The sequence below is a fragment of the Aurantimonas sp. Leaf443 genome (assembly GCF_001425575.1).
Taxonomy (GTDB): domain Bacteria; phylum Pseudomonadota; class Alphaproteobacteria; order Rhizobiales; family Rhizobiaceae; genus Leaf443.
Map to the genome: position 1 here is coordinate 672096 of NZ_LMRD01000006.1, position 53638 is coordinate 725733.

The window sequence follows — 53638 nt, forward strand, 5'->3', positions numbered from 1 at the left end:
CGCGGAGGGCGCTTCGCCTGCGCAGCCGAAGGAGATCGGCGGCGTCAGCTTCGTCGGTCGCGTGATCGAGGGCGTTGCCGCCAAGGATCTCAAGGGTCTGGTGGACGAGGCGAAGACGGCGCTGGGAAGCGGCGTCGTGGCGTTCGTCGGTGTCGCCGAGGGAAAGGCGAGCGTCGTCGTCGGAGTCACGCCCGACCTGACGGACCGGATCGACGCCGTTCGTCTCGCGCGCGAGGCGAGCGCCGCCATGGGCGGCAAGGGCGGCGGCGGGCGTCCCGACATGGCGCAGGCCGGTGGCCCGGAAGCCGACAAGGCCGCCGACGCGGTCTCGGCCGTCGAAGCGCTGTTGACCGCACTTTGATATAGGCCTTCGCATGAGCCGACCCTTCGGGCCGGTTCATGCGACGTGACTGGATTGTCGGGCGCTGCGCGGGCTGCGGAAGTGCCCCAGGCGTCAGAACGCGTCGTTCCGGACGGGTGACGGTCTGAAACGATGGATGGGCGCTCCAAGCCAGTGGAATGGACGACGGGCCGAAACGACAAAGGCCGCCGCGGAGGTTTTTCCGCGGCGGCCTCGTCATGTCAGGGACTCGAAGATCAGTCGTCGGCCTGCGGCAGCGCGGTGATGGCGGCGGGGTCGAGATTCACGACGAGGTTCTTGCCGTTCATTGCCAGATTCTCGATCGGCACCACGCGATCCTCGTCGTCCGACACGACGGAATCGTCGAAGTCGATCTTCACGACGCTGGCGGTCGTCTCGTTGGCACCCATGACCGAGTCGATCTCACCGATCTCCTTTCCCGAGGCGTCGTAGACATCCATGTCCTCGAGATCGTCGGCCGAGACGTTCAGCATCGGCACCATCGCGTCGTCGTTCACGTCGACCATCGTCATCGGCGTCGTCGAAGCGGTGGTCTGGGCGAAAGCGGGGGCGGAAAGGCCGAGAGCGGCGGTGACGAAGGCGAGCGGGAGGGCGTTGCGAAGGATGGACATGAGCGGGAAATTCCTCTGCCGTGTTGATGTCGGCAGGGTAATGACGAACCGCCCGGATCGTTTCGCACCGCATTGGAGAAAGTGCGGGCAAGGCATTGAAGAGATTGTGATCGACAGACCGCAGGCCGTATGGGAACCCGGCAGGCAAACGCGTCCCGGGTTCGTTCGGGAGGCCTCGAACGCAAAACGCCCGGTCTCTCGACCGGGCGTCCGTTTGGCGTGGCGATCGTCGTGACGGCGTCAGGCCATGGCCTTCTGGAGGTTCTCGTCAATCTTGTCGAGGAAGCTCGCGGTGGACAGCCAGGGCTGGTCGGGACCGATGAGGAGCGCGAGGTCCTTCGTCATGAAGCCGCTCTCGACCGTCTGGATGCAGACGCGCTCCAGCGTCTCGGAAAAGCGCATCAGCTCGGCATTGTCGTCGAGCTTGGCACGATGGGCGAGGCCGCGCGTCCAGGCGAAGATCGAGGCGATGGAATTAGTGGAGGTCTGCTCGCCGCGCTGGTGCTGGCGGTAGTGGCGCGTGACCGTGCCGTGCGCGGCTTCCGCCTCGACCGTCTTGCCGTCCGGCGTCATCAGGACGGAGGTCATCAGGCCGAGCGAGCCGAAGCCCTGCGCCACGATGTCGGACTGCACGTCGCCGTCGTAGTTCTTGCAGGCCCAGACGTAGCCGCCCGACCATTTCAGCGCAGAGGCGACCATGTCGTCGATCAGGCGGTGCTCGTACCAGAGCTTCTTCTTGTCGAATTCGGCCTTGAACTCGGCCTCGAACACCTCCTGGAAGATGTCCTTGAACCGGCCGTCATAGGCCTTGAGGATCGTGTTCTTGGTGGAGAGGTAGACGGGGTAGTTGCGCAGGAGGCCGTAGTTCAACGAGGCGCGGGCGAACTCGCGGATCGACTCGTCCTGATTGTACATGGCCATCGCGACACCGGCGTCGGGCGCCTGATAGACCTCGTGCTCGATCGTCTCGCCGTCCTCGCCGACGAACTTGATCGACAGGGTGCCCTTGCCGGGGAAGCGGAAGTCGGTGGCGCGGTACTGGTCGCCGAAGGCGTGGCGGCCGACGATGATGGGCTTGGTCCAGCCCGGCACGAGGCGGGGCACGTTCTTCATGATGATCGGCTCGCGGAAGATGACGCCGCCGAGAATGTTGCGGATCGTGCCGTTCGGCGACTTCCACATCTTCTTGAGGCCGAATTCCTCGACGCGCTGCTCGTCCGGCGTGATCGTGGCGCATTTCACGCCGACGCCGTGCTTCTTGATGGCGTTGGCCGCGTCGATCGTCACCTGGTCGCCCGTGGCGTCGCGATGCTCGACCCCGAGGTCGTAATATTCAAGCTCGATATCCAGGTAGGGGTGGATGAGCTTTTCCTTGATGAACGACCAGATGATGCGCGTCATCTCGTCGCCGTCGAGCTCCACGACCGGATTGTCGACCTTGATCTTTGCCATCGGTGCCTTCCTGACAGATCTTGATTGCAGCTTGCCCGATCGCCGTCTTCGGAACGCGGGGCCGGTGCGGCGCCCTATAGCATCCATGGTCGCACACGCAAAGGAAAGCGCCGCCGTGCAAGGGGTGTCGCGCAGTGAGGTCCGGTCTTCGGGAGGGGCGGCATGAGATCGACGATCGTGGCGCAGGCGCCGGCGGGCGCCATCGCGGGCCGGCGCCGCGGCCGGGTCCTGCGCTTCCTCGGCATTCCCTATGCCGAGCCGCCGCTGGGCGCTTTGCGCTTCGCCGCCCCGCGCCGGCGCGCGCCCTTCGAAGGCATCTTTCCCGCGCTCTCCTGGGGCGCCGCGGCCCCGCAGCGCCGCTCGCTGCCCGAACCCGTCGCCCGCATCGCGCGCCAGAGCTTCCTCTTCTCGGAGGACTGTCTGAACCTTCACGTCTTCACGCCGTCGCTCGAAGGCCGGCGCCCGGTCCTGGTCTTCATCCATGGCGGCGCCTTCGTCATCGGCTCGGGCGCGCAATATCCCGGCGACGATCTCGTGGCGCGCGGCGACTGCGTGGTCGTCACGATGAACTACCGGCTCGGGCAATTCGGCTTCAACGCCTTCGACCAGCACTTTCCGGGCGACGAGCGCTTCGTCGCCAATGCCGGCCTGCTCGACCAGCGCCTGGCGCTCGAATGGGTGCGCGACAATATCGAGGCCTTCGGCGGCGACCCGAACCGCGTGACGATCGCCGGCGAATCGGCCGGTGCGGCTTCGGTGGCCTTCCACCTCCTGCATGCGCCCTCGCGCCCTCTCTTCCATCAGGCGATCATGCAGTCGGGCGGGCTGAACCTCTTCTATCCGCGGCTTCATGCCGGCACCGTCGCGGGGCGCGTTCTCGAACGGCTCGGCGCGCTCGGCGATCCCGACCGGCTGCTGATGCTGGACTATGCCGACTTCGCCGCCGCCGCCGCCGCGCTGGCGCCGGACCATTCGGGCCTCGTTTCCCGCCCGCATATCGACGGCGTGACGCTGCCCGACCGGCCGCTCGGCGAGCTCTATGCGCTGGCCAAGCCCGTTCCGCTTCTCATCGGCACGAACCGCGACGAGTTCTCCTTCTTCAGCGACCTGCCGATCTTCCCGATCGACGGCAGCTACGCCGCGCTCGCAGCCTGGGTGCGCGAGGCGGCGGGGGCGGAGGCGGCCGAGCGGCTCGGCACGGTCTATGCCGACGAGCGGCGCGGGCGCCTGACGCTGGGAACCGACATCCTCTTCCGCATGCCCGCCCTGCATCAGGCAGAGGCGCAGGGCCGTTCGGCGCCGACCTTCGTCTACCGGCTGGACTGGGAGGCCAAGGGTCTTCTCTCCAAGCTCGGCGCGACGCATTCGGTGGATCTGCCGCTCCTCTTCGAGGATTTCCTCAAGCCCTTCCGCAGCGCCTATCTCGGCCTCCTGCCGGATCCGAGCCGCCAGGCGCTGGCCGCCCGCATGCGCGACCGCTGGGTCGCCTTCGTGCGGGACGGGCGGCCGGGCGATGGCTGGCCGGCCTACGATCCGGCAGAGCGCCTGACCATGATCTTCGGCGCGCGCGACAAGGTGGTAGGAGACCCGGAGGGGCCGCGGCGCCTCGCCTTCGACGGGATCGACGCCTTCACGCGCTGAGGGCGGCGCAGACGGAGGCGCCGCGACGCTTGGCCGGCGCGAACGAAGGGAGTATCAGCACCCGTCCCTCCTTTGCCCTCCGGTGCCATGTCCGTATCGTCCGAGCCTTCGCCCGCCATCATCCTCTGCGAGCCGCAGCTCGGCGAGAATATCGGCATGGTCGCGCGGGCCATGGCGAATTTCGGGCTCGGGGACCTGCGCCTCGTCAATCCGCGCGACGGATGGCCGAGCGAGAAGGCCCGGGCCGCGGCCTCGCGTGCCGATCACGTGATCGATGCCGTGACGCTCTACGAGACGACCGCCGAAGCGGTGGCGGACCTCTCCTTCGTCTATGCGACCACGGCGCGGCCGCGCGACAGTTTCAAGCCGGTGCGCGGGCCGAAGGAGGCCAATGCCACCCTGCGGGCGCGGATCGGCGCCGGCGAGAGCTGCGGCATCCTCTTCGGCCGCGAACGCTTCGGCCTCTCCAACGAGGAAGTGGGCCTGGCCGACGAGATCGTGACCTTCCCCGTCGATCCCGCCTTCGCCTCGCTCAACATCGCGCAGGCCGTCCTTCTCATGTCCTACGAGTGGCGCAGCGGGCTGCTCGGCGAGGCGGCGGGGCCGCGCTTCACCGCGCCGCCCGCTCCGCAGGCCAAGAAGGAGGATCTGCAGAGCTTCTTCGCGCATCTGGAATCCTCGCTCGAGGCCGCCGGCTATTTCTACCCGCCGGAAAAGCGCGAGGTCCTGGCGCAGAACCTGCGGACCATGCTGACGAAGGCCGCGTTCTCCGAGCCCGAGCTGCGTTCCTTGCGCGGCGTCATCCGCTCCTTCGACCATGCCGCGGCCAAGGCGCGCTCGTCCGATGGCGCATGAGCGTCCGATCCTCGTCTTCGACAGCGGCATCGGCGGGTTGACGGTCCTGCGCGAACTGCGCTGGGTCCTGCCCGACCGGCGCTTCGTCTATGTCGCCGACGATGCCGGCTTTCCCTATGGCGACTGGGCGGAGGCGCCGCTGGTGGCGCGGATCGGCGATCTCTTCGAGGAGCTGATCGCGCGCCACGACCCGGAGATCGCGGTGATTGCCTGCAACACGGCCTCCACGCTCGTGATGGGCAGTTTGCGGGAGCGGTTCGCCATTCCCTTCGTCGGCACGGTGCCGGCGATCAAGCCGGCCGCCGAGCGCACCGCCTCCGGCCTCGTCTCGGTGCTGGCGACCCCCGGCACGGTGCGGCGCGACTACACGCGCGGCCTGATCGAACAGTTCGCCAGCCGCTGCGAGGTGCGCCTCGTCGGTTCGAAGGCGCTGGCGGGGCTTGCCGAGGCGCATCTGCGCGGCGGCGCCGTGGACGCGGAGGCGGTGCGGGCGGAGATCGCGGACTGTTTCGTGGAGAGTGAGGGCCGGCGCACCGACATCGTGGTGCTGGCCTGCACGCACTACCCGTTTCTTGCCAATCTCTTCCGCAAGCTGGCGCCCTGGCCGGTGGACTGGCTGGATCCGGCCGAGGCGATCGCGCGCCAGGCGATGAAGCTTCTGGCGCCGCGCGGCGCCGATGCCACCCTGCCGGAGGGCTTCGACCGGGCCTTCTTCACGGCGGGTCCACCGAACGCCGCGACGCGGCGGCTGATCCACGGATTCGGTCTGGCCGCCTGAGCGCGGCGGTCGAATCGGGGAACGCCGGATGCGGGGAAACGTTAGGGGCCCATCGCATCGCAACACGAGGCTGCCCCGTCCATGGACGTCATCCGCATCATTCTCGCCATCCTCCTGCCGCCGGTCGGCGTCTTCATGCAGGTCGGGCTCGGCAAGCATTTCTGGATCAACTGTATCCTGACGCTGTTCGGCTACATCCCCGGCATCATCCACGCGATCTGGGTCATCGCGAAATACTGACGGCCGGCGGGCAGGGCGCCCCGGCCGTCAGGCCGCGAGGCCGTCACGCGGTTGACATCCGGCGCCCCGTCCCCTAACCACCGCGTCAACCGGCGGGGTTCATCCCGGCCGGTTTTCGACGTGTCCCGTGGACGACCCATGCCTTCGTGCAGCGTTGTCGTCCTGTCAGTCCGCCGCAGGCGGGCAGAGGAGGGCGCGTTTCCTGGGCGAACCTGCCGGATTGGCCGGCGGGCGGCCCGTCTTTTTGGGAAATGCGATGAGCAAGCGCGACTCAGTCAAGTACAAGATCGATCGCCGTATGGGCGAGAACATCTGGGGCCGTCCGAAGTCCCCGGTGAACCGCCGCCAGTACGGCCCCGGCCAGCACGGCCAGCGCCGCAAGTCCAAGGTCAGCGACTTCGGTCTCCAGCTGCGCGCCAAGCAGAAGCTCAAGGGCTATTACGGCGACGTGTCCGAGAAGCAGTTCCGCCGCACCTACGAGGAGGCGGCCCGCCGCCGTGGCGACACTTCGGAGAACCTGATCGGCCTTCTCGAGAGCCGTCTGGACGCCGTCGTCTACCGCGCGAAGTTCGTGCCGACGATCTTCGCGGCGCGCCAGTTCGTCAATCACGGCCATGTCAACGTGAACGGCCGTCGCACGAACATCCAGTCCTATATCTGCAAGGCCGGCGACGTGATCGAGGTCCGTCAGAAGTCCAAGCAGCTCGCCATCGTCATCGAGGCGACGCAGCTCGCCGAGCGCGACGTGCCGGACTATATCGAGGTCGATCACAACAAGATGGTCGCCACCTATGTGCGCGCCCCCGGCCTGCACGACGTGCCCTATCCGGTGCAGATGGAACCGAACCTCGTCGTCGAGTTCTACTCGCGCTAAGCGACAGGTCCGACGAAACGAACGAAAGGCCGCCCTCGGGTGGCCTTTTTTCGTTGATGCGTCGCGTTTTCAGCCAAACGCCGGGCCGACCTTGCTATAGGACCGGCGAAGGGATGGGTTCGATGCTCGACGACGCAAGGATGGACGCCGACGGCGCCGATGGCGATGAGGAGACTGCGGGGGCGGGGGCGCATCCGCTGTTTCGCGCCGCGCCTTCGTCCGTCGGCTTCAAGAAGCTGCGCAAGCGGCTGCTGCGCGAGGTTCGCGAGACCATCGCGACCCATGCGATGGTGACGCCCGGCGCGCGCTGGCTCGTGGCGATCTCCGGCGGCAAGGATTCCTACGCGCTGCTCGCCCTCCTCCTCGACCTGCAATGGCGCGGGCACCTGCCGGTCGATCTCCTGGCCTGCAATCTCGACCAGGGCCAGCCGAACTTTCCCAAGCACGTTCTGCCCGACTTCCTGACGCGGCACGCCATCGCGCACCGCATCGAGTATCGCGACACCTATTCGATCGTGAAGGAGAAGGTGCCGGCCGGCGCGACCTATTGCTCGCTCTGCTCGCGCCTTCGCCGTGGCAACCTCTACCGCATCGCCCGGGAGGAGGGCTGCGAGGCGCTGGTGCTCGGCCACCACCGGGACGACAGTCTCGAGACCTTCTTCATGAACCTGTTCCATGGCGGCCGGCTTTCCGCCATGCCCGGCAAGCTCCTGAACGACGAGGGCGACCTCTTCGTGCTGCGGCCGCTGATCCGCTCGGCGGAGGAGGATCTGGCCCGATTCGCCGCCGCCCTCGACGTCCCGATCATCCCCTGCGATCTCTGCGGGAGCCAGGACGGGCTGCAGCGCCAGGCCGTGAAGGCGATGATCGCGGGCATGGAGGCGAGCGCGCCCGGCCGCAAGGACATCATGATCAGGGCGTTGTCGAACCTTCGCCCCGGCCATCTCCTCGACACGTCGCAGTTCGATTTCACGGCCCTCACGCGCCGCTAGAAGGATCGCCACCTTGTCCCGCACCGTCGATATCGAACGTCTGGCCGACATCCTGCGCGAGGCCGCGCTCGCCGAGATCATGCCGCGCTTTCGCAACCTTGCCGAAGGCGATATCCGCCAGAAGACCTCCGCGACCGATCTCGTGACCGAAGGCGACGAGATGGCCGAGCGGCACATCAAGGCGCGCTGCCGCGAGATCTGGCCGGAGGCCCTGTTCGTGGGCGAGGAATCGGTCGCCGCCGACCCGGCACTGCTGGAGCGGCTGAAGGGCGCCGATCTCGCCATCGTCGTCGATCCGATCGACGGGACGGCGAATTTCGCCGCCGGCGTGCCGCTCTTCGCCGTCATGGCCGCCGTGGTCGAGAAGGGCCGCACGGTCGGCGGCATCATCTACGATCCGCTCGGCGAGGACTGGATGATCGCCGAGAAGGATGCTGGCGCGTGGCAGCGGGGCGTCCTGGGCCCGCTCAAGCGGCTGGAGGTGGCGCAGGAAATTCCGCTCTCTGAGACGATCGCCTGCGGCAGCACGACCTTCCTGCCGCCGGCGGAGCGGCGCGCCATGCAGATGCAGCTCGCCTCCGTGAAGATCGTCGGCAACTACCGCAATGCCGGCCACGAATACCGGCTGCTCGCCTCGGGCGGCGCGCATTTCTGCTTCTATTCCAAGCTGATGCCCTGGGACCATCTGCCCGGCGCCCTCATCGTGGAGGAGGCCGGCGGGGCCGTGTCGCTGGCCGACGGATCGCCCTATCACGGCGCCGGGACGCATGAGGGCTTCCTCATCGCCGCCTGCGGCCGGCAGACGCTGCAGGCGGCACGGGACCTTCTGGTGCCCCGCGTCTGACCACAGCGCCCAGGCGGCCCGGGAGAGCCGCCCGCGATGAATGTGTCTCGTCCCGCGCGGACGCGCTCTATTCGGCGGGATGCCCTCCGAGCTTCGCGGAAGCTGCCTCCCCCTCGTGATGGGGCTGGAAGAGCCGCCCCTCCGCCGCCAGCACGCAGAGCGTGGCGCCGGTGGAAAGCGCGAGGAAGCCGATCAGCATCGGCACCACCGTGCCGTCGTAGAAATAGCCGATCAGCGCACCGAAGAGACCGCCGCCGAAGGTCTGCATGAAGCCGAGCACGGACGAGGCCGTGCCGGCGACATGGCCGAGCGGGTCCATGGCGAGCGCGTTGAAATTCGTGCCCACGAAGCCGAACAGGCAGAAGTTCACCGTCATCAGCGGTACGAAGAGCCAGATCGGCGCGGCGCCGCCATAGGCCAGCGCCAGCGCCAGATGGATCGCGGCGAGGGCGATGAAGCCGATGAGCGCGCCATGCGAGAGGCGACGCATGCCGAAGCGCTGGACGAGGCGCGAATTCACGAAGGACGAGGCGGCCATGAAGATCGCGGTGGCCGAGAAGACGAGCGTGAAGCTCGGGCCGAGGCCGTAGACGCCGGTATAGAGCTGTTCCGCCTGGTTGATGAAGCCGAAGAGCACGCCGAAGATCAGGGCCGTCGCGATCGTGTAGGCGAAGGCGACGCGGTTGGTCAGAACCGTGCGGAAGGCCTCGATCGTGCGCTTGGCCGTCAGCGGGCGCCGATCTTCCGGATGCAGCGTCTCGGGCAGGCGCAGCGCCACCCAGATCGTCACCGCTGCGCCGAAGGCGGCGACGACAACGAAGATCTCGCGCCACGTGCCGAACAGCATGATCGCCTGCCCGATATTCGGTGCGACGACGGGAATGGCCATGAAGACCATCATGACGAGCGACATGACGCTGGCCATGCGGCGGCCGCCGAAACAGTCGCGCACGACCGACACGGCGATGACGCGGGTGGCGGCCGCGCCGATGCCCTGCGCGGCGCGCAGCGCCAGCAGCGCCTCGAAGGTCGGCGCGAAGATCGCGGCCACCGACGCGAGGATGTAGACGCCGAGCCCGAAGAACAGGACGGGACGGCGCCCGAACCGGTCCGAAAGCGTGCCGTAGAGGATCTGCGCCGCGCCGAAGCCCAGGATGTAGGACGTGATGACGAATTGCCGGCGGTTCTCGTCCTCGACCCCGAGGGCGGCCCCCATCTGCTGAAGCGAGGGGATGAACACGTCGATCGCCGCCGCGTTCAGGGCCATCAGGCAGGCGATCATCGTCACGAGCTCCCAATAGGGGAGCCCGCGCGTGACGGAATTTTCCGGCGCGTCGGACATTTCGACCTCGTTCGTCGTGAGACCTTCGACCTACGCGCCGCCAAGCGAAAAAGCAATCTAGCTTATCATATTCCCGGCTAGCATCCGCCAAGCCCGAAGCGGACCGTCGATGCCTCTCGCACCCGAAACGAAAGAAGGCCCGCCATGGTGGCAGGCCTTCCGAATTTTTCCTCCGAGCGGTGTGCCCGGCTCAACCCTGCGCGCCGACCTTGGCTTCGGTCGAGACGCCCTTCTCGTCGAGAAAGGTCTTCAGCTCGCCCGCCTGGAACATCTCGCGCAGGATGTCGCAGCCGCCGACGAACTCGCCCTTCACGAAGACCTGCGGCACGGTCGGCCACTGCGTGTAGTCCTTGATGCCCTGGCGGATCTCGTCCGAGGAGAGGACGTTCACGCCCTTGTACTCCACGCCCATGTAATCGAGAATCTGCACGACCTGACCGGAGAAACCGCACTGGGGGAAGGCCGGCGTGCCCTTCATGAAGACGACGACGTCGTTGGTCTTCACCTCGTTGTCGATCCAGTCCTGAATTCCGCTCATGGGTCCGTCCTGTTCAAGGAGACGCCGCCACGCGGCGGTCGAAGTCGGGCCGTGCTGCAAGCGCGATGCCCATGTGGAGCCTACATACTGTGTCGGGCGCGCGCTTTGAAGGGGGCGCCCGTTTCGGCGCGGTCGGCGCCCGCCGTCAGGTGCGCGGCATCGGGGGCCGCTCGAGACCGGCCAGCCGCATGGTGGTCTGATAGTGCTCGCTCAAGCGGTTCAGGATGTTGTTCCCGGCGAGGACGAGATCGCACTTGACCTCCTCGACGTCCCGATCGATCCGGTCGAACCCCTCGCGCATGTCGCGCTCCAGCCGGCCGAGCAGTTCCTGCTGGCGCAGAATGAGGTCGAGCATCTGGCTTTGCCGCAGGTCGAAGCGGCGCAGGAGAGCCAGCATATGGCTCGTCGTGGTGGTCTCCGTGCCGCTCATCGCCGAACTCCCCGCGTCGCCGTCCGAAGCCTATTTCGGCACGCTCGTCTGCAGCGCCAGCGCGTGGAGCACGCCGCCCATATTGCCACGCAGCGCCTCGTAGACCATCTGGTGCTGCTGCACGCGGGACTTGCCGCGGAAGCTCTCGGCGACGACCTCCGCCGCGTAATGGTCGCCGTCGCCGGCGAGATCGCGGATCGTCACCACGGCGTCCGGAATCCCGTCCTTGATCATCGTCTCGATGTCGCGGGCATTCATGGCCATGCTGCGTCTCTCCGTCTGGGGCCGTCTACCGTGCCCGTCTGAGGGCAAGGATAAGGTCTCGCGGGCGCCTCGACAATCGAGGCGCCCCGTTTCTTCACGCGGCCGCGGCCGGCTCGACCACGGTGCCGGACATGAAGTCCGGGAACCAGCTCTCATGCGCGACGGTGAGGTCGGCGACGGAGACGTCGACATAGGGCGCGATGCCGAGCCGGTCGCCCTGCGCCACGCCGAGTTCGCGCAAGGGAACGCCCGCCGCCTCGGCCGAGCGCACGACCGTGCCGGCATGGGCGGGATCGATGGCGATCACGTAGCGCGCCTGATCCTCGCCGAAGAGGAGGGCGTGGCCGTAGCCCTCGCCGACCTTCACCTGCATGCCGAGGCCGGAGGCCATGCACATTTCCGCCAGCGCGACGGCGAGCCCGCCGTCCGAGAGATCGTGGCAGCCGAGCGCCAGCCTGCCGCGGATGAGGCCGCGCACGAAGTCGCCGTGGCGCTTCTCGGCCTCGAGATCGACATGGGGCGCCGCCCCGTCCTCGCGGCCCTCGATCTCGCGCAGGTAGATCGAGCTGCCGAGATGGCTGCCGTCGGCGCCGACGAGGAAGAGGATGTCGTGCTCCTTCATGCCGCCGATCGTTGCCATGCGGGTGCGGTCCTCGATGAGGCCGACGCCGCCGATCGTGGGCGTCGGCAGGATCGCCTTGCCGTGGGTCTCGTTGTAGAGCGAGACATTGCCCGAGACGATCGGAAAGCCGAGCGCGGTGCAGGCCGCGCCGATGCCCTCGATGGCCTTGACGAAATGGCCCATGATCTCCGGCTTCTCGGGATTGCCGAAATTGAGGTTGTCGGTGGCGGCCAGCGGCTCGGCCCCGACCGCCGTCAGGTTGCGCCAGCATTCGGCGACGGCCTGCGCGCCGCCCTCGAACGGATCGGCCTCGCAGTAGCGGGGCGTCACGTCCGAGGAGAAGGCGAGGGCCTTGGTCGGGTGGCCGTCGACGCGCACGACGCCGGCGTCGCCGCCCGGGCGCTGCAGGGAGTTGCCCTGGATCAGCGTGTCGTACTGCTCGAAGACCCAGCGCCGCGAGGAGATGTCGGGCGAGCCGAGGATCGTCAGGAGCGCCGCGCCGTAATCGCTCTGCTCGTCGAGATCGGCCGGGTGGACGACCGCGGCGGGCTTCGGCTCCACCCAGGGGCGGTCGTATTCGGGCGCCTCGTCGCCGAGCTCCTTGATGGGAAGATTGGCGACTTCGCGGCCCTCGAAGAGGATGCGGAAGCGCAGGTCGTCCGTCGTCCTGCCGACCACGGCGAAATCGAGACCCCATTTGACGAAGATCGCCTCGGCGACGTCCTGGCGCGAGGGCTCCAGCACCATGAGCATGCGCTCCTGGCTTTCGGAGAGCATCATCTCGTACGGCGTCATGCGCGCCTCGCGCACCGGAACCTTGTCGAGATCGAGCTCGATCCCGAGGCCGCCCTTGGCGCCCATTTCCACGGCCGAGCAGGTGAGGCCCGCCGCGCCCATGTCCTGGATGGCGATGACGGCGCCCGTCTTCATGAGTTCGAGGCAGGCTTCCAGCAGGCACTTCTCGGTGAAGGGATCGCCGACCTGCACGGTCGGGCGCTTCTCCTCGATCGTCTCGTCGAACTCGGCCGAGGCCATCGTCGCGCCGCCGACACCGTCGCGGCCGGTCTTGGCGCCGAGATAGACGACGGGCAGGCCGACGCCCTTGGCCTCGGAGTAGAAGATCGCGTCGGTCCTGGCGAGACCGGCGGCGAAGGCGTTGACGAGGCAGTTGCCGTTGTAGCGCGGGTGGAAGTTCACCTCGCCGCCGACGGTCGGCACGCCGAAGGAATTGCCGTAGCCGCCGACGCCGGCGACGACGCCCGCCACGAGATGGCGCGTCTTGGGATGATCGGGCGCGCCGAAGCGAAGCGCGTTCATCGCCGCGATCGGCCTAGCGCCCATGGTGAAGACGTCGCGCAGGATGCCGCCGACGCCCGTCGCCGCGCCCTGGTAGGGCTCGATATAGGACGGGTGGTTGTGGCTCTCCATCTTGAAGACGACGCAGAGCCCGTCGCCGATATCGACGACGCCGGCATTCTCGCCCGGCCCCTGGATGACGCGCGCACCCTTGGTCGGCAGCGTGCGCAGCCAGCGCTTGGAGGACTTGTAGGAACAGTGCTCGTTCCACATGGCCGAGAAGATGCCGAGCTCGGTGATGGTCGGCTCGCGCCCGATGAGCGAGAGGACGCGCTCGTACTCGTCGGGTTTCAGGCCGTGGCTCGCCACGAGGTCCGGCGTGATCTTGGGTTCGGCGCTCATCTGGTCTTCCTGTCTGCCAAGTGCCTGCCTGTTAGCATTGCGGGGCTCCGCGACAAAGCCCGCAACGCCATTGCGGGCGTGCAAGGGCGGACTCTCTGCCGCACGGTCATGCCCTTGCCGGGAAAGGGGGCAGGTGATTTGCTCATGGGCAGTCCGGAGCAGCGAGGGAGGTGGCGGTGCGACGGTTCCTGAAGGCAGGTTTGGCGGCCGTCCTGGCCGGCGCGTCGCTCGGCGCGTCTCCGGCGCTCGCCGTGTTCTCCGGCGACATGAGCCCGAAGGTGCGCTCGGGCGATTCCGATTACGCGGACGGCGTCGAGGCCTTCGACGAGAAGGACTGGCCGGCGGCCATCACCGCCCTGTCGAAGGTCGTCGCGCGCCGGCCCCATCACGACAATGCCTGGGCGATGCTCGGCTTCTCCTTGCGCAAGAGCGGCAATTACGAGCGCTCGCTCGACGCCTATGGCCGCTCGCTCTCCATCAACCCGACGAACCGCGCGGCGATGGAATATCTGGGCGAGGCCTATCTCGATCTCGGGCGGGTGCGCGACGCGAAGATCCTGCTGATCCGGCTCGCCAACGAATGCACGCGCGTGGCGCTGACCTTCTCGGACGGCGACTTCAAGGACGGCTGCACCGAGTTCAAGGTGCTGGACGCCGCGATCAAGGCCTACGAGCTCGACCCGCGGGCGCCGGTGAAATCCGAGCCCTTGCCCTGGTGAGTCAGCCGCGCCGCGCCGCCACGAAGGCGAGCGAGCGCGCGGCGCAGGGGCGCGTGTCCGCCGCGCGCCGGTAGACGAGCGTGTCGTCGTCGACCTGCGAGATGGCGCTGCCGTCGAGGCGTCTTTGCAGGACGATCATCGCCAGATCGTAGCCGCCGCCCTTCTTCGCCGAGCGAAGGCATACGCCGTAGCCCCCGCCCGTTTCCGGCGTCACGAAGCGGGTCGCACGCTCGGAGGCACGCCGGCGGAAGACGGCGCCGGCCGTGGCGGTGACATAGGCGATCTCGGCCGGGCTGAAGCCCGTGCCGGTCTGCGCCATCAGCATCGTTTCGTCGGGCGAATCGGCCGGCAGGGGCTCGGCTTCGGTCGAGGCGGCCGGCCCGCCGACCGGGGCTTGCGGCAGAGGCACGAAATCGGCGAGCGGCAGGGCGCGGTCCGTGCCCGCGCAGGCCGTGAGCGAAAGCTGCGCGAGTGCCAGCGCGCTGCAGAGCGGCAGGAGAAGGAGACGCCGCGTCATGGCTCAGGCCGCGCAGTCCGAGGTGCCGGAGCGCCAGCGGCCGAGGTCGGCGTCGATGCGGGCGGCGACGGGCTTGTCGAGCAGCGGACCGTACCAGGAGACCTCGCCGGACCCCGCTCGACCCTCGACGACGAGGAGAGGCCGGGCCTCGATCCGTCCGCGCGGGACGAGAAGAAAGCGCGGCCGGCCGGAGAAGGAAGAGAGTTCGGGCGCCAGACTGTAGGCCTGGAAGGCCGGATCGCCCGACTTGAACCAGCAGCGGTTGGCGGCGAGCGTCAGGCGCTCCATCCGGTCGAGCCCGGTATCGGCGCGCGGAGCGGCGACGGGCGCGGCCGGCCGGTCCTGCGGGCGGGGACTGCCGCAAGCCGAGAGGGATGCGGCGCAGAGCCCCAGCAGCAGGACGGTCGCGTTCAAGAGCCTTCCCTGCGGCATCGATCAGGCCGCGACGCGCTGCGTGCCGAAGATCACGCTCTCGAAGAGCGCGCGCCCGTCCGTGCAGCCGTGCTCGGGCTCCACGAAGTTCTCCGGATGCGGCATCATGCCGAGGACGTTGCCCCGGGCGTTGACGATGCCGGCGATGTCGCGCACGGCGCCGTTCGGGTTGGTGCCGTCGGCATAGCGAAAGACGACCTGATTCTCGCCTTCGAGGCGCTCCAGCGTCTGCGCGTCGGCGAAATAGTTGCCGTCGTGATGGGCGACCGGGTTGCGGATGATCTGGCCGGCGGAATAGCGGCGGGTGAAGATCGTGTCCGCGTTGGTCACTTCGAGCTTCACCTCGCGGCAGACGAATCGCAGCGTCGAGTTGCGCATCAGCGCGCCCGGCAGAAGGCCGGCCTCGCACAGGATCTGGAAGCCGTTGCACACGCCGATGACGGGCACGCCGCGCCCGGCCGCCTCGGCCACGGCCCGCATGACGGGCGAGCGGGCCGCGATGGCGCCGCAGCGCAGGTAGTCGCCGAAGGAGAAGCCGCCGGGCACGACGACGAGGTCGACATCGGGCAGGCTTGTCTCGGTCTGCCAGACGGTCCGCGGCGCCGTGCCCGCGATGTCCGTCAGCGCCGCGATCATGTCGCGGTCGCGGTTGAGCCCGGGAAGGAGGACGACGGCGGTTTTCATGGGTCGAGCTTCTTCGTTGCTGCGGACTGTATCGGGGGCGGCGGACGACATGCCTGCGAAGGGCGGCCGTCCCCGTCCAAGGTCATTGCGGCGAGCGCTCGGATCATGCCGCGCGCTCTTTTCGCCTTCAGGCGATCTCGACCGAGTAGTTCTCGATCACCGTGTTGGCGAGCAGCTTGTCGCACATATCCGACAGATGCGTCCGGGCGGTCTCGGCGTCCTCGCCGTCGATCTCGACGTCGAAGACCTTGCCCTGCCGAACCGAGGCGACGCCGGCGAATCCGAGATTGCCGAGCGCGCCTTCGATGGCCTTGCCCTGGGGATCGAGAACGCCGTTCTTGAGCGTGACGACGATGCGGGCCTTGATCACGAAATTCGCCTGTCCCTTGAGTAGACCAGTTTCAGAGCCGGTGCCGGCTGCTTGGAGGCTCGACGCCGCCTTACTTGACCAGCACCGGCCCCGTGGGGCGGGGCGGCTCGTTCTCGTTCATGATGCCGAGCCGGCGCGCGACTTCCTGATAGGCCTCGACGAGGCCCCCCATGTCGCGGCGGAAGCGGTCCTTGTCCATCTTCTCCTGCGTCTGCACGTCCCAGAGACGGCACGAGTCGGGAGAGATCTCGTCGGCGACGATGATGCGCATCATGTCGCCCTCGAACAGGCGGCCCGTCTCCATCTTGAAGTCGACGAGCTGGATGCCGACGCCGAGGAAGAGGCCAGAGAGGAAATCGTTGACGCGGATGGCGAGCGCCATGATGTCGTCGATTTCCTGGGGCGTCGCCCAGCCGAAGGCCGTGATGTGCTCCTCGGAGACCATCGGGTCGTCGAGCGCGTCGGCCTTGTAGTAGAACTCGATGATCGAGCGCGGGAGGACGGTGCCTTCCTCCATGCCGAGACGCTTGGCGAGCGAGCCGGCCGCGATGTTGCGCACCACCACCTCGAGCGGGATGATCTCGACTTCCTTGATCAGCTGCTCGCGCATGTTGAGCCGGCGGATGAAGTGCGTCGGGATGCCCATCTTGTTCAGGTGGGAGAAGATGTATTCCGAGATGCGGTTGTTGAGGACGCCCTTGCCGTCGACGATCTCGTGCTTCTTCTTGTTGAAGGCGGTGGCGTCGTCCTTGAAGAACTGCACCAGCGTGCCGGGCTCGGGACCCTCGTAAAGGATCTTGCCCTTGCCTTCGTAGATCCGGCGGCGACGTGTCATCGTTAAGCTCTATCGTGAATGGGAGGTGCGCCGGCTGGCCGGCGGCCGAAAACGGGCAACGACTGCGGCCGTGAATAGACCAAACGTGCCGTCATAACAATTGCCCCAGCCTGAAGTCGTGCCGCGGGCGGGGGATATCAAGGCGCGCGGGGCCCGCGTCCGTCGTCCCGGCCTTCCCCCTTCGGCGCATGGCCCCTAGTCTATGGCGGCAGATGCGGCGCCCCGATCGGCGCCGGCACGCAACAGGGGAGACGGACATGTCGCTGATGGATCGCGAGCGCGATTTCGAGAACCGCTACGCGCACGACCAGGAACTGCGGTTCCGCATCGAGGCGCGGCGCAACAAGCTCGTGGGTCTGTGGGCCGCGGAGAAGCTGGGCCTGCAGGGCGAGGAGGCCAACGCCTACGCGCAGGACGTCATCCGCGAGGTGTTCCTGCCCAACGAGGTGGACGTCTTCAAGAAGATCCGCCGCGACTTCGACGCGGCCAAGGTCGAGCAGTCCGACCACCAGATCCGCCGCCATATGGAGGACGCGCTGATGCAGGCGGAAACCGAACTGCAGGCGAGCTGACCGTGACCTTGCCGGACCTGAAAGGACGCCTTGCCGGGGCGGACGGCTCGCCGGGCGCCCTGAGCGCCTGGATCTCCTATCCCGGCCCCGACTATCACGAGGCGCTGCTGCGGGGCGGCTTCGACGCCGTCACGTTCGACCTTCAGCACGGGCTCTGCACGCTCGCCGATGTCGGCGAAGGCGTGGTGCGCGCGCGGCTCGTGGACAAGCCCGTCTTCGTGCGGGTGGCGATCGGCGATCTGTCGGGCGCGGCCCGCTGCATCGATTTCGGCGCCCTCGGCATCATCCTGCCGATGATCGAGACGGAAGAGGACGCCGCTCGCCTCGTGCGGGCGATCAAGTATCCTCCGCTCGGTCAGCGCTCCTACGGGCCGACGCGTGTGGCGCAGCTGAACGGCATGACCGGCCGGGACTATTTCGCCGCCGCCAACGCCGCCGTGCTCGGGCTCGCGATGATCGAGACGCCGGGCGCCGTGGATCAGCTGGACGCGATCCTGCGCGTCGAGGGGCTCGACGGCATCTTCGTCGGCCCGTCGGACCTGTCGATGGCCCTCGGTGCCGCAAAGCCCGAACCCGAGAACGAACGCACGGAACGGGTGATCGAGGAGATCGGCGCGAAGGCGAGGGCGGCGGGCCTCGTCGCCGGCATCTACGCGCTGACGCCCGAGGCCGCGCGCCGCTATCGCGGCTACGGCTACGGGTTCGTCTGCCTCGGCTCGGATGCCGGGCTGATGCTGCAGGCGGCCACGGACGCGTCGAGGGCGGCGCGCCTGTAGGCTCAGGCCGGGGGCGACAGCCGCGCGATGAACTTGCCGAAGGTCAGGAGGCCTTCGGGCCAGGGGCCGTGGCCGCTCTCGGCATTTATGTGCCCCGATTCGCCGGCGTCGACGAAGAGCGAGCCCCAGGCGCCGGCGATGTCCTCGGCGGCGGCGAAGGAGGAGAAGCCGTCGTTGCGGCTTGCCACCACCACGCTCGGGAAGGGCAGCGGATCGCGCGGATAGGGGCCGAAGGTGCGCAGGTGCTTGGGGCGGATCGTCTCGTCGTCGACGTCGGGCGGCGAGACGAAGAAGGCGCCGGCGACGGGACGGGTGAACAGCGGCAGCGCCTTCACCGCCGCCGCCACGCCGAGCGAGTGGCCGACGAGGACGGTCGGCTTCGTGCCCTCGTTCACGGCGTCCGCTATGGCGCGCGCCCAGTCCTCGCAGACGGGCTTGGACCATTCGGCCTGCTCCACGCGTCGCGCCGTGGTGAGCTTTCGCTCCCACCGCGTCTGCCAGTGATTGTCGCAGGAGCCCTTGTATCCGGGCAGGATGAGGATGTCGGCTTCGGAAACGCGCATGGCGGCGCAGATGCGAATGCGGGCCGCAAATGTCAAGCAAGGCGCGCGCGGCGCGACCGTCGCGCTCAAAGCAGCGGGCTGACGAGGCGCGTGGCGTTCTCGGCCACCTTGCGCGCGAAGGACCGGCGCTGCCAGGTCTCCAGATCGAGCGCCCGGCTCTTGGCGAAATAGTCCGCTTCGACCCGGCGCAGGCTCTCCACGGAGCCGCGATCGTAGGCGATGAGCGAGACTTCCGAGTTCAGCTCGAAGGAGCGGCGGTCCATGTTGGCCGAGCCGAACACGGCGATCCCGTCGTCGATGGACAGGTGCTTGGCGTGCAGGAACCGCTCGCGATAGAGGAAGACGCGCACCCCGGCCTCCAGGAGGTCCTCGTAATAGGATTCCTGCGCCAGATCGATCAGGAGGCTGTTCGTCGTGCCCGTGACGAAGAGCACCGTGTCCACGCCCTTGGCGACCGCCGTCGAGAGCGCCTGGAGCAGCGGCTCGTTCGGGATGAAATAGGGCGTGGCCAGAACCACGCGCCGGCGCGCCGTGTGGATGAGATCGGTGAAGAGGATGTCGACGCGCGCGTTCGGATAGTCCGGGCCGGTCGGCATGACCTGCAGGAGCGCGCCGGTCTCGAGATCGGCCTCGGCCGGCGGCGGCATGAGGTCCGCCGTGCCGATGTCCTCGTTCGTCTCGAGGAACCAGTCGCCGATGAACACGGCCTGGAGTTCGAGCACGGCCGGGCCGGTCACCCGCACCATCAGCTCGCGGTAGAAGGTCTTCGGCTCGTATTCGATGCGGTGCATGTTCTGCGAGCCGCACCAGCCGATGCGCCCGTCTATGACGACGATCTTGCGGTGGTTGCGCAGATCGAAGCGCGTCGCCTGGTTCCAGAAGCGCAGGGGCAGGATGAGCGAGACCTCGACGCCCGTGCCGGCCAGGCGCTTCACGATCTTCTTGGAATCGGCCGACGAGCCGACGGCGTCGATGAGCAGGCGGCATTTCACGCCGCGGGCGGCCGCCCGCTCGAGCGCGCTCAGCACCTTGTTGCCGGCTTCGTCGGCCTGGAGGATGTAGAAGGAGAGGTGGGCGTGGTTGCGGGCGCGGTCGATATCGGCGGCGATGCGGTCGACGACGCGGTTGTAGTCGGCGTCGAGGTCGATGGCATTGCCGCGCACGCAGGGCAGGCCGCCGATGCGCTCGACGAGGTCGGCGGTGATGCGATGGCGCGGGCCCAGCCTGTCGGCGCCGCGCAGGTGCTCGCCCTTCAGGTCGCCCAGCGCGCGCTCGACCATGGTGGGCACGGCGGCGAGGCGGTCGTTGCGCCATTTCGGGTGCCTGGCGTGGCCGAACACGTAGTAGACAAGGATCGCCACCCACGGCAGGAAGAAGAACAGGAGAAGCCAGGCCTGCGCGGCCGAGGGCGAGCGGCGGAACGGGATGTAGATGAGGCCGCCGAACACGATGGCCCAGCCGGCCAGCTGCACCAGAAGCGCCACCATCGACCCGTCGAGAAAGGTCAGCGTCAAACGTTTCGTCCCCTCCAGCGACCCCGTTTCGAACGGCTCGTCCGCCATGGCCCGGCGCCGGCCCGCGCCCGCCATGCGCGCCTCCTGAAACCAGGACGGGCGCGAAGCGTTGCCATGGGCCGGACGCGACAGACCTACCGCATGCGCCGGGCAACGCCAGTCCAGAACGGGAAAAGATGACCCGCATCGTCTACGCCAATCTCGGCTACTCGCGCGCGATCGACGGTTCGCTGCGCCACCATGTCGGGCGGCTGCATCATCACCTCTACACGCCGCTGAGTGCGCAGCGGCAGAGCCTCTCCTATGTGCGTCAGCGCATCGAGGCGCTCGACCCCGATCTCTGCTGCCTCGTGGAGATCGACCGCGGTTCGCCGACCAATCGCTATTTCGACCAGTTTCCCGAGCTTCACGGCGGCAGTTTCGGTACGGCGCGGATCGACGGGAAATACGGCGCCGACACCAAGCTGCGCCGGCTGTCGCCGTCCTTCGGCAAGTCCAACGCGTTCTTCTCGCGCGAGAGCGTGGAGGCGAGCGCGCGCTACCTCGCGGTGGGCAAGAAGCGGCTCGTCTACGACATCGACCTGGCGGGAATCCGAGTCCTGCTCGTGCATTTCTCGCTGCGCTACCGCGTGCGCACGGTGCAGATCGCGGAAGTGCGAACCTGGCTCGCCGAGCGGGAGGGGCCGACCGTCGTCATCGGCGACTTCAACGCCTTCCGGGGCCCGCGCGAGCTGGAACCGCTCCTCGACGGGGGCACGCTGTTCCACGCCAACGCCACGGCCGGGCCGACCTTCCGCCTCGGCCCCTGGCGGGCGGCGCTCGACACGTGCCTCCTCTCGAGCGACCTGAAGGACCGGTTCTCGATCGAGGTGATCGACCAGCCCTTCTCCGACCATCAGATGCTCAAGATCGACATCGACGACGCGCTGCGGCAGGCGGCCTGAGCCGCCGCCGCGCCGTCGTCGTCAGGCCTTTCCGAAGACGCGCTCGAAGATCGTCTCGACATGCTTGGTGTGATAGGCGAGGTCGAACTTCTCGCGGATCTCGGCTTCCGAAAGAGAGGCGCGGACCTCCTCGTCCTTCAGGAGCTCGTCGAGGAAATCGACCGAAGCCGCGCCGGCCTGCTGGTAGCTGTCCCAGACCTTCATCGCGTTGCGCTGGACGAGGCGGTAGGAATCCTCGCGGCTGACGCCCTTCTGGGTCAGGGCGAGGAGAATGCGCTGCGAGTGCACGAGGCCGCCGAGCCGGTCCATGTTGCCGGCCATGCGCTCGGGATAGACGAGCAGCTTGTCGACGACGCCGGTCAGCCGCGCCAGGGCGAAGTCGAGCGTGATCGTGGCGTCCGGCGCGATGTAGCGCTCGACCGAGGAATGCGAGATGTCGCGTTCGTGCCAGAGGGCGACGTTCTCCATCGCCGGCATGGCGTAGGAGCGCACCATGCGGGCCAGGCCGGTGAGGTTCTCGGTGAGGACCGGGTTGCGCTTGTGGGGCATGGCCGAGGAGCCCTTCTGGCCCGGCGAGAAATACTCCTCCGCCTCCAGAACCTCCGTGCGCTGCAGGTGCCGGATCTCGGTGGCGAGGCGCTCGATGCAGGAGGCGACGACGCCGAGCGTCGCGAAATACATCGCATGCCGGTCGCGCGGGATGACCTGCGTGGACACCGGCTCGACGGAAAGGCCGAGCGCGCCGGCCACATGCGCCTCGACGCGCGGATCGATATTGGCGAAGGTGCCGACCGCGCCGGAAATGGCGCAGGTGGCGATCTCGGCGCGCGCGGCCAGAAGGCGGGCGCGGCAGCGGTCGAACTCGGCATAGGCGAGGGCGAGCTTCACGCCGAAGGTGACGGGCTCGGCATGGATGCCGTGGCTGCGGCCGATCGTGACCGTGTCCTTGTGCTCGTAGGCCCGGCGCTTCAAGGCGGCCAGCAGCGCGTCCACATCCTCGATCAGGAGATCGGTGGCGCGGGCCAGCTGCACGCTGAGGCAGGTGTCGAGCACGTCCGACGAGGTCATGCCCTGGTGCACGAAGCGCGCGTCCGGGCCGACGAACTCGGCGAGATGGGTCAGGAAGGCGATGACGTCGTGCTTGGTCGTGCGCTCGATCTCGTCGATGCGCTCGACGTCGAAGACGGCCGCGTTGCCCTTCTCCCAGATCGTGGCCGCGGCGTCCTTCGGGATGACGCCGAGCTCGGCCAGCGCGTCGCAGGCATGCGCCTCGATCTCGAACCAGATGCGGAACTTGGTCTCCTGCGACCAGATCGAGACCATCTGCGGGCGGGCATAGCGGGGGATCATCGGCGAAGCGTCTCGTGGAAGGGGAATGGACGGGATCGCGCGCGGTGTAACGGACGGGATCGCGCGCGGTGTAACAGAGCCGGCCGGGGGGCTCAATCGAGCGCGAGCGGCACCGCGAGGAAGCGAAGGTCCGGGCCCTCGAAGCCGACACGCTTCACGCCGACGAGGACGACGCCGACGCGCGAGCCGCCGGCGGTGTCCGCGACCCGGATCTCCGACAGGCGATAGTCGAGCGCGCAGGCGCGCGAGGCCGGCAGCGTCTGGTTCTCGTGGAGCACCACGGCGCTCTCGCCGGGCCGGGTCGCGACCCTGACGAGCCGGAACCCGTAGACCGTGTCCGTCATGCCCGCGCAGTCGCTGCCGGCGCCCAGCGGAATCGGTTCGAGCCGGATCTCGATGTCCCTGTCCGGGCTCGGCTCGATGGGGCGCGGCCGGAACACGGCGCGATAGGGATCGGCCGAGAGTTCCGTCGCCGGGTTCGAGACCAGGAGGCGGCCCGGATTGTCCTGCGGCGCATGGGCGGCAAAGAGCGCGGCGGCCGACCGGCGGGCGGTCTCGCGCGCGGTCTGCGGCGTCGCGCCGTCCTCCTCCAGCCGGACCCGGATCGGCGAGGGCGGCAGGACGGCGTCCGCGGCGAGGTCGACGAAGACGATGTCGGCATAGGGAAAGCCGGACCCGTCCTGGATGCCGGACTGACCGAAGGCGTAGACGCGCCCGTCGGCCGAGAAGCCGAAGGACTCGAGGTCCGCGAAATCGCCGGCCGGCGCCTTCGTGGCCGCAAGGGCGAAGGCCGCCGTGAGGGCCAGAAGGGCGAGCCGGGCGCCGGTCACAGCGCGCTCCACACCGGCACGGTGTCGTCTGGCGCCGATGTCGCGGCGAAGACGCCTCGGGCGATGGCGCGGGCCATGGTGGCGGTCGCGGCGGCCGCGAGTTCGATCCGGTCGACGCCGTCCGGCGAAACGCCGCTGCCGCCGGTGGCGAGCGCGAAGACGAGGTCGCCGTCATAGTCGGTGTGGCTCGGCCAGAGCGCCTGCGTGAACCCGTCATGGCCGGCGACGGCCAGCCGCTTGGCGCCGCCCTTGTCGAGGCATGCGTCGGTGGCGAGGATCGCGATGGTCGTCGCGGCGCCGACGACGGGTCGCGCGAATTTCGTGCGGGGAACGTCCATGTCCTGCGGGAGGACGGACGGCCAGCCGAGGCCGCCGAACTCCTGCCCGATCTCGAAGGGGGCGGCGCGGAAATGGCGGCTCGTCCCGGCGAGCGCCGAGCCGAGCGCGTTCACGGCGACCAGCGCGCCGACGGTGATGCCGTTCGCCAGGACCGTCGAGGCCGAGCCGAGCCCGCCCTTCAGCCCCGCCGTCGTCGCGCCGAGCCCAGCGCCGACGCTGCCGATGGCGAAGCGTTCGGCCGCGCCTTCGGCGGCGGCGAAGCCGAACTCGCGATAGGGCGAATGAAGGCCCCAATCCTTGTCGCCGCCATTGGCGAGGTCGAAGAGGATCGCGGTCGGCACCAGGGGCACGCGCTGGCCCGCCACCGCGAAGCCGCGGCCCGCCCGGCGCAGGAAGGACTGCACGCCGCCGGCGGCATCGAGCCCGAAGGCCGAGCCGCCCGACAGGACGAGCGCGTCGATGCCGGTGACGAGCTTGTCGGGCGCCAGCAGTTCCGTCTCGCGCGTGCCCGGGGCCCCGCCGAGGATTTCGACGGCCGCGGCGGCCGGGCGGTCGAGGAGGAGGACGGTCGTGCCGCTCTTCAGCCGCTCGTCGCCGGCATGGCCGACCGTCAGCCCGGGAATGTCGGTGATGAGGTTGCGTGGACCGCTCTTCCAGTGGGCCATGACGTCAGCTCGCTCCGGCTTCGGTGAAGCGCTCGTCTTCCCAGCGGAAGGCGCGGTAGAGGTCGAGGGTCGAATCGCCCTTCGCATCGAACCGGATGGGGCCGAGGACGGTGCGGAACGTCGCGCCGGACAGGATTTCGGGCAGTGGGCGGTCGAGGTCGCGCGCCTGCCCGATCGTCTGGAGGGCGATCTCCGTCGCCGCGAAGGCCGGCCCGTAATAGCCGTAGGGGCCGGGTTCGGCGGCGTCCGGGTCCTCCGGCGTGCCGGCCGGGCGCAGTTCGGGGAAGCGGTTCTTGGGGCCGACGGCGATCGTGCCTGCGGGAAGCGGCAGGGCCGGGTCGCCCTCGTCGAAGAGCTTCTCGCCGCCGACGATCTCCAGCGCCAGTCCGTTGGAGGCGGCGTCGCGGGCGATGGTGGCGACGTCCGGCCGTTCGCCGACGACCAGGAAACGCGTGACGCCGCTGCGCTGGAGACGGCGGACGAGGCCGAACTGTTTCTCCTCCGCCGGCCGGAAGGTCTCGAGGATGGAGGGTTGCAGGCCCTGTTCGGAGAGGAGCCGGCGGACCGTGTCCACCAGCGTCCGCGCCTCGATGGAGCCGTCCTCGACGAGGCCGAAGGGCTGATCCGTCCAGCGCGCGACGATGGTGCGCGCGAGCGCGCTCGCCTCGGCATCGGAGCGCGGCGCGACGCGCCAGACGAGATGGCCGGTGCGGGCGCGCTCGTCGGTCAGGCGATTGGCCCGCACGCCGACGTTGAGCGTCGGAATGCCGGCCGCCTGCAGGATCGGCAAGGCGGCCTCGATCTCCTCCGAGCACAGGAAGCCGACGACGATCTCCACCTTCTCCGCCACGAATCGCTCGGCCGCCGCACGCCCGCCCTCGGCCGTGCAGGCCGTGTCGGCTTCCACGAGACGCGGCACCGCGTCCGGGCCGAGACGCGCGGCCGCCGCCCGCACGCCGTCGGCGATCTGCCGGCCGAGAAGCGCCTGCGCGCCCTCCAGCGGCGCGGCGATGCCGATGGCGGCCGGCGCGCCACGATCCTGGCCGAGGGCCGGCGCCGCCGGGAGCCCCGCGACCTGCGCCACGACGAGACTGAGGAAGAGAAGGTTACGCATCTTGAAGCCTGATGTAGAATGACGCGGCGCGAAAGACGAGAGCGCGTGATCGCGTCGCGGTCTTCGAAGCCGTTCGCGCGCCGCGCGCTCGCCGGGGTGCGCGAACGGAGGTGGCGCCCTATATCGAGCCATGGGCGGCGCCGCGACCTCCGCATGCCGCCGCCACGCCTTCGGACGGATCTCGACTTGCTGACGCTCTCCACCATCGATCCGGCACGGTTCCGCAGTGCCATGAGCCGCTTCCCAGCGGCGGTGTGTCTCGTGACGACGGACGGCCCGGCGGGGCGGCGCGGCCTTACCGTCTCCTCGGTCGCCCCCGTCTCCGACGATCCGGCGACGCTGCTCGTGTGTCTCAACACGGCGAGCGTGGCGAACGAGAAATTCGTCAAGAACGGCAACTTCGCCGTCAGCGTCCTCGGCGTCGAGACGGAAGCCGTGGCGCGGGGTTTCGCGGGCGAGGGGAAGCTCGAGTCCGACGCGCGCTTCGCGCTCGGGGCGTGGTCCGCGCTGGAGACGGGCGCGCCGCTTCTCGACGGCGCGCTGATCGGCTTCGACTGCCGGCTGACCGGGTCGAGCACCGTCGCCACCCATCGCATCCTCATCGGCACGGTGGCCGCCATCCGAATGGGGCCGGCCTCGCCCTCTTTGGTCTATCTCGACCGGCAATATCGCAGCCTCTAGTCTCGCCGCTCGCCCGAACGGGAAGGACAGATATCCAGTGACCGCCACGCTGCCCCAATCGATCGACGAGACCGCCCGCCTCCTGGACGAAGGCGGCTACGTCGCCGACCGCGCGCTGGCGACCGTCCTCTTCCTGTCCCTGAAGATGGGCCGTCCGCTCTTCCTCGAAGGCGAGGCCGGCGTCGGCAAGACCGAGATCGCAAAGGTTCTGGCCCATGCGCTCGGGCGGCCGCTGATCCGGCTGCAATGCTACGAGGGGCTCGACGTCTCCTCGGCGCTCTACGAATGGAACTATGCCGCGCAGATGATCGAGATCCGCCTGCGCGAGGCGTCCGGCGACACGTCGAAGGATGCCACGCGCTCCGAGATCTTCTCCGAGCGATTCCTGATCCGGCGCCCGATCCTGCAGGCGCTGGAGGGAGAGCCGGGGCGGGCGCCCGTGCTCCTCATCGACGAGCTGGACCGCACGGACGAGGCCTTCGAGGCCTTCCTCCTCGAGATCCTCTCCGACAATCAGGTCACGATCCCCGAACTCGGCACGATCCGCGCCGCCGAGCCGCCGATCGTCATCATCACCACCAATCGCACGCGCGAGATCCACGACGCGTTGAAGCGGCGCTGCCTCTATCACTGGGTCGACTACCCGGACGCCCAGCGCGAACTCGCGATCGTCAGGCGCAAGGCGCCGAACGCCAATGCGGACCTTGCCGCCGAACTCGTCGCCTTCGTGCAGCGTCTGCGCGGGATCGACCTGTTCAAGTCGCCGGGCGTCGCCGAGACGATCGACTGGGCGAACGCGCTGACCGAACTCAACGCGCTCGCCCTGGACCCGGCGCATGTCTCCGATACGCTCGGCGTTCTCCTGAAGTACCAGGACGACATCCAGCGCATGGAGCGCGGCGAGGGGCGCGAGATCCTGGCCGACGTGAAGCGCGAGCTGGCGAAGGCCTCCTGAGATGCGGTCGGGCGAAGCTCCGGGCGAGGCCGACCCGCAGGGCAAGCTCGCCGACAATATCGCCTATTTCGCCCGCGCCCTGCGCAAGGCCGGTCTGAAGCTCGGCCCTTCGGCGACGCTGGACGCGATCGAGGCCGTGAAGGCGGCGGGGCTCTCGACGCGCGACGACTTCTACTGGACGCTCCACGCCGTCCTCGTCTCGCGCCGCGAGGACGACGCGGTCTTCTCCGAAGCCTTCCGCCTGTTCTGGCGCTCGCGCGATCTCATCGAGAAGATGATCGCGATGTTCTCGCCGCGCGCGCCCGAGCGGCCCGCCGCGCCCGAGAAGAAGCGCGCCGGCGAGAGCCGGGCCGCCGACGCCTTCTTCGAAGGCGCCAGGGACCGCGTCACGCCGCAGGAGCGGCCGGAGGTCGAGATCGATTCGAGCCTCACCGTCTCGGGCAACGAGGTGCTGCGGCAGAAGGATTTCGCCCAGATGACCGCCCGCGAGGTGGAGGAGGCGCGCCGCGAGATCGGCCGGCTGCGCCTGCCCGCCGACCTCGTCTTGACGCGCCGGTTCCGGCCGGACGCCAGGGGCGAGCGGATCGACCCGCGCGCCATGATGCGGGCCTCCATGCGCACGGGCGGCGACCTCGTTCTGCCGAAATTCCGCACGCGGCGCGCGGTGCATCCCCCGCTCGTCGTCATCGCCGACATTTCCGGCTCGATGACCCAGTACACCCGCATCGTCCTGCATTTCCTGCACGCGCTCACCGAGAAGCGGCGCCACGTGCACACGTTTCTCTTCGGCACGCGCCTCACCAACGTGACGCGCCAGATGCGCCGCAAGGACCCGGACGAGGCGCTGGCCGACTGCGCCGAGGCCGTGAAGGACTGGTCCGGCGGCACGCGCATCGGCGAGGCGCTGCGGCTGTTCAACCATGGCTGGTCACGCCGCGTGCTGACGCAGGGCGCCGTGGTGCTGCTCATCACGGATGGGCTGGAGCGCGACTCGATCGAGGATCTGGAAGCGGAGATGGAGCGGCTGCACAAGTCGTGCCGCAAGCTGATCTGGCTGAACCCGCTGCTGCGCTTCGACGGGTTTTCGGCCCGCGCCAAGGGCGTGCGGGCCATGCTGCCGCATGTCGACGAGTTCCGTTCGGTTCATTCGCTGGAGGCGATCGAGGCGCTCTGCCGGGCGTTGGGGCCGGACGGCGACCGGATCGCCGATCCCCGCGCCTGGCTGCAGGCCGCCGACCGCGCGGCGGCGTGATGCGGCCTTTCGAAGGAGACACGCCATGAGCGACGCCATTCGCGACCTCGACGTCCTGACCACCGCGGAGGCCTGGGCGCGGGAAGGGCGGCGCATCGCGCTCGCCACCGTCGTGGAGACCTGGGGGTCCGCGCCGCGCCCGACGGGCAGCCATCTCGTCATCGACGCGGCGGGCAATTTCGAAGGCTCGGTCTCGGGCGGCTGCGTGGAGGGCGCGGTGGTCGCCGAGGCCGTCGACGTGATCGAGGCGGGCCGGCCGAAGATGCTCGAGTTCGGCGTCGCCGACGAGACGGCCTGGCGCGTCGGCCTCTCCTGCGGCGGGCGCATCCGCGTCTTCGTCGAACCCGTCGCCGGAGCCCTCTGATGGAGGCCTCGCTCCTCCAGGCGTTGAACGGCGAGCGGGCGGCCCGCCGCGCCGCGGTTCTCGTCACCGACGTCTCGACCGGCCGCCAGCGCCTCGTGCGCGAGGCCGCGATCGCGGCCGATCCCCTGGCCGATGCGGTCGGCAAGGTGCTGCGCAGCGGCAAGTCGCAGATGGTGGCGGGGCCGGAAGGCGAGATCTTCCTCAACGCCCATCTGCCGCCGCCGCGCATCGTCGTGATCGGGGCCGTGCATGTGAGCCAGGCGCTCGCGCCGATGGCGCGGCTGGCCGGCTACGATGTCGAGATCGTCGATCCGCGCACCGCCTTCGCGACGCCCGAGCGCTTCGAGGGCGTGACGCTGCATGCCGAATGGCCGCAGGACGTTCTCGCCGCGCGCCCGCTCGACGCCTATACCGCGCTCTGCGCCATCACCCACGACCCGAAGATCGACGATCTCCCGCTGATCGAGGCGCTGAAGGCCGGCTGCTTCTATGTCGGCGCGCTCGGCAGCCGGAAGACGCATGCCGGCCGCGTCGAGCGCCTGATGCAGGCGGGCGTCGCCGAGTCGGCGCTGGCTCGGATCGAGGCGCCGATCGGTGCCGATATCGGGGCCTCGACGCCCGGCGAGATCGCCGTCGCGATCCTCGCCTCCGTCATCGAGGCCTTCCGCAAGCGCAAGATGTTCGCCGAGCGACGCGGCGAGACGCCCGCCGCATGAGGTTCGGGCCGGTCTCCCTCGACGCTGCCGAAGGCGCCATCCTCGCCCATTCGCAGGCGACGCCCTCCGGCCGCGTGAAGAAGGGGGCACGGCTCGGGACGGCCGAGATCGCGGCCTTGCGCGACGCGGGCCTGACCGAGGTCGTCGCCGCCACCCTTGCCGACGGCGACCTGACGGAGGACGAGGCGGCCGGCCGCATCGGTGCCGCTCTCGCCTTGGGCGGCCTGCGGGCGGGCCCGGCCACGACCGGCCGCGTCAATCTCTTCGCCGAGGCAGCCGGCCTGTTCCTGGCGGACCGGGCCCAGGTGGACGCGGTGAACGCCGTGGACGACGCGATCACCCTCGCGACGCTGCCGGACCATGCGAGCGTGGACGAAGGCCGCATGGTCGCGACGGTCAAGATCATTCCGCTCGCCGTGCCCGGCGCCTCGGTGGCGAGGGTGCTGGCCGTTCTCGGCGAAGGGCCGGCCTTCCGCCTCGCGCCGTTCCGCCCGCGCGGCGTCGCGCTCGTCCAGACCGAGCTTGCGACCGTCAAGCCCAGCGTCCTCGACAAGACGCGCGCCGTCACGGAAGCGCGGCTGGCCGCGTCCGGCTCGCGCATCGTCTGCGAGCGGCGCTGCGCGCACGAGCGCGACGCGCTGGCGGCCATGCTTTTTCTGCCGGAGGTCGCGGCCGCCGACCTCGTCCTCGTCTTCGGCGCCTCCGCCGTCATCGACGCGGCGGACGTCATTCCGGCCGCGATCGAGGCGGCGGGCGGTTCCGTCGCCCATCTCGGCATGCCCGTCGATCCCGGCAATCTCCTGCTTCTGGGCGAGATCGACGGCCGTCCTGTGCTGGGGGCGCCCGGCTGTGCGCGCAGCCCGAAGGAGAATGGGTTCGACTGGGTGCTCGACCGGCTCCTCGCCGATCGTCCGGTTCTCGGAGACGACATCCGGCGCATGGGAGTCGGCGGGCTCCTGATGGAGATCGCCAGCCGCCCGCAGCCCCGCGAGGCGGGCGAGGCGGACGACGAGCCGGGCGGCGGCGAAGGGCGGATCGACATCGTTCTCCTCGCGGCCGGGCGCTCGTCGCGCATGGGCGGCACGAACAAACTGCTTCAGACCTTCGGCGGCGAACCTCTCGTCCGGCGCTCCGCACGCACGGCCCTCGATGCGCTCGGCCGGCTCGGCGAAAGGGGCGGCACGTTGCGGATCGTCACCGGCGCGTCGCGCGCGGAGATCGCGGCCGCGCTCGAGGGCGTCGAGGCCGAGCGGCTCGACAATCCCGATGCCGCAGCCGGGCTCTCGACCTCGCTGAAGCTCGGTTTCTCCGCGAGCGTCGCCGCCGGCGCCGCGGGCGTTCTCGTGATGCTCGCGGACCAGCCGCTGCTGACGGCCGAGGACCTCCTGACGCTCGCCGACGCGTTCGAGCCGGTCGGCGAGGGATCGATCGTGGTGGCGACCGATCGCGGCCGGCGCGCCAATCCCGTCATCCTCTCCGGCCGCTTCGCCCCGCTCGTCGCCGCTCTGTCCGGCGATGTCGGCGCGCGGGACATCGTCGCGGGGCACCGCGACCTCGTGCGCGAGGTGGAGCTGGGAACCGCCGCCGGGCTCGACGTGGACACGCCGCAGGCCATGGACGAGGCGCTGGCGCTCTTCGAGACCGGCGCAGACCGCTGACGCCCGCGCCCGCGCGTCGCAGTTGAAGGCGCGGCCGGGTGACGCATCTCCCCGCCGACGCAACACGGAAGGACGCACGGCATGGGGCGCTACATCATCTTCGGCGGCGGGGGCGGCATCGGTTCGGCCACGGCGGCTCGGCTCGCCGAGGAAGGGCACACGCTCGTTCTGGCCGGGCGCAACGAGGCGACGCTCCGGCAGGCCGCGGACGGGATGGGCGCGGAGATCGTCGTCTGCGACATTCTCGACGACGCCGCCATCGCGGCGGCCGCCGAGACGGTCGAAGGTCCGCTCGACGGTCTCGCCTATGCCGTCGGCACGATCAACCTGAAGCCCTTCGCCAAGCTCACCGAGGCGGATTTCCTCAACGACTTCCGCGTGAACGCGCTGGGTGCTGCCAAGGTGGTTCAGGCCTTCCTGCCGCATCTGACGGCGGCGCGCGAGGGGGCGAGCGTCCTCCTCTTCTCCACCGTGGCCGTCGAGCAGGGCTTCGCCGCCCATGCTTCCATCGCCATGGCGAAGGGGGCCGTGGTGGGGCTGATGCGCAGCCTCGCGGCCGAACTTGCGCCGCAGGTGCGGGTCAACGCCATCGCGCCCTCGCTGGTCGCCACGCCGCTCGGCCGCACCGTGGCCGGCAACGAGCGGATGGAGGAGGCCATCGGCAAGATGCATCCGCTGCCGCGGATCGGACAGCCCGAGGATGTCGCGGCACTGGCGAGCCTTCTCCTGACGCCCGCGAGTTCCTGGATCACGGGCCAGGTGTTCGGCGTCGACGGCGGACGCTCAACCCTTCGCACCCCGAAGAGCTGACGGCCGTGCCGAGCCTGCGTTTCGTTCTGGGCGACCAGCTCAGCCGCGATCTCTCCTCGCTGCGCGACCTTCAGGACGGCGATATCGTGCTCATGGTCGAGGTGGGCGAGGAGGCGACCTATGTGCGCCATCACCAGCGCAAGATCGCCTTTCTCTTCTCCGCCATGCGCCATTTCGCGGCGGATCTGCGCGAACGCGGCGTCGCCGTCGACTACGTGACGCTGGACGACGGCGAGAATGCCGGTTCCTTCACCGCCGAACTCAAACGCGCTGTCGCCCGGCACAGGCCGGAGCGCGTCGTCGTGACCGAGCCCGGCGAGTGGCGCGTGATGGAGATGATGGAGGCCTGGGAGAAGGAGGTCGGCTGTCCCGTCGACATCCGGCCGGACACGCGCTTCCTCTGCACCCACGCGCAGTTCGGCGCCTTCGCGCAAGGCGCGCGCGGCCTGCGCATGGAGAATTTCTACCGGCTCATGCGCCGGCGCACGGGCTATCTGATGGTCTCGGCGGACGAGCCGGTCGAGGGGCAGTGGAATTTCGACCATGACAACCGCAAGCCCCTGCCGCGCCGGCTGGAGGCGCCGGGGCGGCCGAGCTACGCGGTGGACGAGACGACGAGCGACGTGCTCGCCCTGGTCGGCCAGCGCTTCGGCAATCATTTCGGATCGCTCGACGATTTCGACCATCCGGTGACGCGGCGACAGGCGCTGCACTACCTGAATTGGTTCGTGACGACGGCGCTGCCGACCTTCGGCGACTACCAGGACGCCATGCGCCAGGGCGAGCCGCTGCTCTTCCACTCCCACCTGTCCGCCCTCATCAATTGCGGCCTGCTCGATCCGCGCGAGGCCTGCCATAGGGCGGAAGACGCCTACAAGGCGGGCGAGGCGCCGATCAACGCGGTGGAAGGCTTCATCCGCCAGATCATCGGCTGGCGCGAATTCGTGCGCGGCATCTACTGGCGCCACATGCCGGACTATGCCGACGCCAACGCGCTGGACGCGCAGCGGCCGCTGCCGGATTTCTTCTGGACGGGGGAGACGAGCCTGAACTGCCTCGCGCAATGTTTCGCCGAGGTGAAGGCCAGCGCCTACAACCACCATATCCAGCGGCTGATGGTGATCGGCAATTTCAGCCTGCTCGCCGGGCTGGAGCCCAAAGCGGTGCAGGAGTGGTATCTCACCGTCTATCACGACGCCTACGAATGGGTGGAAATGCCCAATGTCGTCGGCATGATCCTCTTCGCCGACGACGGGCTCTTCGCCTCCAAGCCCTATGCCGCGTCCGGCAACTACATCGACAAGATGTCGGACTATTGCGGCGCCTGCACCTATTCGCCGAAGATCAAGACGGGCGAGGGCGCCTGCCCGTTCAACTACCTCTACTGGGACTTCATGGCGCGCAACGCGCCGAAGCTGCGGGGGAACCACCGGCTGGCGCGCGTCTACGCCACGCTCGACCGCATGGACCAGAAGAAGGTCGCCGATGCGCGCCGGGATGCGGCGGCCTTTCTGGACGCTCTTCCGGTCGGCGGCGACTACTGAGCCGGTCGGCTCGCCCGCCATCTCCGATCCGAACGAAGAGCGGCGGGGACGGATCGCCCGTCCCTGCCTCGAATGCCGGCCTCAGGTGCGCGAGGGCGCACCCGGAGCCGCGTCCGGGCCACCGGGCGGCGACGGCGGCGGCGCGTCGGGCATCGCCTTCATCTGGTCGATCAGGGGCTGGGCGGCATTGATGCAGGCCGCGATCGGCTGCGGGCCGCAATCGACGCGAAGGCCCATGCCGCGTCCGAGACGCAGGTCGAAGCTGGCGCCTTCGCGCATCGGGCCGGGCCGGTTGCGACCCTCGGGCCGCGGCGGGCGACCCTTCGCGTCCGGCTCGTCCATGCCGGGCGGCGTGCCGTCCGCCGAGGGCGGCGCCGGGGGCGGCGGCGGCGGGGTGTCCTGGGCGAAGGCGAGATGGCTGGATGCCGCGAGCAGCGCGGCTGCCAGAAGGGACTTGGACAGCATGGACAGATCTCCGGTCGTGTCGGTCGGCGGGCCACGCTCCGAGGTGGTGCGGCGCCCCCGGTCTAGAAGTCGTGCGGGCGCGACCGGGTTCCGCCGGGCCGGCAGGCCGAAGGCGAGGTTCGGTCCCGCGCTCGGCGTCGGCTCGGCCCGCACTGCGGATGCGACGCCTTGCATCTGGCGCAAGGCCGCAAGCCTCGCTTAATCTTTGCGGCGCAGCATTCGATTTGCCGGCTCACTCCGGCCGGCACCACGAAGGAGCGTGCCGATGCCACAGCGCCCTGTCGACCCCGCCTTCCAGCGCATGCTGGGCGGATACGGCCTGACGACCGCCGAGGTCCTCTACCGCATGCCGGACCATCCGAGCTTCCTGCAGACCTTTCTCTGGCAGTTCGAGGATCTGGCCCCCGACTATCCCCGCCTCAAGCGCTTCCTCGATCATTGGGATCGCGAAGTGGAGGCCAAGATCCACTCGGTGCGCATCATGCATATGGGGCTCGTGAAGCCCCGCGAGGTGCGTCTCGTGCGCGAGGTGGGCCACCTGCACTGAGGCGGCGGACGCCGGTCGGCGCGTCGTTCAGAAGAGCTTCAGCCCCTTCAGGCTCGCATGGCCCGAACGGCCGACGATGATGTGGTCGTGCACCGAGATGCCGAGCGGCCTGGCCGTCTCGGCGATGGTGCGGGTCATCTCGATATCGGCCCGCGAGGGGGTCGGGTCGCCGGACGGGTGGTTGTGGACGAGGATGATGGCGGTCGCCGAGAGTTCCAGCGCCCGGCGCACGACCTCGCGCGGATAGACCGGCGTATGGTCGACCGTGCCGGTGCCCTGCACCTCGTCGGCGATCAGCGCGTTCTTCTTGTCGAGGAAGAGGATGCGGAACTGTTCGCGCGTCTCGTAGGCCATGGCCGCCTTGCAATAGGCGAGGACGGCGGCCCACGAGGAGAGGACCTCGCGCTCCTTCACGGCCGAGAGCATGGCGCGCTGGTTGACGGCGGCGACGATGGCGATGTCGAGCGCCACGGCCTCCTTCACGCCGGGCACCTCGCACAGGAGGCGCGTCGGGGCGTTGAGCACTTCGGCGAGCGAGCCGAAGCGGGCGATCAGCGCCTTGGCGATCGGCTTCACGTCGCGCCGGGGAATGGTGCGGAAGAGGACGAGTTCGAGAAGCTCGTAGTCGGCGACCGCCTGGGGGCCGGCCTGCGAGAAACGCTCGCGCAGCCTGTCGCGATGCCCGTCGTGATGGGCGGGCTCGGGCCTGACCGGCCGCGCGGATCCGGCCTCGTGAAGGCCCGGCAGCTCGTCCTCGGCGCCGGCCATCGGCTCCTCAGGCCGCCATGGCGAAATCGAAGCCGGGCGTGTCGAGACCCGCCGGCGACTTCGTGAAGATCTCGCAGCCCGTCTCGGTGACGCCAATCGTGTGCTCGTACTGGGCCGAGAGCGTGCGGTCGCGCGTCACCGCGGTCCAGCCGTCGGAGAGGATCTTCACGTGCGGCCGGCCGAGATTGATCATCGGCTCGATGGTGAAGATCATGCCCGGCTTCATCTCCGGCCCGTCGTTGCGCTGTCCGTAATGCAGGATGTTCGGCGCGTCGTGGAACAGCTTGCCGACGCCGTGGCCGCAGAAGTCGCGCACCACCGAGCAGCGCTCGCCCTCGGCATAGGCCTGGATCGCGGCGCCGATATCGCCGACATGGCCGCCGGCCCGCACCGCGTCGATGCCGATCATCAGCGAGCGGTAGGTCACCTCGCAGAGCCGCTCGGCCGAGCGCTTGACCGGACCGACCGGATACATGCGCGAGGCGTCGCCGTGCCAGCCGTCGATGATGAGCGTCACGTCGATATTGACGATGTCGCCCTCGCGCAGCGGCTTGTCGTTGGGAATGCCGTGGCAGACGACGTGGTTGATCGAGGTGCAGACGCTCTTGGTATAGCCGCGATAGTTCAGCGTGGCGGGCAGGGCGCCGTTGGCGACGGCGAAGTCGTAGACATGGGCGTCGATCGCCTCGGTCGTCACGCCCGGCTGCACGAGCGGCACGAGGCTGTCGAGACAGCGCGCGGTGGTCTGGCAGGCGCGGCGCATGCCTTCGAAGGCGGCCGCGTCGTAGAGGCGGATGACGCCGGTGTTGCGGATCGGGTTGGCTTCCGCCTCGAGATAGGTGGTCATGGGGATCGAACGCTCGTCCGTGTCGTTGCCGGAGGGCGGGACCGCCCGTCTTTCGCGCTATGTCGCACCAAGCCGGTCCCGCTTCAACCCGAGCCGCTCAAAGCGCGGTCAGGCCTTGACGCGGACATAGGAGCCAGGCGCGTCCTCGATCGGCTTCAGCTTGGAGCCGCCGGGCTTTCGCGCCTTGACCCGCGTATCGTCGAGCCCCTCGATCCAGGCCTGCCAGTGCGGCCACCAGGAGCCCTTGGTCTCCTGCGCGTCGAGGAGCCAGTCCTCGTAGGCGCGGCCCCTCTCGGGCGCCGGTCCGGTCCAGTACTGGTACTTGTTCTTGTCCGGCGGATTGACGACCCCGGCGATGTGGCCCGACCCGCTGAGGACATAGGTCACGTCCGAGCCGAAAGCGCTCGACCCGACATAGACGCTGCGCGCCGGGGCGATATGGTCTTCCTTGGTGGCGAGATTGTAGATGGGGACCGTGACCGTCGAGAGATCCAGGCGCTTGCCGCCGAGCTCCATCGTGCCTTGCGAGAGGCGGTTCTCCAGGTAGCAGTTGCGCAGGTAGTAGAGGTGGTTGGCCTTGGCCATCCGCGTCGAGTCGGCATTCCAGTAGAGAAGGTCGAAGGGCAGCGGCTCCTTGCCCTTCAGATAGTTGTTGACGAAATAGGGCCAGATGAGATCGCCCGAGCGGAGCATGTTGAAGGCCGTCGCCATCTTCGATCCTTCGAGATAGCCGCGCGCGCCGATCGTCTTCTCCAGCGTCTTCAGCTGGTTCTCGTCCACGAAGACCTTGAGGTCGCCGGCGTAGGTGAAGTCGATCTGGGTCGTCAGGAAGGTGGCCGAGGCGATCCGCTCGTCGCCGCGCGCCTTCAGATGGGCGAGCGAGGCGCCGAGCAACGTGCCGCCGACGCAGTAGCCGATCGTGTTGACCTGCGTCTCGCCGGTCGCCGCCTCGATCGTGTCGAGGCCGAAGGCGATCCCCTTGTCGATATAGTCCTCCCAGTCCATCGCCGCGTGGCGCTCGTCCGGGTTCACCCAGGAGATGACGAAGACGGTGTGCCCCTTCTCGACCATCCAGCGGATGAAGGACTTCTCGGCATTGAGATCGAGGATGTAGAACTTGTTGATCCAGGGCGGGCAGATAAGGAGCGGGCGCTTCAGGACCGTCGGCGTGGAGGCCGCGTACTGGATGATCTGGCAGACCTCGTTCTGCGCGACGACCTTGCCGGGCGTCGTGGCCATGTCGCGCCCGACCTCGAAGCGGGAATGGTCGGACTGGCGCACCTTCAGATTGCCGCGCCCGGCCGCGATGTCCTCGGCCAGCATCTTCATGCCGCGCACGAGGTTCTCGCCGTTGGATGCAACCGTCTCGCTGTAGAGCTCGGGATTGGTGAGGACGAAGTTCGACGGCGAGAGCGCGTTGGTGATTTGCTTCATGTAGAACTGCGCCTTGTGGCGCGTGTGCGGATCGAGGTCGCGCGCGTCCTCCACGAGGCTCTCGGCCCAGTCCGACGTCAGCATGTAGGTCTGGCGCAGGAAGTCGAAGAAGAGGTTGCGGCTCCAGTCCTCGTGGCTGAAGCGCTTGTCGGCCGGAACGGGGGCTGCGGGCTCCTCGCCCGACAGGCGGCGGATCGAATTGGTCCAGATGCCCATGAAGCCGGCGAAGAGATTGGTCTGCGCCTCGAGCGCGCGCGCGGGATCGCTCAGCCAGTACTCGCCGACCTTGGACAGCGTCGAGACCATCTCGCCCATGCCGATGGGCTGGGTGTCGACGAACTCGCCCTTCTCGCGCGGCTCGACCCAGGCGGAGGCCGCCTTGCCCAGCTGTTCCAGCGTGCGCGCCATGTTGCGCGCGAAGGCCTCCGGATCCTTGACGACGTATTTCTCGTGGGCGGCGAACTCGGCCTCGAAGGGCGGCGCCGCGCCAGCTGCGGCGGGACCTTTGCGATCCATCTCGTACATCCTCCCGAGCGCGTTCCGGTCGTGGGCGGCGCCGGTCCCCGGTCTTGTCGCCCACCGCGTCATTCGGCCCGCATTGTGATCCGGGCCCGTGCGTTCGGCAATCGCCGAACGATCCTTTTGTATTCGTCGATCCGCTAGGATATGAGACGGACGATCCGCCGCTTTAAGGGCTCGCGAGCCATGGTCCGTCCGTCGATTCTGCGCTTTCTGGCCCTGGCCGCCTCGCTGGCGCCGATGGCCGGGTGCCAATCCTTCCTGAATAAGGACGATGCGCCCGATCCGCAACTTGCGCGCGCGAACGCCCTGCCGCCCGTCGCCTCGACGCAGCGCCTCGACAAGGACGGCTATCCGCTGCTCGGCGCCTATCCGTCGAGCGCGGCCCCGCAGCTGAGCGACGCGGAGGTGACGGGGCAGGAGCGCAGCCTGTCGACGCGCGTCGTCCCGGCAGCGGGAGCGGCCAATACCGCCGCCTACGACGCCAAGGTGGCGCAGGCGCGGGCGGTGCGAGCTAGACAGGCCGCCGAGGTGGACAAGGCGCTGGCCGGCACGTCCGGCCCCATGACGCAGCCCTCCGACCCGGCGGCCGTTCGGCAGGAAATCGAAAACGGCGCCTGAGGTCGCGCCGTCCCGTTCACGACACCACGTCCGGCCGCGCCGGGGATCGAAGTCCATGGAAGAATTCCACAAAGTCCGCCGCCTGCCGCCCTACGTCTTCGAGGAGGTCAACAAGAAGAAGGCCGCCGCCCGCTCGCGCGGGGTCGACATCGTCGATCTGGGCATGGGAAATCCCGACCTGCCCACGCCCAAATTCGTCGTCGACAAGCTCTGCGAGGCCGTGCGCGACCCGCGCACCCACCGCTATTCGGCGTCCAAGGGCATTGCCGGCCTTCGCCGCGCGCAGGCCGCCTATTACAAGCGCCGCTTCGGCGTGACGCTGAACCCGGACACCGAGGTCGTGGCGACGATGGGCTCGAAGGAGGGCTTCGCCAACATGGCGCAGGCCATCACCGCGCCCGGCGACGTCGTTCTCTGCCCGAACCCGACCTATCCGATCCACGCCTTCGGCTTCCTCATGGCCGGCGGCACGATCCGCTCGATCCCCGCCAAGCCCGACGAGGACTTCCTGCGCGCGATCGACCGCGCCGTGCGCCACTCGATCCCCAAGCCGCTGGCGATCATCCTGAACTACCCGTCGAACCCGACGGCCTACGAGGCCGATCTCGATTTCTACGCCGAAGTCGTGAAGTTCGCCCGCGAGAACGAGGTCATCATCCTCTCCGACCTCGCCTATTCGGAGATCTACTTCGACGGCACCCCGCCGCCCTCCGTTCTGCAGGTGCCCGGCGCGATGGACGTGACGGTGGAGTTCACCTCCATGTCGAAGACCTTCTCCATGCCCGGCTGGCGCATCGGCTTCGCGGTCGGCAACGCGCGGCTGCTCTCGGCGCTCGCGCGGGTGAAGTCCTATCTCGACTACGGCTCGTTCACGCCCGTCCAGGTCGCCGGCACGGCGGCGCTCAACGCCGGCGACGAGGCGGTGAAGGAGGTGCGCGACATCTACCGCCACCGCCGCGACGTGCTCGTGGAGTCCTTCGGTCGCGCCGGGTGGGAGGTGCCGCCTCCGTCCTCGACCATGTTCGCCTGGGTGCCGATCCCGGAGGCCTATCGCGCCATGGGCTCGATCGAGTTCGCCAAGCTCCTGATCGACAAGGCGGACGTCGCGGTGTCGCCGGGCGTCGGCTTCGGCGAGTACGGCGACGACCACGTGCGCATCGCGCTCGTCGAGAACGAGCACCGCATCCGCCAGGCGGCGCGCAACATCCGCCGCTTCCTCACCGCCGAGTCCGGCGCCGCACGCGAACCTGCGGCCGCCGGCGCCCGGCGCTGACAGACCCTTCCGAGAAGACTGACACCATCATGAACAGCCCCCTGCGGCTCGGCATCGCCGGGCTCGGTACCGTCGGTGCGAGCCTTGCCCGTCTCATCGAGACCAAGCGCCAGACGCTGGAGCACCGCGTCGGGCGCAGCCTGACGATCGCCGCCGTCTCGGCGCGCGACGCGTCGAAGGACCGGGGCGTCGATCTGTCGGCGGCCCGCTTCTTCGCCGATCCCGTGGCGCTGGCGCGCGACGGCGAGATCGACGTGTTCGTAGAGCTCGTCGGCGGATCGGACGGCGCGGCGCTGGACTCGGTGCGCGCGGCCCTGTCGCGCGGCATTCCGGTCGTCACCGCCAACAAGGCGCTGCTCGCCTATCACGGCATGGCGCTGGCCGAACTGGCGACGGCCAACGGCACGGAAATCCTCTTCGAGGCGGCGGTCGCCGGCGGCATCCCCGTCATCAAGACGATGCGCGAGGCCCTGTCGGGCAACGACGTGAAGCGCGTCTACGGCATCCTCAACGGCACCTGCAACTACATGCTGACCCGCATGGAGAAGGAGGGCATCGCCTTCGACGACTGCCTGAAGGACGCCCAGCGCCTCGGCTATGCCGAGGCCGATCCGACCTTCGACATCGGCGGCTTCGACGCCGGCCACAAGCTGGCGCTCCTCACCTCGCTCGCCTTCGGCTGCGCGATCGACCTCGACTCGGTCTTCATCGAGGGGATCGAGGCGGTGACGCTCGACGATATCCGCGCGGCGGCCGAACTCGGCTACCGCATCAAGCTCCTCGCCGTCGCGCAGCGCACCGAGAGCGGCATCGAACAGCGCGTCCACCCGGCCATGGTGCCGGCGGGTTCGGCCATCGCGCGCGTCGACGGCGTGACCAACGCGGTGGCGATCGACACGGACCTTCTCGGTTCGATCCTCCTCGCCGGTCCGGGCGCCGGCGGAAATGCCACCGCTTCGGCCGTCCTCTCCGACATCATGGACGTGGCGACCGGCTTCGTGCCGCCGACCTTCGGCGTGCCGCCGGAGAAGCTGTCGCCCTACAGACGCGCGCGGATGCGGGCGCATGAAGGCGGTTATTACATCCGCCTGTCCGTGCAGGACCGGGTCGGCGCCTTCGCCTCGATCGCGCAGCGCATGGCCGAGCACCGGATCTCGCTGGAATCGATCGTCCAGCGCCGCGCGCCGGGCGCTGCCGCCGACACGGCCGCGCCGGTCATCCTCATCACCCACGAGACGAGCGAGGAAGCCGTCCGCAACGCTCTTGCCGCCGTCTCGCAGGACGGGCACCTGACGGACGAGCCCAAGATGATCCGCATCGAGCCGCTGAAATAGCGCGCCGGCGGAGCGTCTTTGACATTGCGGTTTCACGGGCGGGCGGCAAACTCGCAGCATGCGGCGGGGAGCGAGAGAATGATGCCTGAGACGGTGGAAGCGGGGGCCGGTCACCATCTCGACCGCGTGCTGACCCTCGAGATCGCCCGCGTGACGGAGCGCGCCGCCGTCGCGGCGGCGGGTCTGCGGGGCCGGGGCGACGAGAAGGCGGCCGACCAGGCGGCCGTCGACGCCATGCGCTCGGAACTCAACGAACTCATGATCGACGGCACGATCGTCATCGGCGAGGGCGAGCGCGACGCCGCGCCCATGCTCTATATCGGCGAGCAGGTCGGGCGCGGCGGGCCGAAGGTCGACATCGCGCTCGACCCGCTCGAAGGCACGACGATCTGCGCCAAGAACCTGCCGAACTCGCTCGCGGTGATCGCGATGGCCGTGCGCGGCAGCCTCCTGAACGCGCCGGACGTCTACATGGAGAAGATCGCGGTGGGGCCGGGCTATCCCGCCGGCATCGTGCATCTCGACCGCACGCCGCTGCAGAACCTGCGCGCGCTCGCCGACGCCAAGGGCGTGCCGATCACCGAGATCACCGCCTGCATCCTCGACCGCCCGCGCCATGCCCAGCTCATCGAGACCGTGCGCCAGACCGGGGCGGCGATCCGCCTGATCGGCGACGGCGACGTGGCGGGCGTCATCCAGACCACCGACTCGGAAGAGACGGGCATCGACATCTACATGGGCATCGGCGGCGCCCCCGAAGGGGTGCTTGCGGCCGCGGCCCTGCGCTGCACCGGCGGGCAGATGCAGGGGCGCCTGCAGCTGAACACCAACGATAAGCGGGCCCGCGCCGAGACGATGGGCATCACCGACCCCTATCGAATCTACAGCGATAGCGAGATGGCCTCCGGCGACGTGATCTTCGCCGCGACCGGCGTGACCGACGGCAACCTCCTCGACGGCGTGCGCTTCTACCGCGACCGCATCGAGACCCATACGCTGGTGATGCGCTCCTATTCGCACACGACCCGCGAGATGCGGGCGCGTCATTATGATCGGACGAAGTTCAATCTCTGACGACAGGCCCGGCGGCGGGACGGGCCCGATGCCGCCGGTGCCGGCGGGCGAGGGCAGGGCGTTTCTCGGGGTCGAGCGCTCGCTCGGCGGCCGTCGCTGGGTGGGCGCGCTCGACCGGCGCGGCGAGGCGCTGGCGCTCGCCATGGCGCAGCGCCTCGGCTATCCCGATCTCGTCGCCCGCATCCTGACGGCCCGGGGCGTCGGCGAGGCGGACGCCGCTGCCTTTCTGGAGCCGCGCCTGCGCGACCTGATGCCCGACCCATCGCGCATCACCGACATGGACGCGGCCGCCGCCCGCATCGCCGACGCGATCGAGCGGCGCGAGCGCATCGCCATCTTCGGCGACTACGACGTCGACGGCGCCTCCTCCTCGGCCCTTCTCTGGCGCTACCTGCATCATTTCGGCATCGACGCGCCGATCCGCATTCCGGACCGGGTGACGGAAGGCTACGGGCCGAACCCGGCCGCGATGCGCGAGCTCGCCGAAGGCGGCGCGACGCTGATCGTCACGGTGGATTGCGGCACGATGAGCTTCGAGCCGATCGAGGAGGCACGCCGGCTCGGCTGCGACGTCGTGGTGCTCGACCATCACCAGACCGGGCCGGAACTGCCGGCGGCCGTCGCGCTGGTCAATCCGAACCGGCAGGACGATCTGTCGGGCCTCGGCGCGCTCTGCGCGGCCGGCGTCGTCTTCGTCACGCTCGCGGCGGTCTCGCGCGAGCTGCGCCGCCGCGGGCGCGGCACGCCGCCGAACATCCTGCAATGGCTCGACCTCGTGGCGCTCGCCACGGTCTGCGACGTGGTGCCGCTGGTCGGCCTGAACCGCGCCTTCGTGGTTCAGGGGCTGAAGGTGATGCGGGCGCAGTCCAATGCCGGTCTGCGCGCTCTGGCGATCTCGGCCCGGCTCGGGGGGCCGCTGGAGGCCCACCATCTCGGCTTCCTGCTCGGGCCGCGCATCAATGCCGGCGGCCGTATCGGGGCGGCGCATCTCGGCAGCAACCTTCTCTGTCTCGACGCGCCCGCCGAGGCGGAAGCGCTCGCGGCCGAACTCGAACTACTGAACGCCGAGCGCCAGGCGATGGAGCGTCGCATGGTCGAGGAGGCCGAGGCGGAGGTCGCCGCCGAGATCGGAACGGGCGAGGGGCCCGCCGTGCTCGTGACCGCCTCGCCCGACTGGCACCCCGGCATCGTCGGGCTGATCGCCGCCCGGCTGAAGGAGCGCCATCGCCGCCCGGCCTTCGCCATCGCCTTCGACGAGACCGGCAAGGGCAGCGGCTCCGGCCGCTCCGTCGCCGGCGTCGATCTCGGCCGCATGGTGCGCGAGGCCGTCTCGCGCGGCATCCTGCAGAAGGGAGGCGGACACGCCATGGCCGCCGGCGTCACCATCCGGCGGGAGTCGCTCGGCGCCTTCCGTGCCTTCGTCGAGGCAGATGCAGGCCGGCTCGGCTTCGATCCGGGCCTTGCCGACGCGCTGCAGATCGACGGGGCGGTGAGCGCCGCCGGACTGAATGCCGGCCTCGCCGCGATGCTGGAGCGCGCCGGCCCCTACGGCGCCGGCCACCCGGCGCCCATCCTGGCGCTCGCGCGTCATAGGATCGGCTCCTCGCAGATCGTGGGCGGGTCGCATGTGCGCGCGACGCTCACCGGCGCGGACGGTTCCCGCGTCGAGGCCATCGCCTTCAAGGCCGCCGAAACGCCCGTGGGCCGCCGGCTGTTGGAGGCGCGCGACCGGCCGATCCATGCGGCCGGCACCCTCACCGTCGACCGGTTCCGGGGCCGCGAGGAGGTGCGCCTGCGTCTTCTCGACGTGGCCGAGGCTTTCGACTGAAGGAACGCGCCAAGCTTCGCCGGTTTGCGGTCGGCGGCATGCCCGATCGACCAGATCCCGGAACCTGCGAGGCGCGCGGCGGCCGTCCTCGACCGACGGTTCGTCACCGTCAGGGCCTCATGCATGAAAAGCGGAAGATTTGGGAAACTGGTACGCCCAGGGGGAATCGAACCCCCCTCTCCACCGTGAAAGGGTGGCGTCCTGACCGATAGACGATGGGCGCGGCCTGAGGGGTCTATAGGGTGAGTCGCCGGGGATCGCAACCCTGAAAACGGTCCGGCGCCGGGCTCGCAAACCCATGGGAGACCTGCTTCGGGCGGCTGCGCCCGATGGGGCGCGAAATCCGGTGGCGCCTGGAGAAGGGCGGCCTTCGGGGCACCGCAGGCGGTGTTGCGGTGTTGGGCGCCGAGCCTCTAGCTCCGACGAAAAACGCCCGGGTTTCGGCCCGGGCGTCGTCACTGCGATCAGTTGCCGCGGCGGCGGCACTGCCAGTTCCAGTCGCGTTGCGGACCGGTGTCCACGTGGATCGCCTTGGTATGGCAATAGGTGCCGACCCCGCCGCGGCCGGGCATGGTGCGGACGAATGCGGCGACCGCCTGATTGTCGGCATTGGGCACGATGATGTCGGCGGCCTTGCAGGCCATGTGCTGCGAATGGCGCGCGCCGTTGACGCGTCGGTTGTGCGACGGGCTGCGATAGCCGGACGTGACGATCACCTTCGATCCGAAACGCTGTTCGATGGCGCGCAACATGCCGACGAGGCGCTGGTCGAAGCAATGCGTCTGCACGTCCTCGCGCTGCTGCAGCAGCCCGTTGGGCGCGAGCCGGGCCATGCCGCTCAGCGACGCGACCTGATAGCTTGCCATGTCGTCGAGCGCGTCGCTGTCGCTTGCAGACGCGCGCTGGCCGATCTCGAAGAGGGAGGAAGGATCGACGCCGGGAAGGCCTTCGCCGCCACCTGCCGTCGGCGCACCCTCGCGGCGCAGGATCACGCGCCGGCTGCGACCGTTGTCGGCATTGGCGATGGGCGTGCGCGCCTGGGACTTGGCGAAGAGAGAGGTGAAAAGCGTCTTGTCGGCCGCGTTGCCACCGGCCGGATCGGAGACCGTGCCGCCGGCATAGGCGGCGACGGTCGTACGGCCGCTGGCGGCGATCTCGCGGCCTTCCGTCCGGAGCGTGTCCTCGGCGGACGCGGCTGCGTCCTGCGGCTCCGCCTTCTCGGAAAGCGCCGCGGGCGGCGCGTCGGCACTCGCCTGCGCGACGTCGGACGGCGTGCCGTCCGTGCCTTCGGCGGGACCGGTCGCCGCTTCCGCGCTCTCCGACGCCGCGGCCGACGGGGCCGAGGCGAAGCCGAAGGCGCTGGTGTCGTCGACGGCCGACACGCATCCGGCCAGCGGCATGGTCGACAACATCGCCACGGCGAGGAAGCGACGGCTCAGCGCCAGGCCTCCAGGCCGATCAGGTCGAATGGTCAAATCCCCAATACCCTCTCCAAGGCGGGCCCCCGTACCCGCTGTGCATCGCGCCGGAACCTTGCCGGATGCTGACGCCGCCTCGTCTTCTGCCGCCCGGTCCCCACCCGGCGGCGGTGCCGTGCCGGTCCGCGCCGGCTGCACCTTACCGAAACATTACATAACCGGCAGCGCTATTGCCAGAATGCGGCCGAATGAGGTTGCGCGCCGAGGCGGCGAGGGCGCCGGGACGGACTTGGCCCTGCGGCGCCCCGCGAACCCGCTTACCAGCTGCCCGTGTTCGGCATGGACGCCCAGGGCTCGGCAGGCGCCTTGGCTTCGCCGGCCTGAAGGATCTCGATGGAAATGCCGTCCGGCGACTTGACGAAGGCCATGTAGCCGTCCCGGGGCGGGCGGTTGATGGTGACGCCCGCCTCCATCAGCGACTGGCAGGTCTCGTAGATGTCGTCGACCTGGTAGGCGAGATGGCCGAAATTGCGCCCGCCCGTATAGGTTTCGGGGTCCCAGTTATAGGTGAGTTCCACCAGGGGCGCCTTGGTTTCCGAGGCCTTCGGCAGATCGCCGGGCGCGGCGAGGAAGACCAGCGTGTAGCGGCCCTTTTCGCTTTCCACGCGGCGTGTTTCCACGAGCTTCATCTTGTTGCAGTAGAAGTCGAGGGCGGCGTCGAGATCGGCCACCCGGACCATCGTATGCAGATATCTCATGATCGGTGCATCTCCATCGAAACCCGTGAAGCGGGAGTCTAGGGCCGCTCGCGGCTCCGGCTAGTCTCGATCGGCCCTTGCGGGCACCACGACGGGCTTCCCTTCAAACGAAGACGGCGTCTCGAAAGACGCCGCCTTTTCAATCGGGGTTTTCCAGCCTCGAGCCGAGGCTGGCGGAGAGACGTTACATGGCGCTCTTGGCCGCCTGGATCGCCGCCGTGCAGGCCGCCTCGTCGCCCTTGTCGAGGGCCGCCTGAGCTTCCTGCACATGCGTCATCGCCATCTGGCTGCCGGCCGCTGCGGAAGCGGTGTCGGCACTCTTCGCCATGCCGGAGGCGGCGGCGGGATCGGAGGGCATGGCCGAGCTGCTGGCGGCCGCCGCGCCGCCACCCGCCGCCATGTCGCCCGTACCGCCCTTGGCGACATCGCCGAGCGCGGCCGTCGGGGCGACGCCCGACACCGAGCCGGTCGCGGTCTGGCCGGGCTCCTGGCTCTTGGCGGCATTGTCCTGCGTGAAGGTCGAGGTCTGGCCGCTCGCCGCCGCCATGTCCTGCCCCTCGGGCGTGGTGGCCGTCGCGGCGGCGCCCGCCGATGCGCCCGCATCCGTCCCCATCGCGCCCGCGCCGCTCGTCGCCGCGCTGCCGGTCTGCGCCTTCGACATCTCGGTCGTCGCCTCGACGCCGGACACTTCGCCGGTGGAGCCGGCCTGTCCGGCCTGCGTCGGCTGCATGGAATCGCCGGACGAGCCGGTCGAGGCGGTCATTCCCATCTGCGTGCGCAGCGCGGCGAGATCTTGCGCGCAGTCGGCCAGCGCAGTCGTCGCGGTGCCGCCGGCAATGGCGATCGCGAGCATGGAGGCATAAAGGTTCAGCTTCGGCATCGTTCTTCTCCCAAAAGACAGTGTCCGTGGCGCGTTAACCGCGTGTCCGATGGGATCGTTCCGTCACGAAACTTATTTTGCGGCGCACAATACTAGGGACGTGGGCCAGGCCCGGTCGCCGTTTCTGCGACGGAAGACAGTCGGGGCCGGGCGGTCCGGGAGAGGACCCCGCCCCGCGCCGGGCACTCGAGCCGGCGTTCGAAGGCCCGCGACACGGCGTCGAAACCGGCCCGACCGGGCGAACGCCCCTTGCCGAACGACCCGGCTCTGGTGCTAAGTTGGGACAGTGATTCGGGTACGTTTCAAGAGGCAGGACACGGTCATGCCGGACAGAACCACCGCGACCCATCTGTTCGACGACGGTGTCCATTCCGATGTCGATCTCGATGTGGTCTCGGGCCATATCAAATGGTTCGACGTCGCCAAGGGATTCGGCTTCGTGGTGCCCGACGATCACGGGCCGGACATCCTCCTCCATGTCACCTGCCTGCGCCGGGACGGACATTCCACCGCGCTCGAGGGCGCACGGATCGTCTGCGAGGTGCAGGACGGCGAGAAGGGCCGGCAGGCCTTCCGCGTGATCTCGATGGATGCTTCGACGGCCGTGCATCCGTCCCAGCTGCCGCCCTCCCGCATCCATGCGCCGATCTCGGCCGTGGGCGATCTGGTGCGGGCGGAGGTGAAGTGGTTCAACCGCACGCGCGGCTACGGCTTCCTGACGCAGGGCGACGGGACGCCCGACATCTTCGTGCATATGGAGACGCTTCGGCGCTACGGGCTGACGGAGCTGCGGCCCGGTCAGGTCGTGCTCGTGCGCTTCGGCGACGGCGCCAAGGGGCTGATGGCCGCCGAGGTGCATCCGGAGGCCGGCCCGGCCAAGGGCGCCTCCCACTGACGCGGCGAGCCGTCCGCACAGCCGTCGCGGCTCGGCCGCGGGAACGCCGTTCCGATCCGCAGCGCTTCGGCTCGGCGCCGAACGCCTTGACCTGGACCTGACCCCCATGCGCAAAGCCGCAGCGTTCCTCGCCCTCATCGCGTGCGCCGGCGCCGGCTACCTCGCCTTCGCCGCCGACCGTCTGGGCACCGCGACCCTGGTCACGGCGACCGGCGAACATCCGATCGCCGTGGAGATCGCCGACACGCCGAAATCCCGCGAGATCGGCCTGATGAATCGCGACGCGATGCCGGACGGTCAGGGCATGCTCTTCGATTTCGAGGAGACACGCGTCGTGACGATGTGGATGAAGAACACGCTGATCCCGCTCGACATGCTCTTCATCGACGAGACCGGCACCGTGACGCGCGTCGCCGCCAATGCCAAGCCGCTGTCGCTGGAGCTGATCCCGTCGGGGCCGCCCGTGCGCTACGTGCTGGAACTCAACGGCGGGGCGGCGGCGCGCTACGGCGCCAAGGCCGGAGACCGGCTTCGCCACGAGATCATTTCCGCGCCCTGACGCTGTCCGCCGGGACTGTCGCCCGACCCTCTTCCGGCCGCGGGACCGCGGCTTGGGCAAGGGACTCGGAAGAAGGCGGCTATGGCGGAAATCAGTCCTCCGCCAGCGCTTTCAGGACGCCGATGGCCCGCCGGCGCATGTCGGTGTCGCGGATCATGCCGAAGATCTGGGCCGCGCGCATCACCTCCTCGTCGAGGAGGATCGTGTCGCCGACATCGTCCGTGTCCTTCAGACCCTCGAAGAAATAGCCGACGTCGACGCTGAGGACGGTCGCGAACTGCCATAGGCGGCTGGCGCTCATGCGGTTCCAGCCGCGTTCGTATTTCTGCACCTGCTGGTAGGTGATAGGGTCCGCCAGCCGCTGGCCGAGTTCGGCGAGCGACAAGCCCCTGATGGTCCGGGCCTGCCGGAGGCGACGACCGGCATGGGTATCGATTTCGTTCTGCGACATGGGATCCAGAGAGAGCCTTGACCGAGAGTCTCGACGACGACGACAGACGGCCGTTCGAGCCGATCCAAACACCCTTCAACAGGCGACTTTTAGATAATCAGTTCCTGTTGAGCGGTCAATTTTGGGGCGAGCTGCGGATTTTCCTGGCCGTCGCGAAGGCGAAATCCTTCAACCGCGCCGGCGAGCTGCTCGGCATGAGCCAGCCGACCGTCAGCCGGTCCGTCAAGCGCCTCCAGGACATGATGGGCACACAACTCCTGGTCTCGTCGACCACGGGCATCAAGCTGACGGAGAGGGGCGAGGATCTGGCCCAGGCTTTGTCCGGGCTCGACCGGCGCCTGTTCGATCTGTCGAACGACATGAAATCGGACCTTCGCAAGACCGAAGGCACGGTGCGCGTCTCCGTCACGGACGGGTTGGCGACGTTCTTCGTCGTGCCCGCGCTTCGCGAATTCGCGGAAATGTTCCCGCGCATCCTCGTGGCGCTGCAGAACCCGATCAATCTCGTGGACTATCGCGAGAACCCGACCGACATCGCCATCGGCTTCATGCCTGCCGGCCACCAGGAGATCGTCACCCAGCCGCTGGGGCAACTGCATTTCGTGCCGATCTGCTCGCGCGCCTATATCGAGCGCAAGGGCCTGCCCACACGCTCGACGCTGGCCCGCCACGACTTCGTGCAGACGCCCTATTACGAGGCGCGCACGGGGATCTGGGATCCCTGGCAATCCGCGAGCCGGCAGGGACGGGTGTCGGCGACGAGCGAGAACTCGATCACCTACGGTCTGATGGTGAAGGCCGGGCTCGGCATCGGCCTTCTCGGCAATTACACGGCCGTCGAGCCGTCCCTCGTGGCGCTGGACCTCGATTGCCACATCAAGGTGCGCATCTTCATCGCGGCCTCGCGGGAAAGGCTCCATTCCAAGCCGGTGAAGATCGTCTTCGACATGCTGAGCGAGGTCTTCTCGGCCCAGTCGAACTGGTTCGGCGATCGGCTGAACCTCACGGCGACCGACAGCTACAGCGATTCCGCGATGCGCCTGATGTTCAACCTGGAGTGATGGGCGCTGATCTGCTCGGAGAAGTCGAGATAGCGGTTGCCGACATCGTCGAGGAACTCGGCGAGCGCCATCAGGTCGGTCTCGTCGTTGAGGAGGCGCTGGATCATCTGGTTGTGGATCTCCACGACATCCATGACGGAAGTGCGCAGATCGTCGAGGCTGGGATCGCGACCGGGCGATGCGTTGCCGGTCGTCTCGTGAGGGGCGAGGGACTTGTTCATCGACCTAGACCCGCGCCCGCGTCTCGAATTCCGACGGCTGGTCCCACTGGCCTTCGATGCGGAAGAGAACGGCCGAGGACGTGTCGGCGTCGATCGCGTCGACGGCCGGGACGATGGTCTTGACCAGTTCCAGATAGGGCTCGTCATGGCCCTCGAAGAGCACGGGTTCCTTGCCCTGCGCCGGCTTGAAGCCGAGCAGGATCCGCCAGAGCCGCGCATAGGCTGGCTTGGCATGGGTAATGACCTTGTCGTAGCCCTTGCGGGCCGCATGGTCGAAGATGAACTGCGCCGTGGCCTTGATGATCTCGGGCCGGCGGTGCTCCTTGCGGAAGCAGGTGCGCTCGATCTTGGCGAAATCGCGGAACCAGCGCACGCGCGCGGTGCCGACCGGCTCGTCGTCCTCGTAGACGATGATATGCGTCGACTGGTAGTCGTTGCCGTCGTAGTTCTGCCGCGCGCGGACCGAGTGCTCCTCCATGAAGCAGATGCTCCGCACGGCATAGGCGTGAAGGAGCTGCTCGTAGGTCGTCACGAGTTCGATCCGTACGGAATTGGTGCGTTTCGCCCGCTCGCTCGTCATGTCCATCCGGTCCGCCTCCGCCGCTGCGTCTGTGGAGAGACAGTGCGGGAGTCCGTCGCGCCGCGGTATCCGCCGAGACTTTCAACCGTTCTTCATTTTTGTAGAAGCGGCGGCGGGCGCGTCTTCATCGAGCGGCGGCGATGGCGCGGCGCTCGAGCCGGTCTGGCGAGCACGGACCTGCAGCGCAAACGCGCGCTGCTCGCTTTAGGGTGAGGAAAATGGCGACCCCGGCAGGATTCGAACCTGCGACCATCGGCTTAGAAGGCCGGTGCTCTATCCTCTGAGCTACGGGGCCGTGCAGCGTCCGCAGAGCGGACGGCGGGCGAGTGGGACGGCGCTAGTGCGTCCAGGGCTGACGGCGGTCGTAGCGGAAATTGTCGGAATAGGCGACCTTCACGCGGCGGGGCTCGCTCGGTTCCTCGACGCGGTATTCGATGCCGTGGCGCTCGGCATAGGCGACGGCTTCCTCGCGGCTGTCGAAGCTCAGGCGGACCTGGGCCAGCATGTCGGAGGAGGACGTGTAGCCCATCAGCGGCTCGACGCGCTTCTTCTCGGCCGGCTCGTAGTCGAGCAGCCACTGCTTGGTCTTGGCTTTGCCCGACTGCATGGCGGTGCGGGCAGGGCGGTAGATCCGGGCAACCATCGTCTGTCTCGTGGCAGGATGCTGAAGGCCGATGCGGCAGGCGCGCCCGCATTCGAAAATGGTCGGAGCGGCAGGATTCGAACCTGCGACCCTCTGGTCCCAAACCAGATGCGCTACCAGACTGCGCTACGCTCCGAACGGTCTTCGTCCGCGGACAGAAGGCATGTGACCGCCTGCCGGGTCGAAGTCAAGGCAATCCCCGTTCGGACCGCGCCCGCCCGCGGAACGGAAAGGTCGGCGCGGGGCGGAGTCTGCGGCTCTTCGGCGCGATCCTCCGGGCCATCCGTCGCTCTCGGGCGGCGACGACGCTCGGCCCCCGCGGCGACAGGATCGGATGTCTCAGCCGCCGTGATAGGCGGCGAAGCCCCGCTCGAGATCGGCGACGAGATCGGGCACGTCCTCGAGGCCGATCTGCAGGCGGATGACGGCGCCGCCGGACGGCGCCTTGGCGACGACGCGGTCGGAGAGATCGACGGGGACGGCGAGGCTCTCGTGCCCGCCCCAGGAGAAGCCGAGCCCGAACAGTCGCAGGGCGTCCAGGAACCGCGCGGCGCCCGCCGCGTCGCCATCGCGCAGCACGAATGAGAAGAGGCCGCTCGCGCCGGAGAACTGCCGCTTCCAGAGCTCGTGGCCCTCGAAGGAGGGCAAAGCGGGGTGCAGCACGTGCAGGACGTCCTCGCGCGATTCCAGCCAGTTCGCGACCTCGAGCGCCGAGGCTTCATGGCGCGCGAGCCGCACGCCCATCGTCTTCAGGCCGCGCAGGCAGAGATAGGTGTCGTCGGGGGCGGCGTTCACGCCGATCATCATCTGCGTCTCGCGCAGCCGCCCATAGGTCTCGGCCGTCGCCGACACGGAGCCGAGCATCATGTCCGAATGCCCGCCCGGATATTTCGTCAGCGCATGGATCGAGAGATCGACGCCATGGTCGAGCGGCCGGAAGAAGAGCGGCGTCGCCCAGGTATTGTCCATCATGGTGACGACGCCGGCCGCCCGCGCGACGGTTGTCAGCGCCGCGACGTCGATCATCTCGAACGTGTTGGAGCCCGGCGCTTCCAGGAGGATCGCGCGGCTGTTGGGCTTGAGGATGCCTGCGATCGCGCCGGCTTCGGCGGGATCGAAATAGGTGACCTCGACGCCCATCCGCTTCAGAACCGTGTCGCAGAAGCGGCGTGTCGGCGGGTAGACGCTGTCCACGACGAGACAGTGATCGCCGCTGCCGAGGAAGGCCAGGAGCGGAAAGGTCACGGCCGCAAGGCCGGACGGGAGCAGGATCGTGCCCGCCGAACCTTCCAGCTCGTTCAGCGCGTCCTCGAGCGCGCGCGTCGTGGGCGTGCCCGACAGACCGTAGGAATACGGTGCCCGGCTGCGGCTCTTGAGCGTCGCGGTGTCGGCGAAGAGGACCGTCGAGGCGTGGAAGACGGGCGGATTGACGAATCCGAACTGCCCGGCTGGGTCGTAGGGCCCATGGGCGAGACGGGTATTGATGCCTGTCGACTGACCATTCTTCGGCGATTTCCTGTCCACGCTGCAATCCTTTTAGTCAAATGGCATCGGCTGCGAGAGGCTGCCGGCGATCGCTGCCCAAATTCGGGGGGCTCGGCTTGACCTGCCCATTTTTATGTCATGAGAATGGCCGGCAGAGATCGAGCAGGGACGGATCGAGGGCGCCTATCCTGTCTTCGTCGACTTTCGCCG

At 68.9% G+C, this 53638-nt stretch carries 59 protein-coding genes and 3 tRNA genes (1 of these 62 running past the window's edge); 29 read left to right on the top strand and 33 right to left on the bottom strand.

Going from position 1 to position 53638, the window contains the following annotated elements:
- Positions 1-361 carry the end of an alanine--tRNA ligase gene (gene alaS / locus ASG48_RS07785; RefSeq protein ID WP_055847556.1) on the top strand. Its footprint begins 2303 nt before the window's first position, so 361 of the gene's 2664 nt are visible here — the last part of the coding sequence; its start codon lies beyond the left edge, outside the window; it ends in the stop codon at positions 359-361.
- 236 nt (positions 362-597) lie between these two features.
- On the opposite strand, the gene ASG48_RS07790 is transcribed toward alaS, so the two are convergent.
- Both ASG48_RS07790 and ASG48_RS07795 read right to left on the bottom strand, forming a co-directional pair.
- Positions 598-993: a PRC-barrel domain-containing protein gene (locus ASG48_RS07790; protein WP_055847559.1), complete on the bottom strand. Its 396-nt coding sequence runs from the start codon at positions 991-993 to the stop codon at positions 598-600.
- Positions 994-1233: 240 nt separating this feature from the next.
- Positions 1234-2445 (bottom strand): NADP-dependent isocitrate dehydrogenase, encoded by a 1212-nt coding sequence (locus ASG48_RS07795; RefSeq protein WP_055847562.1) that lies wholly within the window; start codon positions 2443-2445, stop codon positions 1234-1236.
- Positions 2446-2607: 162 nt separating this feature from the next.
- Between ASG48_RS07795 and ASG48_RS07800 the strand changes: the two genes are divergently transcribed.
- The 7 genes from ASG48_RS07800 (at position 2608) to ASG48_RS07825 (ending at position 8669) form a co-directional block, all read left to right on the top strand.
- Complete coding sequence (locus tag ASG48_RS07800) at positions 2608-4086, top strand: carboxylesterase family protein (RefSeq protein WP_055847565.1); 1479 nt, start codon at positions 2608-2610, stop codon at positions 4084-4086.
- Positions 4087-4173: 87 nt separating this feature from the next.
- Positions 4174-4941 carry an RNA methyltransferase gene (locus tag ASG48_RS07805; RefSeq protein ID WP_055848037.1) on the top strand — a complete coding sequence of 256 codons (768 nt, stop codon included), beginning with the start codon at positions 4174-4176 and terminating at the stop codon, positions 4939-4941.
- Positions 4904-5719, top strand: coding sequence for a glutamate racemase (gene murI, locus ASG48_RS07810; protein ID WP_055847568.1), 816 nt, complete (start codon positions 4904-4906; stop codon positions 5717-5719). Before ASG48_RS07805 ends, murI begins: the two co-directional genes overlap by 38 nt.
- A gap of 81 nt (positions 5720-5800) precedes the next feature.
- The gene (locus ASG48_RS17870) at positions 5801-5959 is read left to right on the top strand and encodes a YqaE/Pmp3 family membrane protein (protein ID WP_082529310.1); all 159 of its coding nucleotides are present in this window, start codon (positions 5801-5803) and stop codon (positions 5957-5959) included.
- Between the two features lie 256 nt (positions 5960-6215).
- Positions 6216-6833, top strand: a complete 618-nt coding sequence (rpsD, locus tag ASG48_RS07815; RefSeq protein WP_055848039.1) for a 30S ribosomal protein S4 — start codon at positions 6216-6218, stop codon at positions 6831-6833.
- Positions 6834-6973: 140 nt separating this feature from the next.
- The gene (gene ttcA, locus ASG48_RS07820; protein ID WP_156381523.1) at positions 6974-7825 is read left to right on the top strand and encodes a tRNA 2-thiocytidine(32) synthetase TtcA; all 852 of its coding nucleotides are present in this window, start codon (positions 6974-6976) and stop codon (positions 7823-7825) included.
- 13 nt (positions 7826-7838) lie between these two features.
- The gene (locus tag ASG48_RS07825; protein WP_055847574.1) at positions 7839-8669 is read left to right on the top strand and encodes an inositol monophosphatase family protein; all 831 of its coding nucleotides are present in this window, start codon (positions 7839-7841) and stop codon (positions 8667-8669) included.
- Between the two features lie 67 nt (positions 8670-8736).
- Here ASG48_RS07825 and ASG48_RS07830 read toward each other — a convergent pair whose 3' ends face one another.
- The 5 genes from ASG48_RS07830 to purL form a co-directional block, all read right to left on the bottom strand.
- Entirely contained in the window at positions 8737-10011 is a 1275-nt protein-coding gene (locus ASG48_RS07830; protein ID WP_055847576.1) for a multidrug effflux MFS transporter, read from the bottom strand.
- Between the two features lie 190 nt (positions 10012-10201).
- Positions 10202-10549 (bottom strand): Grx4 family monothiol glutaredoxin, encoded by a 348-nt coding sequence (gene grxD / locus ASG48_RS07835; RefSeq protein WP_055847579.1) that lies wholly within the window; start codon positions 10547-10549, stop codon positions 10202-10204.
- Positions 10550-10694: 145 nt separating this feature from the next.
- A complete protein-coding gene (locus ASG48_RS07840) occupies positions 10695-10979 on the bottom strand; it encodes a hypothetical protein (protein WP_055847582.1) in 285 nt (94 codons plus the stop codon).
- Positions 10980-11009: 30 nt separating this feature from the next.
- On the bottom strand, positions 11010-11243 hold the full coding sequence (locus tag ASG48_RS07845) for a BolA family transcriptional regulator (RefSeq protein ID WP_055847583.1): 234 nt from the start codon (positions 11241-11243) through the stop codon (positions 11010-11012).
- A gap of 94 nt (positions 11244-11337) precedes the next feature.
- The gene (gene purL / locus ASG48_RS07850; RefSeq protein WP_055847586.1) at positions 11338-13563 is read right to left on the bottom strand and encodes a phosphoribosylformylglycinamidine synthase subunit PurL; all 2226 of its coding nucleotides are present in this window, start codon (positions 13561-13563) and stop codon (positions 11338-11340) included.
- 176 nt (positions 13564-13739) lie between these two features.
- Here purL and ASG48_RS07855 point away from each other — a divergent pair, with 176 nt between their 5' ends.
- Positions 13740-14282, top strand: a complete 543-nt coding sequence (locus tag ASG48_RS07855; protein WP_156381501.1) for a tetratricopeptide repeat protein — start codon at positions 13740-13742, stop codon at positions 14280-14282.
- A gap of 1 nt (position 14283) precedes the next feature.
- Here the strand turns inward: ASG48_RS07855 and ASG48_RS07860 are convergent, their stop codons facing one another.
- The 5 genes from ASG48_RS07860 to purC form a co-directional block, all read right to left on the bottom strand.
- Complete coding sequence (locus tag ASG48_RS07860) at positions 14284-14799, bottom strand: hypothetical protein (RefSeq protein WP_055847593.1); 516 nt, start codon at positions 14797-14799, stop codon at positions 14284-14286.
- Between the two features lie 3 nt (positions 14800-14802).
- Positions 14803-15213, bottom strand: coding sequence for a hypothetical protein (locus ASG48_RS07865; protein ID WP_244486813.1), 411 nt, complete (start codon positions 15211-15213; stop codon positions 14803-14805).
- 21 nt (positions 15214-15234) lie between these two features.
- The gene (purQ, locus tag ASG48_RS07870; RefSeq protein ID WP_055847599.1) at positions 15235-15915 is read right to left on the bottom strand and encodes a phosphoribosylformylglycinamidine synthase subunit PurQ; all 681 of its coding nucleotides are present in this window, start codon (positions 15913-15915) and stop codon (positions 15235-15237) included.
- Positions 15916-16042: 127 nt separating this feature from the next.
- Complete coding sequence (purS, locus tag ASG48_RS07875) at positions 16043-16285, bottom strand: phosphoribosylformylglycinamidine synthase subunit PurS (protein ID WP_055847602.1); 243 nt, start codon at positions 16283-16285, stop codon at positions 16043-16045.
- Between the two features lie 70 nt (positions 16286-16355).
- Positions 16356-17120, bottom strand: coding sequence for a phosphoribosylaminoimidazolesuccinocarboxamide synthase (purC, locus tag ASG48_RS07880; protein ID WP_055847604.1), 765 nt, complete (start codon positions 17118-17120; stop codon positions 16356-16358).
- Between the two features lie 257 nt (positions 17121-17377).
- Between purC and ASG48_RS07885 the strand changes: the two genes are divergently transcribed.
- Both ASG48_RS07885 and ASG48_RS07890 read left to right on the top strand, forming a co-directional pair.
- The gene (locus ASG48_RS07885) at positions 17378-17692 is read left to right on the top strand and encodes a DUF1476 domain-containing protein (protein WP_055847606.1); all 315 of its coding nucleotides are present in this window, start codon (positions 17378-17380) and stop codon (positions 17690-17692) included.
- Between the two features lie 2 nt (positions 17693-17694).
- The gene (locus ASG48_RS07890) at positions 17695-18468 is read left to right on the top strand and encodes an aldolase/citrate lyase family protein (RefSeq protein ID WP_162243914.1); all 774 of its coding nucleotides are present in this window, start codon (positions 17695-17697) and stop codon (positions 18466-18468) included.
- 2 nt (positions 18469-18470) lie between these two features.
- Here the strand turns inward: ASG48_RS07890 and ASG48_RS07895 are convergent, their stop codons facing one another.
- Both ASG48_RS07895 and cls read right to left on the bottom strand, forming a co-directional pair.
- Positions 18471-19031 (bottom strand): alpha/beta hydrolase, encoded by a 561-nt coding sequence (locus tag ASG48_RS07895; RefSeq protein ID WP_055847611.1) that lies wholly within the window; start codon positions 19029-19031, stop codon positions 18471-18473.
- A 65-nt stretch (positions 19032-19096) separates the two neighbouring features.
- Complete coding sequence (gene cls, locus ASG48_RS07900) at positions 19097-20545, bottom strand: cardiolipin synthase (RefSeq protein WP_244486815.1); 1449 nt, start codon at positions 20543-20545, stop codon at positions 19097-19099.
- A gap of 176 nt (positions 20546-20721) precedes the next feature.
- Here cls and ASG48_RS07905 point away from each other — a divergent pair, with 176 nt between their 5' ends.
- The gene (locus ASG48_RS07905; RefSeq protein ID WP_055847613.1) at positions 20722-21489 is read left to right on the top strand and encodes an endonuclease/exonuclease/phosphatase family protein; all 768 of its coding nucleotides are present in this window, start codon (positions 20722-20724) and stop codon (positions 21487-21489) included.
- A gap of 21 nt (positions 21490-21510) precedes the next feature.
- Here ASG48_RS07905 and purB read toward each other — a convergent pair whose 3' ends face one another.
- From purB to ASG48_RS07925, 4 genes are all read right to left on the bottom strand, one after another.
- Positions 21511-22839: an adenylosuccinate lyase gene (gene purB, locus ASG48_RS07910; RefSeq protein WP_055847616.1), complete on the bottom strand. Its 1329-nt coding sequence runs from the start codon at positions 22837-22839 to the stop codon at positions 21511-21513.
- A gap of 92 nt (positions 22840-22931) precedes the next feature.
- Complete coding sequence (locus ASG48_RS07915; RefSeq protein WP_055847619.1) at positions 22932-23681, bottom strand: DUF2259 domain-containing protein; 750 nt, start codon at positions 23679-23681, stop codon at positions 22932-22934.
- The gene (locus tag ASG48_RS07920) at positions 23666-24673 is read right to left on the bottom strand and encodes a P1 family peptidase (protein ID WP_055847623.1); all 1008 of its coding nucleotides are present in this window, start codon (positions 24671-24673) and stop codon (positions 23666-23668) included. The genes ASG48_RS07915 and ASG48_RS07920 overlap by 16 nt, the downstream gene beginning before the upstream one ends.
- A 4-nt stretch (positions 24674-24677) precedes the next feature.
- A complete protein-coding gene (locus ASG48_RS07925; RefSeq protein ID WP_055847626.1) occupies positions 24678-25787 on the bottom strand; it encodes a branched-chain amino acid ABC transporter substrate-binding protein in 1110 nt (369 codons plus the stop codon).
- A 186-nt stretch (positions 25788-25973) separates the two neighbouring features.
- Between ASG48_RS07925 and ASG48_RS07930 the strand changes: the two genes are divergently transcribed.
- The 8 genes from ASG48_RS07930 to ASG48_RS07965 all read left to right on the top strand — a co-directional run bounded on the left by ASG48_RS07930 (position 25974) and on the right by ASG48_RS07965 (position 33767).
- Positions 25974-26468: a flavin reductase family protein gene (locus tag ASG48_RS07930; protein WP_244486817.1), complete on the top strand. Its 495-nt coding sequence runs from the start codon at positions 25974-25976 to the stop codon at positions 26466-26468.
- A gap of 37 nt (positions 26469-26505) precedes the next feature.
- On the top strand, positions 26506-27423 hold the full coding sequence (locus ASG48_RS07935; protein ID WP_055847629.1) for a MoxR family ATPase: 918 nt from the start codon (positions 26506-26508) through the stop codon (positions 27421-27423).
- A gap of 1 nt (position 27424) precedes the next feature.
- Positions 27425-28675 (top strand): VWA domain-containing protein, encoded by a 1251-nt coding sequence (locus tag ASG48_RS07940; protein ID WP_055847632.1) that lies wholly within the window; start codon positions 27425-27427, stop codon positions 28673-28675.
- A 25-nt stretch (positions 28676-28700) separates the two neighbouring features.
- Complete coding sequence (locus ASG48_RS07945) at positions 28701-29039, top strand: XdhC family protein (RefSeq protein WP_055847635.1); 339 nt, start codon at positions 28701-28703, stop codon at positions 29037-29039.
- Positions 29039-29755 carry an XdhC family protein gene (locus tag ASG48_RS07950; protein ID WP_055847637.1) on the top strand — a complete coding sequence of 239 codons (717 nt, stop codon included), beginning with the start codon at positions 29039-29041 and terminating at the stop codon, positions 29753-29755. Before ASG48_RS07945 ends, ASG48_RS07950 begins: the two co-directional genes overlap by 1 nt.
- Positions 29752-31413: a molybdopterin-binding/glycosyltransferase family 2 protein gene (locus tag ASG48_RS07955; protein WP_055847640.1), complete on the top strand. Its 1662-nt coding sequence runs from the start codon at positions 29752-29754 to the stop codon at positions 31411-31413. The genes ASG48_RS07950 and ASG48_RS07955 overlap by 4 nt, the downstream gene beginning before the upstream one ends.
- An 81-nt stretch (positions 31414-31494) precedes the next feature.
- Complete coding sequence (locus ASG48_RS07960) at positions 31495-32223, top strand: SDR family oxidoreductase (protein WP_055847643.1); 729 nt, start codon at positions 31495-31497, stop codon at positions 32221-32223.
- 5 nt (positions 32224-32228) lie between these two features.
- Entirely contained in the window at positions 32229-33767 is a 1539-nt protein-coding gene (locus ASG48_RS07965) for a cryptochrome/photolyase family protein (RefSeq protein ID WP_082529312.1), read from the top strand.
- An 81-nt stretch (positions 33768-33848) separates the two neighbouring features.
- Here ASG48_RS07965 and ASG48_RS07970 read toward each other — a convergent pair whose 3' ends face one another.
- The gene (locus tag ASG48_RS07970) at positions 33849-34232 is read right to left on the bottom strand and encodes a hypothetical protein (RefSeq protein WP_055847645.1); all 384 of its coding nucleotides are present in this window, start codon (positions 34230-34232) and stop codon (positions 33849-33851) included.
- Between the two features lie 265 nt (positions 34233-34497).
- Here ASG48_RS07970 and ASG48_RS07975 point away from each other — a divergent pair, with 265 nt between their 5' ends.
- Positions 34498-34779 carry a hypothetical protein gene (locus ASG48_RS07975; protein ID WP_055847647.1) on the top strand — a complete coding sequence of 94 codons (282 nt, stop codon included), beginning with the start codon at positions 34498-34500 and terminating at the stop codon, positions 34777-34779.
- Between the two features lie 27 nt (positions 34780-34806).
- Here ASG48_RS07975 and radC read toward each other — a convergent pair whose 3' ends face one another.
- The 3 genes from radC to phaC all read right to left on the bottom strand — a co-directional run bounded on the left by radC (position 34807) and on the right by phaC (position 38344).
- Positions 34807-35547, bottom strand: a complete 741-nt coding sequence (radC, locus tag ASG48_RS07980; RefSeq protein WP_055847649.1) for a DNA repair protein RadC — start codon at positions 35545-35547, stop codon at positions 34807-34809.
- Positions 35548-35554: 7 nt separating this feature from the next.
- Positions 35555-36394, bottom strand: coding sequence for a type I methionyl aminopeptidase (map, locus tag ASG48_RS07985; protein WP_055847650.1), 840 nt, complete (start codon positions 36392-36394; stop codon positions 35555-35557).
- Positions 36395-36502: 108 nt separating this feature from the next.
- A complete protein-coding gene (phaC, locus tag ASG48_RS07990; RefSeq protein ID WP_055848053.1) occupies positions 36503-38344 on the bottom strand; it encodes a class I poly(R)-hydroxyalkanoic acid synthase in 1842 nt (613 codons plus the stop codon).
- A gap of 189 nt (positions 38345-38533) precedes the next feature.
- Here phaC and ASG48_RS07995 point away from each other — a divergent pair, with 189 nt between their 5' ends.
- From ASG48_RS07995 to recJ, 5 genes are all read left to right on the top strand, one after another.
- Positions 38534-38968 carry a hypothetical protein gene (locus tag ASG48_RS07995; protein ID WP_055847653.1) on the top strand — a complete coding sequence of 145 codons (435 nt, stop codon included), beginning with the start codon at positions 38534-38536 and terminating at the stop codon, positions 38966-38968.
- A gap of 55 nt (positions 38969-39023) precedes the next feature.
- Positions 39024-40241, top strand: coding sequence for an LL-diaminopimelate aminotransferase (locus ASG48_RS08000; RefSeq protein ID WP_055847655.1), 1218 nt, complete (start codon positions 39024-39026; stop codon positions 40239-40241).
- Positions 40242-40270: 29 nt separating this feature from the next.
- Positions 40271-41575, top strand: a complete 1305-nt coding sequence (locus ASG48_RS08005) for a homoserine dehydrogenase (protein ID WP_055847658.1) — start codon at positions 40271-40273, stop codon at positions 41573-41575.
- 81 nt (positions 41576-41656) lie between these two features.
- Positions 41657-42649: a class II fructose-bisphosphatase gene (gene glpX / locus ASG48_RS08010; protein WP_055848055.1), complete on the top strand. Its 993-nt coding sequence runs from the start codon at positions 41657-41659 to the stop codon at positions 42647-42649.
- Positions 42650-42677: 28 nt separating this feature from the next.
- Entirely contained in the window at positions 42678-44477 is a 1800-nt protein-coding gene (recJ, locus tag ASG48_RS08015) for a single-stranded-DNA-specific exonuclease RecJ (RefSeq protein ID WP_055847661.1), read from the top strand.
- Positions 44478-44625: 148 nt separating this feature from the next.
- Here recJ and ASG48_RS08020 read toward each other — a convergent pair.
- From ASG48_RS08020 to ASG48_RS18250, 4 genes are all read right to left on the bottom strand, one after another.
- Positions 44626-44700, bottom strand: a tRNA-Glu gene (locus ASG48_RS08020).
- A 241-nt stretch (positions 44701-44941) separates the two neighbouring features.
- On the bottom strand, positions 44942-46093 hold the full coding sequence (locus tag ASG48_RS08025) for a D-Ala-D-Ala carboxypeptidase family metallohydrolase (RefSeq protein WP_082529313.1): 1152 nt from the start codon (positions 46091-46093) through the stop codon (positions 44942-44944).
- Positions 46094-46212: 119 nt separating this feature from the next.
- On the bottom strand, positions 46213-46653 hold the full coding sequence (locus ASG48_RS08030) for a VOC family protein (RefSeq protein WP_055847663.1): 441 nt from the start codon (positions 46651-46653) through the stop codon (positions 46213-46215).
- A gap of 184 nt (positions 46654-46837) precedes the next feature.
- Positions 46838-47533 carry a hypothetical protein gene (locus tag ASG48_RS18250; protein ID WP_055847666.1) on the bottom strand — a complete coding sequence of 232 codons (696 nt, stop codon included), beginning with the start codon at positions 47531-47533 and terminating at the stop codon, positions 46838-46840.
- A gap of 322 nt (positions 47534-47855) precedes the next feature.
- Here ASG48_RS18250 and ASG48_RS08040 point away from each other — a divergent pair, with 322 nt between their 5' ends.
- Positions 47856-48428, top strand: a complete 573-nt coding sequence (locus ASG48_RS08040) for a cold-shock protein (RefSeq protein WP_055847671.1) — start codon at positions 47856-47858, stop codon at positions 48426-48428.
- Between the two features lie 106 nt (positions 48429-48534).
- Positions 48535-48987: a DUF192 domain-containing protein gene (locus ASG48_RS08045; RefSeq protein WP_055847673.1), complete on the top strand. Its 453-nt coding sequence runs from the start codon at positions 48535-48537 to the stop codon at positions 48985-48987.
- Positions 48988-49078: 91 nt separating this feature from the next.
- On the opposite strand, the gene ASG48_RS08050 is transcribed toward ASG48_RS08045, so the two are convergent.
- Positions 49079-49438: a helix-turn-helix transcriptional regulator gene (locus tag ASG48_RS08050; protein ID WP_055847676.1), complete on the bottom strand. Its 360-nt coding sequence runs from the start codon at positions 49436-49438 to the stop codon at positions 49079-49081.
- A gap of 107 nt (positions 49439-49545) precedes the next feature.
- On the opposite strand from ASG48_RS08050, the gene ASG48_RS08055 reads away from it, so the two are divergent.
- On the top strand, positions 49546-50499 hold the full coding sequence (locus ASG48_RS08055; RefSeq protein ID WP_055847678.1) for a LysR family transcriptional regulator: 954 nt from the start codon (positions 49546-49548) through the stop codon (positions 50497-50499).
- Here the strand turns inward: ASG48_RS08055 and ASG48_RS08060 are convergent.
- The 6 genes from ASG48_RS08060 to metC form a co-directional block, all read right to left on the bottom strand.
- Positions 50457-50720: a hypothetical protein gene (locus tag ASG48_RS08060; protein ID WP_055847681.1), complete on the bottom strand. Its 264-nt coding sequence runs from the start codon at positions 50718-50720 to the stop codon at positions 50457-50459. The two genes, ASG48_RS08055 and ASG48_RS08060, sit on opposite strands and share 43 nt — an antisense overlap.
- 4 nt (positions 50721-50724) lie before the next feature.
- On the bottom strand, positions 50725-51306 hold the full coding sequence (locus tag ASG48_RS08065; RefSeq protein WP_244486818.1) for a GNAT family N-acetyltransferase: 582 nt from the start codon (positions 51304-51306) through the stop codon (positions 50725-50727).
- 213 nt (positions 51307-51519) lie between these two features.
- A tRNA-Arg gene (locus ASG48_RS08070) sits at positions 51520-51595 on the bottom strand.
- A gap of 42 nt (positions 51596-51637) precedes the next feature.
- The gene (locus ASG48_RS08075) at positions 51638-51943 is read right to left on the bottom strand and encodes an ETC complex I subunit (protein WP_055847684.1); all 306 of its coding nucleotides are present in this window, start codon (positions 51941-51943) and stop codon (positions 51638-51640) included.
- A gap of 59 nt (positions 51944-52002) precedes the next feature.
- Positions 52003-52079: transfer RNA gene (locus tag ASG48_RS08080), tRNA-Pro, on the bottom strand.
- A 203-nt stretch (positions 52080-52282) separates the two neighbouring features.
- Complete coding sequence (metC, locus tag ASG48_RS08085; protein WP_055847688.1) at positions 52283-53467, bottom strand: cystathionine beta-lyase; 1185 nt, start codon at positions 53465-53467, stop codon at positions 52283-52285.
- Between the last annotated feature and the right edge of the window lie 171 nt (positions 53468-53638).

What these genes read in the sequence shown, in the direction of transcription:
- ASG48_RS07905 (WP_055847613.1), top strand. Translation starts at nt 20,722, where the DNA reads ATGACCCGCATCGTCTACGCCAATCTCGGCTACTCGCGCGCGATCGAC.
- ASG48_RS07885 (WP_055847606.1), top strand. Translation starts at nt 17,378, where the DNA reads ATGTCGCTGATGGATCGCGAGCGCGATTTCGAGAACCGCTACGCGCAC.
- ASG48_RS07920 (WP_055847623.1), bottom strand. Translation starts at nt 24,673, where the DNA reads ATGGCCCACTGGAAGAGCGGTCCACGCAACCTCATCACCGACATTCCC.
- ASG48_RS08045 (WP_055847673.1), top strand. Translation starts at nt 48,535, where the DNA reads ATGCGCAAAGCCGCAGCGTTCCTCGCCCTCATCGCGTGCGCCGGCGCC.
- ASG48_RS17870 (WP_082529310.1), top strand. Translation starts at nt 5,801, where the DNA reads ATGGACGTCATCCGCATCATTCTCGCCATCCTCCTGCCGCCGGTCGGC.
- ASG48_RS07830 (WP_055847576.1), bottom strand. Translation starts at nt 10,011, where the DNA reads ATGTCCGACGCGCCGGAAAATTCCGTCACGCGCGGGCTCCCCTATTGG.
- ASG48_RS07940 (WP_055847632.1), top strand. Translation starts at nt 27,425, where the DNA reads ATGCGGTCGGGCGAAGCTCCGGGCGAGGCCGACCCGCAGGGCAAGCTC.
- ASG48_RS07945 (WP_055847635.1), top strand. Translation starts at nt 28,701, where the DNA reads ATGAGCGACGCCATTCGCGACCTCGACGTCCTGACCACCGCGGAGGCC.
- ASG48_RS07840 (WP_055847582.1), bottom strand. Translation starts at nt 10,979, where the DNA reads ATGAGCGGCACGGAGACCACCACGACGAGCCATATGCTGGCTCTCCTG.
- ASG48_RS08000 (WP_055847655.1), top strand. Translation starts at nt 39,024, where the DNA reads ATGGAAGAATTCCACAAAGTCCGCCGCCTGCCGCCCTACGTCTTCGAG.
- ASG48_RS07970 (WP_055847645.1), bottom strand. Translation starts at nt 34,232, where the DNA reads ATGCTGTCCAAGTCCCTTCTGGCAGCCGCGCTGCTCGCGGCATCCAGC.
- ASG48_RS07925 (WP_055847626.1), bottom strand. Translation starts at nt 25,787, where the DNA reads ATGCGTAACCTTCTCTTCCTCAGTCTCGTCGTGGCGCAGGTCGCGGGG.
- ASG48_RS08050 (WP_055847676.1), bottom strand. Translation starts at nt 49,438, where the DNA reads ATGTCGCAGAACGAAATCGATACCCATGCCGGTCGTCGCCTCCGGCAG.
- ASG48_RS08030 (WP_055847663.1), bottom strand. Translation starts at nt 46,653, where the DNA reads ATGAGATATCTGCATACGATGGTCCGGGTGGCCGATCTCGACGCCGCC.
- grxD (WP_055847579.1), bottom strand. Translation starts at nt 10,549, where the DNA reads ATGAGCGGAATTCAGGACTGGATCGACAACGAGGTGAAGACCAACGAC.
- glpX (WP_055848055.1), top strand. Translation starts at nt 41,657, where the DNA reads ATGCCTGAGACGGTGGAAGCGGGGGCCGGTCACCATCTCGACCGCGTG.
- purQ (WP_055847599.1), bottom strand. Translation starts at nt 15,915, where the DNA reads ATGAAAACCGCCGTCGTCCTCCTTCCCGGGCTCAACCGCGACCGCGAC.
- map (WP_055847650.1), bottom strand. Translation starts at nt 36,394, where the DNA reads ATGACCACCTATCTCGAGGCGGAAGCCAACCCGATCCGCAACACCGGC.
- phaC (WP_055848053.1), bottom strand. Translation starts at nt 38,344, where the DNA reads ATGGATCGCAAAGGTCCCGCCGCAGCTGGCGCGGCGCCGCCCTTCGAG.
- ASG48_RS07795 (WP_055847562.1), bottom strand. Translation starts at nt 2,445, where the DNA reads ATGGCAAAGATCAAGGTCGACAATCCGGTCGTGGAGCTCGACGGCGAC.
- ASG48_RS07860 (WP_055847593.1), bottom strand. Translation starts at nt 14,799, where the DNA reads ATGACGCGGCGTCTCCTTCTCCTGCCGCTCTGCAGCGCGCTGGCACTC.
- ASG48_RS07960 (WP_055847643.1), top strand. Translation starts at nt 31,495, where the DNA reads ATGGGGCGCTACATCATCTTCGGCGGCGGGGGCGGCATCGGTTCGGCC.
- ASG48_RS07800 (WP_055847565.1), top strand. Translation starts at nt 2,608, where the DNA reads ATGAGATCGACGATCGTGGCGCAGGCGCCGGCGGGCGCCATCGCGGGC.
- purL (WP_055847586.1), bottom strand. Translation starts at nt 13,563, where the DNA reads ATGAGCGCCGAACCCAAGATCACGCCGGACCTCGTGGCGAGCCACGGC.
- ASG48_RS08005 (WP_055847658.1), top strand. Translation starts at nt 40,271, where the DNA reads ATGAACAGCCCCCTGCGGCTCGGCATCGCCGGGCTCGGTACCGTCGGT.
- recJ (WP_055847661.1), top strand. Translation starts at nt 42,678, where the DNA reads ATGCCGCCGGTGCCGGCGGGCGAGGGCAGGGCGTTTCTCGGGGTCGAG.
- ASG48_RS08065 (WP_244486818.1), bottom strand. Translation starts at nt 51,306, where the DNA reads ATGGACATGACGAGCGAGCGGGCGAAACGCACCAATTCCGTACGGATC.
- ASG48_RS08040 (WP_055847671.1), top strand. Translation starts at nt 47,856, where the DNA reads ATGCCGGACAGAACCACCGCGACCCATCTGTTCGACGACGGTGTCCAT.
- ASG48_RS07975 (WP_055847647.1), top strand. Translation starts at nt 34,498, where the DNA reads ATGCCACAGCGCCCTGTCGACCCCGCCTTCCAGCGCATGCTGGGCGGA.
- ASG48_RS07790 (WP_055847559.1), bottom strand. Translation starts at nt 993, where the DNA reads ATGTCCATCCTTCGCAACGCCCTCCCGCTCGCCTTCGTCACCGCCGCT.
- ASG48_RS07995 (WP_055847653.1), top strand. Translation starts at nt 38,534, where the DNA reads ATGGTCCGTCCGTCGATTCTGCGCTTTCTGGCCCTGGCCGCCTCGCTG.
- ASG48_RS07845 (WP_055847583.1), bottom strand. Translation starts at nt 11,243, where the DNA reads ATGGCCATGAATGCCCGCGACATCGAGACGATGATCAAGGACGGGATT.
- ASG48_RS08060 (WP_055847681.1), bottom strand. Translation starts at nt 50,720, where the DNA reads ATGAACAAGTCCCTCGCCCCTCACGAGACGACCGGCAACGCATCGCCC.
- purC (WP_055847604.1), bottom strand. Translation starts at nt 17,120, where the DNA reads ATGACACGTCGCCGCCGGATCTACGAAGGCAAGGGCAAGATCCTTTAC.
- ttcA (WP_156381523.1), top strand. Translation starts at nt 6,974, where the DNA reads ATGGACGCCGACGGCGCCGATGGCGATGAGGAGACTGCGGGGGCGGGG.
- rpsD (WP_055848039.1), top strand. Translation starts at nt 6,216, where the DNA reads ATGAGCAAGCGCGACTCAGTCAAGTACAAGATCGATCGCCGTATGGGC.
- ASG48_RS18250 (WP_055847666.1), bottom strand. Translation starts at nt 47,533, where the DNA reads ATGCCGAAGCTGAACCTTTATGCCTCCATGCTCGCGATCGCCATTGCC.
- purB (WP_055847616.1), bottom strand. Translation starts at nt 22,839, where the DNA reads ATGATCCCCCGCTATGCCCGCCCGCAGATGGTCTCGATCTGGTCGCAG.
- ASG48_RS07950 (WP_055847637.1), top strand. Translation starts at nt 29,039, where the DNA reads ATGGAGGCCTCGCTCCTCCAGGCGTTGAACGGCGAGCGGGCGGCCCGC.
- ASG48_RS08075 (WP_055847684.1), bottom strand. Translation starts at nt 51,943, where the DNA reads ATGGTTGCCCGGATCTACCGCCCTGCCCGCACCGCCATGCAGTCGGGC.
- radC (WP_055847649.1), bottom strand. Translation starts at nt 35,547, where the DNA reads ATGGCCGGCGCCGAGGACGAGCTGCCGGGCCTTCACGAGGCCGGATCC.
- ASG48_RS07955 (WP_055847640.1), top strand. Translation starts at nt 29,752, where the DNA reads ATGAGGTTCGGGCCGGTCTCCCTCGACGCTGCCGAAGGCGCCATCCTC.
- ASG48_RS07895 (WP_055847611.1), bottom strand. Translation starts at nt 19,031, where the DNA reads ATGCGCGTTTCCGAAGCCGACATCCTCATCCTGCCCGGATACAAGGGC.
- ASG48_RS07805 (WP_055848037.1), top strand. Translation starts at nt 4,174, where the DNA reads ATGTCCGTATCGTCCGAGCCTTCGCCCGCCATCATCCTCTGCGAGCCG.
- murI (WP_055847568.1), top strand. Translation starts at nt 4,904, where the DNA reads ATGCCGCGGCCAAGGCGCGCTCGTCCGATGGCGCATGAGCGTCCGATC.